Source organism: Defluviitoga sp. (assembly GCF_035349255.1).
In the GTDB taxonomy this organism is placed as follows: Bacteria; Thermotogota; Thermotogae; order Petrotogales; family Petrotogaceae; genus Defluviitoga.
The window spans coordinates 1-54,869 of sequence record NZ_DAOPSE010000009.1 but is presented as its reverse complement, the minus strand read 5'-3'; the positions used below and the strand labels follow the sequence as shown (position 1 = coordinate 54,869).

General features: G+C 30.9%; 50 protein-coding genes and 1 riboswitch. Of the genes, 14 read left to right on the top strand and 36 right to left on the bottom strand.

Annotation, left to right across the window (positions count from 1 at the left end; translation table 11 throughout):
• The first annotated feature begins 322 nt into the window (after positions 1-322).
• The 5 genes from PKN74_RS03945 to PKN74_RS03925 all read left to right on the top strand — a co-directional run bounded on the left by PKN74_RS03945 (position 323) and on the right by PKN74_RS03925 (position 7,281).
• Positions 323-1,645, top strand: a complete 1,323-nt coding sequence (locus PKN74_RS03945) for an NCS2 family permease (protein ID WP_472308826.1) — start codon at positions 323-325, stop codon at positions 1,643-1,645.
• Positions 1,646-1,697: 52 nt separating this feature from the next.
• Positions 1,698-3,824, top strand: coding sequence for a glycogen debranching protein GlgX (glgX, locus tag PKN74_RS03940; RefSeq protein ID WP_472308824.1), 2,127 nt, complete (start codon positions 1,698-1,700; stop codon positions 3,822-3,824).
• Between the two features lie 31 nt (positions 3,825-3,855).
• Positions 3,856-5,601: a phospho-sugar mutase gene (locus tag PKN74_RS03935; RefSeq protein WP_472308822.1), complete on the top strand. Its 1,746-nt coding sequence runs from the start codon at positions 3,856-3,858 to the stop codon at positions 5,599-5,601.
• Between the two features lie 73 nt (positions 5,602-5,674).
• The gene (locus tag PKN74_RS03930; protein WP_472308820.1) at positions 5,675-6,571 is read left to right on the top strand and encodes a tyrosine-type recombinase/integrase; all 897 of its coding nucleotides are present in this window, start codon (positions 5,675-5,677) and stop codon (positions 6,569-6,571) included.
• 359 nt (positions 6,572-6,930) lie between these two features.
• On the top strand, positions 6,931-7,281 hold the full coding sequence (locus tag PKN74_RS03925) for a hypothetical protein (protein ID WP_472308818.1): 351 nt from the start codon (positions 6,931-6,933) through the stop codon (positions 7,279-7,281).
• Between the two features lie 81 nt (positions 7,282-7,362).
• Here the strand turns inward: PKN74_RS03925 and PKN74_RS03920 are convergent, their stop codons facing one another.
• The 3 genes from PKN74_RS03920 to PKN74_RS03910 all read right to left on the bottom strand — a co-directional run bounded on the left by PKN74_RS03920 (position 7,363) and on the right by PKN74_RS03910 (position 11,197).
• Complete coding sequence (locus PKN74_RS03920) at positions 7,363-8,172, bottom strand: bifunctional 5,10-methylenetetrahydrofolate dehydrogenase/5,10-methenyltetrahydrofolate cyclohydrolase (protein ID WP_472308816.1); 810 nt, start codon at positions 8,170-8,172, stop codon at positions 7,363-7,365.
• Between the two features lie 148 nt (positions 8,173-8,320).
• Positions 8,321-9,985 (bottom strand): formate--tetrahydrofolate ligase, encoded by a 1,665-nt coding sequence (locus PKN74_RS03915; protein ID WP_472308814.1) that lies wholly within the window; start codon positions 9,983-9,985, stop codon positions 8,321-8,323.
• A 42-nt stretch (positions 9,986-10,027) separates the two neighbouring features.
• A complete protein-coding gene (locus tag PKN74_RS03910; protein ID WP_472308812.1) occupies positions 10,028-11,197 on the bottom strand; it encodes a MalY/PatB family protein in 1,170 nt (389 codons plus the stop codon).
• Positions 11,198-12,510: 1,313 nt separating this feature from the next.
• Here PKN74_RS03910 and PKN74_RS03905 point away from each other — a divergent pair.
• Together PKN74_RS03905 and PKN74_RS03900 are read left to right on the top strand one after the other, a co-directional pair.
• Positions 12,511-13,149: a TetR/AcrR family transcriptional regulator gene (locus PKN74_RS03905; RefSeq protein WP_472308810.1), complete on the top strand. Its 639-nt coding sequence runs from the start codon at positions 12,511-12,513 to the stop codon at positions 13,147-13,149.
• Entirely contained in the window at positions 13,133-14,461 is a 1,329-nt protein-coding gene (locus tag PKN74_RS03900) for a D-alanyl-D-alanine carboxypeptidase/D-alanyl-D-alanine-endopeptidase (RefSeq protein WP_472308808.1), read from the top strand. Before PKN74_RS03905 ends, PKN74_RS03900 begins: the two co-directional genes overlap by 17 nt.
• A gap of 86 nt (positions 14,462-14,547) precedes the next feature.
• Here PKN74_RS03900 and PKN74_RS03895 read toward each other — a convergent pair whose 3' ends face one another.
• The 7 genes from PKN74_RS03895 to PKN74_RS03865 all read right to left on the bottom strand — a co-directional run bounded on the left by PKN74_RS03895 (position 14,548) and on the right by PKN74_RS03865 (position 21,484).
• Positions 14,548-15,777, bottom strand: a complete 1,230-nt coding sequence (locus PKN74_RS03895; protein WP_472308806.1) for a 6-phosphofructokinase — start codon at positions 15,775-15,777, stop codon at positions 14,548-14,550.
• 25 nt (positions 15,778-15,802) lie between these two features.
• Entirely contained in the window at positions 15,803-16,606 is an 804-nt protein-coding gene (gene cas6 / locus PKN74_RS03890) for a CRISPR-associated endoribonuclease Cas6 (RefSeq protein WP_472308830.1), read from the bottom strand.
• A 95-nt stretch (positions 16,607-16,701) separates the two neighbouring features.
• Entirely contained in the window at positions 16,702-17,805 is a 1,104-nt protein-coding gene (locus tag PKN74_RS03885) for an ABC transporter ATP-binding protein (protein WP_472308804.1), read from the bottom strand.
• 17 nt (positions 17,806-17,822) lie between these two features.
• Positions 17,823-18,077, bottom strand: a complete 255-nt coding sequence (locus PKN74_RS03880) for a type II toxin-antitoxin system Phd/YefM family antitoxin (protein ID WP_472308802.1) — start codon at positions 18,075-18,077, stop codon at positions 17,823-17,825.
• 118 nt (positions 18,078-18,195) lie between these two features.
• Positions 18,196-19,542, bottom strand: coding sequence for a B12-binding domain-containing radical SAM protein (locus tag PKN74_RS03875; RefSeq protein ID WP_472308800.1), 1,347 nt, complete (start codon positions 19,540-19,542; stop codon positions 18,196-18,198).
• A gap of 108 nt (positions 19,543-19,650) precedes the next feature.
• A complete protein-coding gene (locus PKN74_RS03870; protein WP_472308798.1) occupies positions 19,651-20,415 on the bottom strand; it encodes a type III pantothenate kinase in 765 nt (254 codons plus the stop codon).
• A gap of 22 nt (positions 20,416-20,437) precedes the next feature.
• Positions 20,438-21,484, bottom strand: a complete 1,047-nt coding sequence (locus PKN74_RS03865; protein WP_472308796.1) for an L-threonylcarbamoyladenylate synthase — start codon at positions 21,482-21,484, stop codon at positions 20,438-20,440.
• A gap of 213 nt (positions 21,485-21,697) precedes the next feature.
• Here PKN74_RS03865 and PKN74_RS03860 point away from each other — a divergent pair, with 213 nt between their 5' ends.
• Complete coding sequence (locus tag PKN74_RS03860; protein ID WP_472308794.1) at positions 21,698-22,042, top strand: hypothetical protein; 345 nt, start codon at positions 21,698-21,700, stop codon at positions 22,040-22,042.
• 24 nt (positions 22,043-22,066) lie between these two features.
• Here the strand turns inward: PKN74_RS03860 and purD are convergent, their stop codons facing one another.
• The 23 genes from purD to dxr all read right to left on the bottom strand — a co-directional run bounded on the left by purD (position 22,067) and on the right by dxr (position 46,117).
• Positions 22,067-23,305, bottom strand: a complete 1,239-nt coding sequence (gene purD, locus PKN74_RS03855) for a phosphoribosylamine--glycine ligase (protein WP_472308792.1) — start codon at positions 23,303-23,305, stop codon at positions 22,067-22,069.
• Between the two features lie 44 nt (positions 23,306-23,349).
• Positions 23,350-24,876, bottom strand: a complete 1,527-nt coding sequence (gene purH / locus PKN74_RS03850; RefSeq protein ID WP_472308790.1) for a bifunctional phosphoribosylaminoimidazolecarboxamide formyltransferase/IMP cyclohydrolase — start codon at positions 24,874-24,876, stop codon at positions 23,350-23,352.
• A gap of 59 nt (positions 24,877-24,935) precedes the next feature.
• Positions 24,936-25,502: a phosphoribosylglycinamide formyltransferase gene (gene purN / locus PKN74_RS03845; protein ID WP_472308788.1), complete on the bottom strand. Its 567-nt coding sequence runs from the start codon at positions 25,500-25,502 to the stop codon at positions 24,936-24,938.
• Positions 25,503-25,554: 52 nt separating this feature from the next.
• Positions 25,555-26,532 carry a phosphoribosylformylglycinamidine cyclo-ligase gene (purM, locus tag PKN74_RS03840; protein ID WP_472308786.1) on the bottom strand — a complete coding sequence of 326 codons (978 nt, stop codon included), beginning with the start codon at positions 26,530-26,532 and terminating at the stop codon, positions 25,555-25,557.
• Between the two features lie 110 nt (positions 26,533-26,642).
• Entirely contained in the window at positions 26,643-28,004 is a 1,362-nt protein-coding gene (purF, locus tag PKN74_RS03835) for an amidophosphoribosyltransferase (RefSeq protein ID WP_472308784.1), read from the bottom strand.
• Positions 27,998-30,193 (bottom strand): phosphoribosylformylglycinamidine synthase subunit PurL, encoded by a 2,196-nt coding sequence (purL, locus tag PKN74_RS03830; RefSeq protein WP_472308782.1) that lies wholly within the window; start codon positions 30,191-30,193, stop codon positions 27,998-28,000. Before purL ends, purF begins: the two co-directional genes overlap by 7 nt.
• Positions 30,186-30,851, bottom strand: coding sequence for a phosphoribosylformylglycinamidine synthase subunit PurQ (gene purQ, locus PKN74_RS03825; protein ID WP_472308780.1), 666 nt, complete (start codon positions 30,849-30,851; stop codon positions 30,186-30,188). Before purQ ends, purL begins: the two co-directional genes overlap by 8 nt.
• Positions 30,852-30,856: 5 nt before the next feature.
• Positions 30,857-31,129, bottom strand: coding sequence for a phosphoribosylformylglycinamidine synthase subunit PurS (purS, locus tag PKN74_RS03820; protein WP_472308778.1), 273 nt, complete (start codon positions 31,127-31,129; stop codon positions 30,857-30,859).
• Positions 31,126-31,842: a phosphoribosylaminoimidazolesuccinocarboxamide synthase gene (gene purC / locus PKN74_RS03815; RefSeq protein WP_472308776.1), complete on the bottom strand. Its 717-nt coding sequence runs from the start codon at positions 31,840-31,842 to the stop codon at positions 31,126-31,128. Before purC ends, purS begins: the two co-directional genes overlap by 4 nt.
• Positions 31,842-32,255: a 5-(carboxyamino)imidazole ribonucleotide mutase gene (locus PKN74_RS03810; RefSeq protein WP_472308774.1), complete on the bottom strand. Its 414-nt coding sequence runs from the start codon at positions 32,253-32,255 to the stop codon at positions 31,842-31,844. The genes purC and PKN74_RS03810 overlap by 1 nt, the downstream gene beginning before the upstream one ends.
• Positions 32,256-32,350: 95 nt before the next feature.
• Positions 32,351-32,452, bottom strand: a riboswitch (purine riboswitch).
• Between the two features lie 77 nt (positions 32,453-32,529).
• The gene (fliJ, locus tag PKN74_RS03805) at positions 32,530-32,985 is read right to left on the bottom strand and encodes a flagellar export protein FliJ (RefSeq protein ID WP_472308772.1); all 456 of its coding nucleotides are present in this window, start codon (positions 32,983-32,985) and stop codon (positions 32,530-32,532) included.
• Positions 32,986-33,015: 30 nt separating this feature from the next.
• Entirely contained in the window at positions 33,016-34,653 is a 1,638-nt protein-coding gene (locus tag PKN74_RS03800) for a sigma-54 interaction domain-containing protein (protein WP_472308770.1), read from the bottom strand.
• Positions 34,654-34,681: 28 nt separating this feature from the next.
• Positions 34,682-35,638 (bottom strand): radical SAM protein, encoded by a 957-nt coding sequence (locus PKN74_RS03795; protein ID WP_472308768.1) that lies wholly within the window; start codon positions 35,636-35,638, stop codon positions 34,682-34,684.
• Between the two features lie 21 nt (positions 35,639-35,659).
• Positions 35,660-36,493: a radical SAM protein gene (locus PKN74_RS03790; protein ID WP_472308766.1), complete on the bottom strand. Its 834-nt coding sequence runs from the start codon at positions 36,491-36,493 to the stop codon at positions 35,660-35,662.
• Positions 36,471-37,265: a ribonuclease III gene (gene rnc / locus PKN74_RS03785; RefSeq protein ID WP_472308764.1), complete on the bottom strand. Its 795-nt coding sequence runs from the start codon at positions 37,263-37,265 to the stop codon at positions 36,471-36,473. The genes PKN74_RS03790 and rnc overlap by 23 nt, the downstream gene beginning before the upstream one ends.
• Complete coding sequence (locus tag PKN74_RS03780; RefSeq protein ID WP_472308762.1) at positions 37,262-39,157, bottom strand: transketolase; 1,896 nt, start codon at positions 39,155-39,157, stop codon at positions 37,262-37,264. Before PKN74_RS03780 ends, rnc begins: the two co-directional genes overlap by 4 nt.
• Before the next feature lie 52 nt (positions 39,158-39,209).
• Positions 39,210-39,419, bottom strand: coding sequence for a DUF2905 domain-containing protein (locus tag PKN74_RS03775; RefSeq protein WP_472308760.1), 210 nt, complete (start codon positions 39,417-39,419; stop codon positions 39,210-39,212).
• Positions 39,420-39,428: 9 nt separating this feature from the next.
• Complete coding sequence (locus tag PKN74_RS03770; RefSeq protein ID WP_472308758.1) at positions 39,429-40,334, bottom strand: PSP1 domain-containing protein; 906 nt, start codon at positions 40,332-40,334, stop codon at positions 39,429-39,431.
• A 26-nt stretch (positions 40,335-40,360) separates the two neighbouring features.
• Positions 40,361-41,383, bottom strand: coding sequence for a hypothetical protein (locus PKN74_RS03765; RefSeq protein ID WP_472308828.1), 1,023 nt, complete (start codon positions 41,381-41,383; stop codon positions 40,361-40,363).
• Between the two features lie 53 nt (positions 41,384-41,436).
• Positions 41,437-41,910: a YaaR family protein gene (locus tag PKN74_RS03760; protein WP_472308756.1), complete on the bottom strand. Its 474-nt coding sequence runs from the start codon at positions 41,908-41,910 to the stop codon at positions 41,437-41,439.
• 24 nt (positions 41,911-41,934) lie between these two features.
• Positions 41,935-42,975, bottom strand: a complete 1,041-nt coding sequence (gene ispG / locus PKN74_RS03755; RefSeq protein WP_472308754.1) for a flavodoxin-dependent (E)-4-hydroxy-3-methylbut-2-enyl-diphosphate synthase — start codon at positions 42,973-42,975, stop codon at positions 41,935-41,937.
• Between the two features lie 14 nt (positions 42,976-42,989).
• Complete coding sequence (locus PKN74_RS03750; RefSeq protein ID WP_472308752.1) at positions 42,990-44,513, bottom strand: M50 family metallopeptidase; 1,524 nt, start codon at positions 44,511-44,513, stop codon at positions 42,990-42,992.
• A gap of 422 nt (positions 44,514-44,935) precedes the next feature.
• The gene (dxr, locus tag PKN74_RS03745) at positions 44,936-46,117 is read right to left on the bottom strand and encodes a 1-deoxy-D-xylulose-5-phosphate reductoisomerase (RefSeq protein ID WP_472308750.1); all 1,182 of its coding nucleotides are present in this window, start codon (positions 46,115-46,117) and stop codon (positions 44,936-44,938) included.
• A 133-nt stretch (positions 46,118-46,250) separates the two neighbouring features.
• Here dxr and PKN74_RS03740 point away from each other — a divergent pair, with 133 nt between their 5' ends.
• Positions 46,251-47,339 carry an HD domain-containing protein gene (locus PKN74_RS03740; protein ID WP_472308748.1) on the top strand — a complete coding sequence of 363 codons (1,089 nt, stop codon included), beginning with the start codon at positions 46,251-46,253 and terminating at the stop codon, positions 47,337-47,339.
• Here the strand turns inward: PKN74_RS03740 and PKN74_RS03735 are convergent.
• The 3 genes from PKN74_RS03735 to PKN74_RS03725 are packed head-to-tail and all read right to left on the bottom strand — an operon-like array spanning position 47,326 to position 50,131.
• Complete coding sequence (locus PKN74_RS03735; RefSeq protein WP_472308746.1) at positions 47,326-47,523, bottom strand: hypothetical protein; 198 nt, start codon at positions 47,521-47,523, stop codon at positions 47,326-47,328. The two genes, PKN74_RS03740 and PKN74_RS03735, sit on opposite strands and share 14 nt — an antisense overlap.
• Positions 47,524-47,537: 14 nt before the next feature.
• The gene (gene dtd, locus PKN74_RS03730; RefSeq protein ID WP_472308744.1) at positions 47,538-47,990 is read right to left on the bottom strand and encodes a D-aminoacyl-tRNA deacylase; all 453 of its coding nucleotides are present in this window, start codon (positions 47,988-47,990) and stop codon (positions 47,538-47,540) included.
• Positions 47,991-47,995: 5 nt separating this feature from the next.
• Positions 47,996-50,131, bottom strand: a complete 2,136-nt coding sequence (locus PKN74_RS03725; protein ID WP_472308742.1) for a RelA/SpoT family protein — start codon at positions 50,129-50,131, stop codon at positions 47,996-47,998.
• A gap of 303 nt (positions 50,132-50,434) precedes the next feature.
• Between PKN74_RS03725 and PKN74_RS03720 the strand changes: the two genes are divergently transcribed.
• The 5 genes from PKN74_RS03720 to phoU all read left to right on the top strand — a co-directional run bounded on the left by PKN74_RS03720 (position 50,435) and on the right by phoU (position 54,562).
• A complete protein-coding gene (locus PKN74_RS03720) occupies positions 50,435-51,259 on the top strand; it encodes a phosphate ABC transporter substrate-binding protein PstS family protein (protein WP_472308740.1) in 825 nt (274 codons plus the stop codon).
• A gap of 77 nt (positions 51,260-51,336) precedes the next feature.
• The gene (locus PKN74_RS03715; RefSeq protein ID WP_472308738.1) at positions 51,337-52,203 is read left to right on the top strand and encodes a PstC family ABC transporter permease; all 867 of its coding nucleotides are present in this window, start codon (positions 51,337-51,339) and stop codon (positions 52,201-52,203) included.
• The gene (gene pstA, locus PKN74_RS03710; RefSeq protein ID WP_472308736.1) at positions 52,200-53,039 is read left to right on the top strand and encodes a phosphate ABC transporter permease PstA; all 840 of its coding nucleotides are present in this window, start codon (positions 52,200-52,202) and stop codon (positions 53,037-53,039) included. The genes PKN74_RS03715 and pstA overlap by 4 nt, the downstream gene beginning before the upstream one ends.
• Entirely contained in the window at positions 53,032-53,811 is a 780-nt protein-coding gene (pstB, locus tag PKN74_RS03705; RefSeq protein WP_472308734.1) for a phosphate ABC transporter ATP-binding protein PstB, read from the top strand. Before pstA ends, pstB begins: the two co-directional genes overlap by 8 nt.
• A 64-nt stretch (positions 53,812-53,875) precedes the next feature.
• Positions 53,876-54,562, top strand: a complete 687-nt coding sequence (gene phoU, locus PKN74_RS03700) for a phosphate signaling complex protein PhoU (protein ID WP_472308732.1) — start codon at positions 53,876-53,878, stop codon at positions 54,560-54,562.
• Positions 54,563-54,869 lie beyond the last annotated feature (307 nt).

The following is a 54,869-nucleotide window of genomic DNA, read 5'->3' as shown; positions in this document are numbered from 1 at the left end:
TATAAAATACTTTGTTGCTTTCTGATTTAGTTTTAGGTTCTTTTTTCTTAAAAAATTTGAAAATAAACATACGCCCCCTCCTCTTTTTAATTCTCATTATTTGTTAATTTCTTTTTTGTATACAGATGTAAAAAAGTTTTTTCGCAAAGATTAGTTAATAGCATATTTGATTAAATAAATTATAGCATACAATACATGAAAATATTATATACATAATACTTGAACGATATCTTTTTATTTTCATACAAAAAAACAAAAAAAAATGATAAAATATAACTAACTATCAATCTTAACTTCAAATAATACTAATAGGAGGGGTCAAATGAGTAGTAATAAAAAAGAAAACATTTTAGAAAGATTGTTCAAACTTAAAGAAAACAACACGGACGTCAAAACAGAAGTATTAGCAGGAATCACAACTTTTATGACTATGGCCTATATTATTTTTGTTAACCCTTCAATTTTGAGCGATGCAGGAATGCCTTACAATGGAGTATTTATAGCTACGATTGTTGCTTCAATTTTAGGAACTTTAGCAATGGCTTTCTTAACAAACTACCCGTTTGCTCTGGCTCCTGGAATGGGGCTAAACGCATTTTTTGCATATTCTGTTGTTATTGGATTAGGAGTTAGTTGGAGAGCAGCTTTAGGGTTGGTGTTTATTGAAGGCCTTATTTTTATTATTTTAAGTCTAACACCTGTGAGAGAAGCTTTGGTAAATTCTATACCTATGTCTTTAAAAACCGCTATTAGTGCTGGTATAGGTTTGTTTATAGCCTTTATAGGTTTACAAAACGCAAAAATAGTAGTAGCCGATCCTTCTACATTAGTAAGAATGGGTCATTTATTTTCAGGCCCCGCTCTAATTGCTCTTTTAGGACTAATAATTACTGGAATTTTATATTCTCTAAAAATAAAAGGAGCACTTTTGTTAGGAATCATAATATCAACTATTCTTGGTCTGTTCAATGGTGTTACTCCGATTCCGAAAGGTTTTATAGCTATTCCTAAACTGTCTGATTGGTCACAAGTTCTTTTTAAACTAGATTTACGATCTGCTTTTAGCTTCGATATGCTCGGTGTAATGATATCTTTCTTGTTCGTTGACATTTTTGATACAGCTGGAACTTTAATTGGTGTTAGCCAACAAGCAGGTTACTTAAAAGAAGATGGAACACTTCCTAAAGCTGATAAGGCTCTGCTTGCTGATGCCATAGCAACAACAGGGGGCGCTCTTTTTGGAACTAGTACTGTAACTACATATGTTGAGTCTGCCGCAGGGGTATCAGTTGGAGGTAGGACAGGTTTAACGGGTATAGTGGTTTCAATTTTATTTTTTCTTTCTTTGTTTTTCCAACCTATTATTGCAATTGTTCCTTCGGCTGCTACTGCACCAGCATTAATTATTGTTGGAGTAATGATGTTATCAAACATCGTTAAAATACAATGGGATGATTTTACTGAAGTAATTCCTGCATTCGTTGCAATGATTTCAATGCCTTTAACATATTCCGTTTCAAACGGTATTGCACTTGGTTTCATAACTTATCCAATTTTGAAATTATTTACTGGAAAGGGTAAAGAAGTTCATTGGTTGGTTTATCTGTTATGTATCTTGTTCATATTATATTTTATTTGGTTGTAACAAATTTTTTTCAATTAATATTTAGTAGGTGTATATTATGGAGAATAAATCAATGAAATTCAAAGTTTCAAATGGTAAACCAATATTAGGGGTAACTCTCAGCAAGGAAGGGGCAAATTTTGGTGTATATACTAGAAACGGTTCGTCTGTTGTAATCGAGATATACGATAATTATTATGATGACAGACCTTCCTTTAGCTACAAATTAGACAAGAAGATTAATAGAACTGGAGATATTTGGCACGTTTTTATTGAAGGTTTACGTCAAGGTACCGTGTATGGTTGGCGAATAGATGGACCATATGTACCTAAAGTTGGTTTTAGATTTAATAAGAATAAACTGTTATTAGATCCGTATGCACGAGTGTTGTCTGGAGAATATGATCCTTTCGATGATTTGATTTATGGGTATGATAAAAATAGTCCTGAAGAAGATCTAAGCTTTTCTGTCTTAGATTCTGCTAAATCTAATTGTAAGTCTATAATTTGGGATACTGGCACTTATAATTGGGAAGATGATGAACATCCACGGCATCCCTTGAATGATTTAATCATATACGAAATGCATGTTAGATTATTTACTATAAATCCAAATTCCCAGGTTAATCATCGTGGAACTTTTCGTGGTGTAGTTGAAAAGATTGAGTATCTAAAAGAACTTGGGATAAATGCCGTTGAGCTAATGCCTATCTTTGCCTTTAGTATGAAAGATAATATAAATGTAAACCCTATAACAGGAGAAAGACTTAAAAATGTATGGGGGTATAATCCTATAAATTTCTTCTCTGTTACAAATAATTATAGATATGGCTTAAAAATTGGGGATGAAGTTATTCAATTTCAAGACCTCGTCAAAGAACTACATAAGAACGGTATAGAAGTTATCTTAGATGTTGTATATAATCATACCGCTGAAGGAAATGAATTAGGACCAACACTCAACTTTAAAGGTTTAGAAAATTCAGTTTATTACATGCTCAAAGACGATAAAAGATATTATGAAAATTTTTCAGGTACAGGCAATACCATTAATTCCAGTCACTATGTTGTTAAAGAAATGATAATCGAAAGTTTGAGATTTTGGGTTTCTGAAATGCATGTCGACGGATTCAGATTTGATTTAGCTTCTATTTTAGGTAGAGATGCAAAAGGGAACTGGATTGGTGATCTTTCTTTGTTAAAAGATATCGCAGATGATCCTTTATTGGCAGGTACTAAATTAATTGCTGAAGGTTGGGATGCAGCTGGAGGTTATTATGTAGGTGATTTTCCAACTGGATGGGCAGAATGGAATGGAAAGTACAGGGATACTGTAAGAAAGTTTGTAAGAGGAGATAAAGGCACTGTTGCTGACCTTGCCACTAGAATTGCTGGAAGTCCGGATCTCTTCGAAAAAAGAGGAAGAAAACCTTACCACAGTGTAAATCTAATAACGTCTCATGACGGCTTTACAATGTGGGACCTAGTGTCTTACAATACAAAGCATAATGAAGTTAATGGTGAAAATAATCAAGATGGAATGAATGAAAATTACAGTTATAATTATGGAGTCGAAGGAGAAACTGATATTCCCGAAATTAATTCTTTAAGGAAAAAACAAATTAAGAATTTTTTTACTATTTTAATGGTATCTCAAGGAATCCCTATGATTTTAATGGGAGATGAATTTTGCAGGACTCAATATGGGAATAATAATGCTTATTGTCAAGATAATTATATTGCGTGGGTTGACTGGTTGAGAAAGGATCAGTTTAATGATATTTTTGTTTTTGTAAAAAAACTTATTGAATTTAGAAAGCAACACCCTGCTTTAAGAAGAGACAGATTCTTTACTGGAACTGACTTAGATGGAAATGGAATCGCAGATATTACATGGCATGGAGTTAAGCCTTATCACCCTGATTTTAGTTATTTTTCACATAGTTTAGCTTTTATGATTGATGGGGAAGATGTCATCTTGGGTTGTGAAGAAAAAGACAATGATATTTATGTTGCTTTAAACAGTTGGATAAACGATTTAACTTTTACTATTCCTCAATTACTTAAGGATAAAAGATGGTACAGAGTAATTGATACATCACAAGATTTTCCTAACGATTTTCTCGATGAACCTGCCCTGTTGACAAAAAGCTCTTATCTAGTTAAATCTAGAAGTTCCTTAGTTCTAATAAGTAAATAACAAAATGCTCTTTTAAGGAGGATAAAATAAATTGAGAGATTATCTTGGTGTATATAAAACATGGTTAGAGAGTCCCTATATTAAAGAAGCTGACAAAATTGAATTGGAAGCAATAAAAAACGATATAGATGAGATTAAGGAAAGATTTTATAAAGACCTTGAATTTGGAACCGCTGGATTAAGAGGTAAGATTGGTATAGGAACAAATATGATGAATATATATACAGTAGGAAGAACCACTCAGGCTCTAGCCGATTACATAAAAGATCTAGGAGAAGAAAGATGTAAAATGGGAGTGGCTATTGCTTATGATGTAAGACATATGTCGAAAGAATTTGCTAAACTTTCATCTTTAATTCTTGCAGCTAATGGAATAAAAACATATTTATTTGACGATATCAGACCTACTCCTGTGTTATCCTTTGCTGTAAGATTTTTAAAAACTACAGCTGGCATCGTTATTACTGCTAGTCACAACCCAAAAGAATATAACGGTTATAAAGTGTATTGGGATAAAGGTTCACAAATTCAAGACGATATTGCAGAGGGAATTGTCAAAAAAATAGAAAAAATTGGATATGATTTCGGAAAGATTAAGAAAATAAGTGAAGAAAAAGCTCTGAACAAAGGATTAATACAATATATTTCGAAAGAAGTTGATGAAGAATATATAAGACGAGTAAAAGGGTTGGCTTTGAGAGATGAAGAAATAGATAAAAATATTCGTATAGTTTATACTCCCTTGAATGGAACAGGCAATTATTTTGTTAGACGTATTCTTAAAGATAGAGGATTTGAAAATGTTTTTATCGTTAAAGAACAAGAACATCCAGATCCTGATTTTAGAAGCGTCCCAAACCCAAATCCCGAGTATGAAGTTGCTTTTGAATTAGCAAAAAAACTTGGTGCAGAAAAAAATGCTCATCTTCTAATAGCGACAGATCCCGATTGTGATAGAGCTTCTATGGAAGTTTTAGATAGAAATAACAACTATATAATGTTATCTGGAAATAAAACCGGTGCGCTTTTAGTAAACTATATTCTCGAGAGTATGAAAGAAAAGGGCATGTTAAAAAATAACTATGCTATAATTAAATCGATAGTTACAGGAGACCTTGCTACGAGAATTGCTCAGAAATATGGCGTAACTGTGTTTGAAACTTTAACCGGTTTTAAAAATATATGCGGTAAACAAAATGAACTTGAAGAAGAAGGTAAATATGAATTTTTATTTGGGTTTGAAGAAAGTATAGGATATGTTATGGGTGAATTTGTTCGCGATAAAGATGGGGTAATTGCCTCCATGCTTATCACGGAAATGGTCTCTTATTATCAAAGTTTAAATAAAAATTTATTAGAAATACTTGAAAGTATTTATCAAGAATTCGGATACGAATTAGAAAACAATTATTCTCTAATTTTAGAAGGCATATCTGGTGAAGAAAGAATTAAAAGAATCATGAAACATTTTAGAAAGGATTTTCCTAGATATATAGCAGATTTAAAATTAACGAAGTATGCAGATTACTTAGAACAAAAAATTTATTGCTTGACAGAAAACAAAATATCAAAAATTGAAGATATAACAGATATTCCTAAATCTAATGTACTAAGATTTTGGTTTGAAGATGGTTCTTGGTATGCAGTTAGACCTTCTGGCACAGAACCCAAATTAAAAATCTATGTGTATGCCTTTGACAAAAACAAAGAAAAGGCTGAATGGAAAAAAGATATAATAAAAAACACTATCGATGAAATTATTTCAAGAATTCCGTAAAATGAGCTATTAAACACTATTATATAATTTTTAAAAAGTATCAATTAGTTATTAGCTAAATGGGGGACTTACTATGAAAGAATCAGGTATTAAAAAACTTAACAACCTTACAGAAATAGAAATTGATGAATATATTGACGAATTTCTTTCTTATTTAAAGTTTGTTAAAAGAAGAGCTGATTCCACTATCTATGAATACAGTAAAATATTAAAAAATTATAAAAAATTTGTACTTAAATATGGACTTAACAAAACCTGTTTTTTTAAGTATTTAGAACATATATCAAACCTATCTCAACGAACAATAAAGTTAAGAATTGTTGTTTTACGATCATTTTTAAATTATCTTTACGAAAACGGAGAGATAACTGGGCATAGATATTGGAAAGATGCAAACACAAGAGTTCCAAGTGAAACACCAAAAGGCTTAACTGAAGAACAATTAGAAATTTTATTTTCCGTCATAGACGATGAGTTTGATAGGGCTTTTTTTAATCTTTTATCAACTACAGGAGTTAGAATTTCAGAAGCTTTATCTCTTAAGGTTGAGCATATTATTTTTAACAAAGACCACGCAGAATTAATTATTAATGGAAAAGGCAATAAAGAAAGAATTCTCAAGATTTCTAAAGAGTACGCCAACGAGCTTGTAAATTTTGCAAATGGGAAAAAATACATTTTTTCAAAGACAGATGATACTCCTTACAGTTCTCGAACTATGGAAAGAAGATTCAAAAAGTATGTTATAGAAGCAAATAAAAGGATTAAAAAAATGATTACAGAAGAAAATATTAACATTAACTATCTCAATGCAACGCCTCACGCTCTAAGACACACCTGCGCTAAAAGACTTTTAAATTCCGGCAAAAATATAGAAGAAGTTAGATATATTCTAGGTCACACTACAATTTCAACAACTGGAATATATGTAAGATCCGACAATCATAGTTCACTGTTAGATAAGATATAAGCTTTGTTGCATTAAATATTAAATTAAAACACTTCTTTGAAACTCCCTTTTATTATGAAAATTTTTTGCAGATTATAAGCTTTTGAGCAGAAAGGTAAAGAAAAGTTAAATAATTTTGATCATTTTTCAGTGATAAATTTCGCAAACTACTATATATTCTGGATATTCTGGACTTATAATTTAAGAGAGGAGTTCGATAAATTAGTGCAAAAACTGTTAGAAGGAACCGTGGAAATCCATGAGTTAATCCCAACTAATAGTTATAGAGCCACTAAAAGTCACTTGAACTCCAACCTGAACAGGTTATTTATGGGAGATATGAACTCAAAACCAATGGAAAGGAAAGAGAAAATAAAAGTGTGTTTTTTTCAGCAGTAAGTCTTTCAGATGCTCTTCGTCATGCTACATCGAAAGGTGATGAAGGAGAGGAAAATCGTTTGATCGGTTTTTCAAGCATACTTGCAAACAATCCGATAGATCCACCTGAAGTTTATATCGACGGGAAGAAGACAACTATGAACTTTACACCTAATCGTTTTCCAGAAGAAGAGACTACATTACTTGAGTACGGAATTCAGTTTCATGACAAGTTATTCGCACGCATTGCTAACGAAGGTTGGGATTTGTCAAAAACATTTAACATTAAAAACCTAAAATTCGTTACCATCCCAGGATTTACATTTGAACTTTCCTTAGTAAAAAAAGATTAAATATCATCAAAATGATGGTTGTGAAATTGTTAAAAGTGGGAGATCGAATTCTCCCACTTTATTCTTTAACATAAAACATTTTTATATATTTTTATCCAATGCGGCTTTGAAAACATTCCTTATTAAAATTAAGGAGGTAACATTTCCCACTCCTCCGGGTACTGGAGTTACTTCACATTTTTCTGCTACATCACTAGAAACATCTCCAACAACTTTACTTTCTAAGACATTTATTCCAACATCTATTACTATTGCTCCTTCTTTAACAAAATCTTTATTTATAAAATTTGCCTTTCCAACAGCTACTACTAGAATATCAGCTTTCCTAGTTATTTCTTGCAAATTTACAGTTTTCGAATGAGCTATAGTTACGGTAGCATCTCTTCCTCTTTTTAGCAACAAAATACCTACAGGTTTACCGACAGTTGTACTTCTTCCTATAACGACAACATTTTTACCTCTTATTTCGGTAGTATTTTCAATTGTTTTTACAACTGCCTCAGCAGTGCAAGGGATAAATAATTCCTCTTCATAATACATTGATCCAATGTTAAATAAACTAACTCCTTCAACATCTTTCAAAGGATTAATATTTCTAGCAATATCCAACTCTGAATACCCTTTTGCTAAAGGTCTTGCCACAAATATACCGTCAACTGTAATATCTTGATTATAATGACTTAAATCATCGATTAAATTTTCGCTTTCTATTATTTCCAAATTAATGCCATGTTTCTTAGTTGATCTTTTTTGAGATTTTAAATAAGATAATGTTGAAGGGTCGGGTTCAACTACTAAACTTATTAATTTTGGTTCATGTGTAACCTTTTGCTTAAGAAATTCTATTTCCTCGTTCAGTTCATTGATGATATTTTTAATATCAATGTACATGATTTCTTCCTCCTCGTCCTAACCCTTACAATCAAGGTAAAAAATTAAAACTTTATTTAATAAGAACTAAAGGATAGCGGCTTCTATTACAATTAAATTTAATTTAATTTACACTTAAACAGTTTATTTTTCAAAGAATCAATAATATTTAATAGAGACCTACTATATTACCATCTTTATCTATATCAATATTTACAGCATTTGGAACCTTTGAAAGACCTGGCATTCTTAACATATCTCCAGCCAATCCAACAATAAATCCTGCACCTGAAGACAATTCAAAATCTCTTATGGTAAAAGTATAATCTTTTGGAAACCCAAGCTTATTAGGATCATCTGATATTGAATATTGTGTTTTGGCCATGATTACTGGAAGTTTATCGTACCCATATTTCTTTAAAAATTTTATAGATTGAATAGCTTCACTAGTATACTCAACTCTACCTGCTCTATATATATTTTTAGCTAATTTATCAATTTTTACTTCTAAATCATCTTCAAAACTATATATTGTTTTTAACTGGAAAGGTTCCTCACAAGATTTTATGACTTTTTCTGCCAAATCAAGAGCACCTTCAGATCCTTTTTCAAATGACTCGTTTATACTACATTCTATTCCCAGATTTTCCACAAAATCAATGACTAATTTCAGTTCTTCATCGGTATCTGATTCGAATTTATTAATTGCTACTACTATAGGAATATTAAATTTTTTTAAATTTTCAATATGCACTTGTAAATTTGGGAGTCCTTTTTTTAAGCTTTCTAAATCTGGAATAGAAAGATTAGATTTGCTTTGACCACCGTGATACTTCAACGCTCGTATTGTCGCTACTAAAACAGTTGCTGAAGGTTGCAATCCAAAAGTTGGGCATACAAAATCATAGAATTTTTCTGCTCCTAGATCTGAACCAAAACCAGTCTCTGTTACAACATAATCAGAAAGCTTTAAAGCTAGTTTGGTAGAGGTAATTGCATTTGTACCGTGAGCAATATTGGCGAAAGGCCCCCCGTGAACAAATGCAGGTGTATTTTCTATAGTTTGAACAAGGTTTGGGTTAATGGCATCTTTCAGTAAAACTGCCAGGGCTCCTGATATTTCTAAATCCTTTACAGTAACTGGTGCTCCCTCCTTGTTTCTACCGATAACAACTTTTGAAAGTCTCTCTTTGAGATCCTCAAGATCTTTAGATAAACACAGTATAGCCATTATTTCTGATGCAGTAGTTATAACAAAACTATCCTCTCGAGGGTAGCCATTATTCTTTCCTCCTAAACCTACAACTATGTCTCTTAAAGATCTATCGTTCATATCCATAGCCCTTGGCCAAGTAACCCTTGCGGAATCAATATTTAATTTATCATACTTTATGTAAGTATCTATTATTGCAGATATAAGATTGTGGGCAGTGGTAACAGCATGGATATCTCCAGTAAAATGAAGATTGATATCTTCCATAGGCAGAACTTGTGCGTAACCTCCTCCGGCCGCTCCTCCTTTAATTCCCATAACAGGGCCTAATGAAGGTTCTCTTAATGTAACTATTGAATTTTTCTGAAGCTTGTTAATAGCCATGGAGAGACCTATGCTCGTGGTTGTTTTACCTTCTCCCGCTGGAGTTGGAGTAATTGCAGTGACCATTATCAATTTGCCATCATTTTTAAAATCTAATTCATTTAAATAGTGATGAGACACTTTTGCAATGTATTTACCGTGAAGATTATAAAATTCTTCTGGAATATCTAATTCATTTGCAATGTTGACAATCCTTTTTAACTTTGCCGAACGAGCGATTTCAATATCGGATAACATTTAAAATACCTCCCTGTTGAGATTTAAACTTGATTTTTATAATCATTCTTTAAAAGCAATATAAATATTATTACAAGCTTCTGTTAATATTTTTCTCGGACAACCAATATTCATTCTAAAAAATCCTTCACCTTCTTGCCCAAAAATGCTTCCTTCTTCTAATCCTACTTTAGCTTTATTGATAAAAACATTTTTAACAAAAGATTCATTACCATATCTTCTAAAATCTAACCATAATAAAAATGTTCCTTCAGGAGAATTTATTTTAACTTTAGGAAGTTTATGTTTAAAAAAATCGATCGTAAAATCGATATTTTCTTTTAAATAAACGATTAATTCATTTAACCATTTTTCTCCATAATTATACGCAGTGGTGGCAGCCAATAAGCCAAATATATTTATATTCTTACTTGAAATATTTTCTAAAATAGTTTCGTACTCTTCTCTTAATTTTTGATTAGGAATTACTACAAAAGAGGTCCTAAGTCCAGCCAAATTAAAAGTTTTACTAGGAGCATAAAAAGTTAAAGTTGAATCTTGAAGTTCTTTTGAAAGTGAGGAAATTGGTAAGTGCTTGAAATTTTCATAAACTATGTCACTGTGGATTTCATCTGAAAGAATTAGAATATCATATTTTAAGCACAGTTCCCCCAATCTAATAAGCTCGTCTTCCTTCCACACTCTGCCAACAGGATTATGAGGACTACATAACATGAGAAGTTTAGTTCTTTTTTCTGATAACTTAACTTCTAGATCTTCAAAATCTATAGAATATCTTCCGTTTTCAAATTTCAGAGGATTTGTTAAAAGTTTTCTCCCGTTAGATGTAACAATATTAAAAAATGGCCTATAAACTGGTGGTTGAATTACCACATTATCGCCTGGCTTTGAAAAAGCTAAAATTGCTGTTTTAAGAGCATCAACAACACAGCTATTCACTATTATCCATTCTTTATCTAATTTCCAATTATGTTTCTCAGTGATCCAGTTAATAAACGGTTCTACATGCTCGTCTTTTAACATTGGATATCCAAAAATTCCATGACGTGCTCTTTGTTCTAAAACTTTTACAACTTCTGGTGGTGATTTGAAATCCATATCTGCAACCCACATTGGAATAATGTCATCTCTCCCATATACTTGAACAAGGTTATCCCATTTTTCGGAGCTGGTGTTTCTCCTGTCTATTATTTCATCAAAATCATATGTCATTGTAGATCTCCTTTTGTTTTGTTTTTTATTCGTTTATTATATAACTATTTTACCATAAAAATTAATAATAGTTAGTATATTCTTAACTTTTTTTAAACTCTTAAAAAAAGGAAGCCTCCGTTTATAAAGTGTATAAATTTTTTTAATTTGTACTTATACAAATTAATTTGTTTTTTATTTATAAGATGTAATTAAGTTTTTACACCACTTAGTAATTATAAAAAAGTATAATGAAAGTACAATACACGAAGATAATATTTGGTCGAGTTTTGTCAATAAATTGTTGCCAAAAAAAATTAAAAATAAGGTATAATAAATATCAAATAGAATTAAATATAACATTTTTCTTTGTAGGTAATTTATTATTTAGATCATTTTCAGCGATAACATAAAAACTCCTTTGAAATAAATTGTCATGAACACCAACTTTATAAGACGTTGATTGACTTAAATAACGCTTTTAAAGACCTATGTGAACAATTAAAAGTGGAATTTAGCATTTATTTTATTAAAAATATTTTATTGATGTAATTAATAGTATAGCTTAAAAGTGTAAATAAATAAATTTGTGATGTCATATCAAAAATATATTTTTAAAGTGTAAATAAACATATACATTGTATAATAATCTTGTAAGAATACTTTCTAATGTTGTGTGCTTATATAAATTATAGTTTATAATAATTATGTAAATATAAATCTAATATACAATTTATAAGTAACGTGTATATCTTATGGAAAGTTCTAAGATCTTTTTATCCAAAAAACATGCTTTATTTTTTGGTAAAGAATGTAAAACTAGTAAGAAATCCTGAGTTAATGCAACTTTTAGTAAATACGACATAAGATTTCAATTAGTTAAAAGAAACAAAAGTGATGTCGGAAAACCTAAGTTTTCCGACAAGTATTATAAAAATCTAAAAATTGTTGATATTCGTAAGATGAAAATGACCTCCTTTTTATCGCCCTTTTAAGACATTTATCTGGAATGGTCTATATGAAAATATATGTTTGGTTAATAAAATCGAAAATAACGACTTCTACAAGGAGGTATTTGAAAAATCGATCAATATGATTAATATAATGAAATAGTATATTTATATGAAATAATTTTGACAAAAATTCTTTTTGAGTAAACACTACTAAAAGATAATTAATGTACAAAGTATATTGAAAAAACACTTTTAAATGTATTATATTGTGTAAAAAAGGATTTGCAATCATATAGTTATTTTAAAAGAGATTTTTTATTACTTAACTACATAATAATTTTATGTTATACATTTTTTGATTTTAGATTTGAAGGTGAAAAAATGTCTAAAAATCGTGGTACTCAAAAAAAAACTACTGCTAAAATAAATAAACTAATTGATTTGTCCAAAGTAGAATTATTAAACAAGGGGATCTCAAAATTTAATTACGAAAAGGTTATTAAAGATTCTGGCCTGAGTAAATCTACTGTTTACCAAAAATTTGGAAAGAAAGAAGATTTCATTATTTACTTGATAAAGATTATTTTAGATGAATGGTATGTGCCTTTTAAAAAATATGTTGAAAACTTTAAAAGTCTCGAGGAGATATTAGAATACCTCTCTAATTTGAATTTTGATCTAGATACTATATTAAGAGAATATCCCATTGATGACTTCTTTCTTTCTAAAAGGATTTCTTCGTTTATTAACGACTATTTTTATCAAACATATGGGAAGGCGATCATAGCTAAAATAAAAGAATTTCAGAAACTAGGAGAAGTTAGAAATGATATTGATGCTAGATACATTTTAGAATTTATGATTTCGGTCACAAAGGGCATGGTTTTATTATTAAAAGATCGTAACTTTAAAGAAGTTGTAATTAACTACAGAAAATTGATAGAGCCTGCTCTCAAACCTGTTAAAACAAAGATAACTAATGTAAAAGGAGATGAAGATATAAATGAGAAACAAAGATAACATAACAAAAATTATACTATTGCTCTCATTATTTATAATTTTATTTTTTATTTCTTTCGGAGCTCCTATCTTAAGTAGTTCACCACTTCCAATAGATGGAGAATCACTGGATTATCTAGATAAAATTGAGGTTATTGAACCACCAAAAGTATATCAAACTCCAACGGAAATAACTAGTTTTTACCAACAACCCATGGAAATAACTCTGGATACAATTATGAAACAAATTAGTTCGTTCGAAGGATTTGTAGGATTTGAATTGAGAAATCTTTCTACAAATCAAGTTATATTATCATACAATGAAAACAAATTATTTACGCCTGCCTCTCTATCAAAAATCATTACCGCATTAGTAACCTTAGAATCTCTAGGTCCTAACTATAGGTTTGAAACGCAAGTGTTTAGATCTCTACCTATTACTCCAGTTTATAATGGAAATATTTATATAAAGGGGTTGGGAAATCCTATATTAACTTCAAGTGAATATAAAAACATATTAAAAAAAGTTACTGTTGATCAAGGAATAAATAAAATTTATGGTAACATCGTATTCGATTATTCCTTTTTGACAGAAGAAGGTTTTGGTAGAGGGTGGATGTGGGATGATCCACAACCTCAAATAGCTGCCTTGAATATTTGGCAAAGTAGTTACGAATCATTTAAATATAAGACTAACGGAGAAATAAAAGATTATATAACCTTTTTAACCACTATCTACTTACAGGAATTAGGAGTTTCCTTCCTAGGTTCTATAGAGTACGATATCGTACCTTATACTGCTGTTCCAATTTATATACATTTTTCTCTTCCTTTAAAAGAAATAGTAAAAATCATGTTAGAAACAAGTGATAATCAAGTTTCAGAGCAGATTTTTAGAAATATAGGAGGAATATATGGAGAAGGTACTATATATGATTCGGAAAAATATTTTAAGCAAGTAATAGAAGAGGTTTTGGGGTACAAACCTAGTCAGTACGTATTAAAAGATGGATGTGGTTTATCAAAGTATAATCTTCTTTCCCCAAAGATGATAAACGATGCAATTTCTTATTTGTATACAAAATATGGCTACAATCTACTTGACTGGTTGGCTTCTTCTAAAGAAGAAAGCACTATAAAGAATAGATTCGATTTTGAGATATATGCAAAGACTGGAACTTTATATTATGATTCAGCTATAGCAGGAATTTTAAGATCTAGAAACGGGAACCTATATTTGGTAACGCTTATCGAAAATAATTTTTCTACAAGTAGACAAAGTGTAAAGGAATTTGAAAATGGTATTATTAATCTAATATACAACAATCTATAAAATATCTAATACCTTTAAAGGACTCAGATTTTTTGATAGAGAAAAATAATAATCTTAATAATCTGAGTCCTATTTTATTTTACATTCTATTTTTGTTTATCACGTAAAGAAAAATGGGCGTACTTTGGTATTCCATTTTCGTAAACAGGATAGCTTTCCCCACTTATTAACGGCTTAGCATATTTGATAAATTTTTCATTTACACCATAACCATCCTCAGTAATAAATTCTTCAGGCATATATTTAGTGTTGTTAGCTACTTCAAATAATGGAACTTTTCCATATTGAACTTGATAAGGTTCGTCCGATACTCTGTTAATAGTTACCATAAATCCAGAAATTCCACTTAGTGCCATTTCTAAAGCCACTTCTCCAACTTTAATAGCTTCTTCATTATCAGTTTTGCTTACAATATGTCCAGCGCTTCTTTGTAGATAATCCGGAGTAGCTACATGAACCTTTAAACCTAATCTGGTTAAAATAATATTAGCAACAACCCTTCCTGCATCGCCTAACTGTCTATTACCAAAACTATCGGTGAAACCCATATCTGACACAAAAGTTCCACTTTTATATCTTATTCCTTCTGATACAGCAATAGTGCAATACCCATTCTTTTCAACTTCATATTTTACTTTATTAATAAATTTATCTTCATCAAAAAATCTTTCTGGTAGCAATATAATATGAGGACCAAAATCACCATTTAATTTCGCTAAGGAAGTTGCAGCTGCTAACCAACCAGCATGACGTCCCATTGTTTCCATAATAAAAATTTTAGTAGAATCTTTCGACATACTTCTAGTATCAATGCTAGCTTCAAGCATAGAAATTGCAAGGTACTTAGCAGCTGAACCATATCCAGGAGAATGATCAGTGCCATATAGATCGTTGTCTATAGTTTTAGGAATTCCAAAGACTTTTAAATCATAACCAATCGTTCTTGCATATTGATCAATCTTGTGAGCGGTATCCATTGAATCATTACCACCGTTATAAAAAAAATAACCTATTTTGTATTCATCAAATATCTGGAATAATTTTTTAAAACTTTCCGCATCTTCTTCCTTTAATCTACGACGACATGACCCGAAGGCACTAGAAGGTGTATATCGCAAGGCTTGAATCTTTTCCGTGGGTTGTTCATTAATTTCAATTAGTTTTCCCTCTAAAATTCCTGAAATTCCATAAATACCGGCGTATATTTTATCGATTTCCTTCGTCCTTAGGGCACTGTTGATGAGGCCAAAGGCGCTGGCATTAATTACACTTGTAACGCCTCCTGATTGTGCATAAAGTATATTTTTTTTCTGCAAAAAATTCACCCCCAAAATTTAAGATTTAAGGTATAAATTCGTTTTTGTGTTTTTGATTCGTATTAGAACTAAATTCTCTATTTTTCATTTTTCTATTAGCTGGAAAGACCATACCAAAACCTTGAGCATTTTTAGCACCTAATCCTGAGTTAAGAGCTAACTCAATTAAAATAGGGTCTCCTCGTAGTATAAAATATCCTGTCCATCCTTTAATAATTATGTCTTTATAAAACAATAATTTTTCATTTTTTTCTGTTATTCCGTAAGGTTCAATAGAAAAACTATTGTTCTTTGTATCTAATTTTAGAGCCTTTGCCTTTCTTTTAAGATTTTCTTCTACTAGCTTTTTAAAATCAGTTGAGTAAGGGGAGAAGTAGTGAGTATACCTACTCCCATTGGGTAAAAGAATCGTAGAATAAGCGGTTATAGGGGACAACGTTTTTACTAATAATTCACCATCTTCAACTTTATTTTCAATTTTTTCATACTTCACTAAAGTAAAATAGTTTTTTTCAATTCGTAAAACTTTTTGTTCATTTAAACTATTCAAAACTGCCTGTACTAGCTCATCCATAGGAGAAGCAAAAAAAATACTGAATAAACCTTCAAATTTCATTCTCTTGTTATACACCTTAAAAGAGTTATGGGGATAAATTCTAGAATAAGTGAAGAGTTTAAGTTTTTTATCATCAGATTTAGTTCCTTTATCATGGTAATATGGCATTGATTCAGACATTAAACTGTAAAAAAGTCCTTGTAGCGGCCTGTTATAATGAACAGGTAAATTAATCTCTTTGCCGTCTATTGAACTTAACACCAGTTCTATCACCAATAAAATCCCCCCAACTGTTATTAAATTAGATTATTTAGAAACTTAAATATACTTCCCATCGCTAAAGCGATGGGAAGTAACAGAATATGTAACTAAAAGATGGCTATTTCAGTTTCTTTATCGAAGACATGTATCATTTCTAAATTTACTGTAAGATCAAATCTTTGTCCAACTCTAGCTCTCGTCTGAGGACTAACTTTTGCGGTTATAAATTGGTTGGAACCAACTGTTACGTGAAGTAAAGTTTCACTTCCTAAAGGTTCTACAACATCCACTACAGTTGTGATCGTGTTTGTTTCATCAGCGTTTTCACTTTGACTTTTTTCAGTTAAGTCTTCCGGTCTTACTCCAAATATAACTTCTTTGCCTATATAATTTTCTAAAAGATGTGCTTTGTCATTTGGCACATTAATTGAGAACCCATCACCTTTTAACCATATGCCATTTTCTTTAACAACTCGTGCTGCCAAGAAGTTCATAGGAGGAGTACCTATAAAACCAGCGACAAATAAGTTTGCTGGATGATCATACACATCAAAAGGATCTCCTACTTGTTGGATTAATCCTTCATGCATAATTACAATTTTATCAGCCATAGTCATGGCTTCAACTTGGTCGTGAGTAACATATGCAATAGTTGCCTCTAATCTTTGGTGTAACTTTTTTAGTTCAGATCTCATCTGAACTCTTAATTTTGCGTCCAAATTTGAAAGAGGTTCATCAAATAAGAAAACTTTTGGATTTCTTACAATAGCTCTTCCTACAGCGACTCTCTGTCTCTGTCCTCCAGAAAGTTGTTTTGGTTTCCTATCTAACAAATGTTCAATACCTAAGATCTTTGCTGCCTGTCTTACTCTTCTTTCAATTTCGTCTTTTGGAGTTTTTCTTAATTTTAATCCGAAAGCCATATTATCATAGACGGTCATATGAGGATATAATGCGTAATTCTGGAAAACCATTGCTATATCTCTATCCTTTGGTTCCACATCATTAACGACTTTTCCATCAATTTTTATAATTCCGCTTGTTATATCTTCTAACCCTGCAATCATCCTCAGAGTAGTGGTTTTTCCACATCCTGAAGGACCTAATAGCACCAAAAACTCTTTATCTTGAATAACAAAATCGGCATCTTTTACCGCATGAACTCCATTTGGGAATATCTTGTTGACTTTTTCTAATACCACCTCAGCCACTTACATACACCTCCACTTTAATAGTCAAAATCTTTAAAAAATTTTTGTATATCCTTGTATTTATCATAATCTTCCAAATCAAAAAGAGATAAATCTTTAATTTCTTCAATAAATTCCATCATTCTAACAAATTTATCATAATTTATTATTACGCTAACTGGTACGCCGTTTTTTGTTATTATAACATCATGACATTTTGATTCATCCACAACCTTTGAAAATTTTGCTTTCGCTTCAGCGAGGCTATAAAAGACGGCATCACTTAAATTCATTTTATTAACACCCCTTGACTACAATTATAGTCATTTTTATTAACTTTGTCAACCTTAATAAAATAAAGAAGTTTCGTTATAAATCTATTTAAATAGCTCTAATTAGGGATAAAACCTGCTAATGCTGATATTTCAATCTAGCATACTGTTTTATTTCTCTGATTTCCCCTTCGGATAATCCAAAGTTACTCCAATAAGGTAAGTAAGTGTTATTTAATAGTAAAGGATCTATATCTTTGTCAATAAATTTGTTTGAAACTAAGTAGTCAAATTCTTGAGTTCCTGGAATAGGTGTAAATTCATTCAAATTTATGCCAATTCCTAATTCATAACAAAAATCAATTGCCTCTATTACATCCTCCTTATCTTGTTCAGGAAGGTTGAGAAGAATATATGCTGAGATTTCTTCATTTGTAAATCCCGCACTCTTTAAATTATTAACTGCATTAACAAGATCCGTATTGGTAACTTTGAATCCGGTATTTTTTTGTATTTTAAAATCATGACTTTCATAGCCTAATTTAATTGTTTTAAAATTTGCTGTTTTTAAAAGAGAAGAAATCTCAGGAGTAACCATCCTCGCATGAATACCGTTAGGAAGGTGATATCTTACTTTAAAAAAAGATAGTGATTTTAATAATTCATGTATGTCTTTTCTTAGTAAAAAAGCATCATCAAAAAAGGCTATGTCTTTAATATCTGGTCTTTTGCTTAAAATGTATTTTATATTATTTATTATTGCTGGTATGGTTCTAAATTGAAATTGCCACATTTTAGGTGTAACGCAATAAGAACAATTAAATACACATCCTATAGAAGTAATTAAAACTACGTAGGGAAGAACTGAATCATAAAAATCGTAAGTCAAATCTGTTTCCTCGAACCAATCAAAACTATTTAAAGAAGATTTAGATAAATCAAGAATTTGAAGAGCTTGTATCAAAGGGTTCAAACCTGTTCCTGGAAGCACAATAACATCATATTTTGAAAATGTTTCATCAGCATGTTGAGGATATATCGTAGAATAAATTCCACCCAAAAAAAATGGTTGTGTAGGAAAATATTCTCTAAGCAGTTCTATAGTTTTTAATCCTCCATAATACCAATAAGTCAAAGTAACTCCTATAAAAACGGCATCGATCTTTTGTTCATTTTTAATAACTTCTATTTTGTTCTTAGCTACTTTCAGAGGAATTCCATATCTTTTAAACTCTCTTGGGATGTTTTTTAATATAGCGGGCTTTTCAACAACTTCAGTATAAAATTTACCTGTTCCATATTTTTTATCTTTAGGACTTTTAAACTTGAGTAAATCCGTATCGTATCTATTTAATAGATCTAAAAAAACAACATGATGCCCTAATAACTTTAAAATCTCAGCATTATACAGTAAACCCAAAGGTTTTAACCAAAAATCATATGCAGCAGAATCATATATCCACGGGTTTACAACTAAAAAATTCAAGCAAACTCCTCCTTAGACAATATAAGTTAGGGATTTAAGAAATAATAGAATATTTATTAATATATTTTATAGAATTCGCTTTTATTTAAGAACTTTATTATTGCTAAATTATACGTTGATCTCCTCTAAATAATATAAAATACCTTTCAAAGTTAAGTATGGATCGTATTTATCAAAATTCAAAAACTTTCTTGATAAAAATTTAGCATCCCCGCCGGTTGTAACTATATAAAAATTTTTCTTTCTCTCTTTTTTAATTTCATTTAGCAATCTATCTAGACCATACAAAGTAGTTTTTACAATTCCAATTTGTATATTATCAATGGTGTTTTTTCCTATATTATAATCTAAAAAGGATATTTCCACCTGAGGTAATTTGGCAGTTTTAGAAAAAAGGGAATTAATAGCAGTGTTAAAACCTGGAATTATTGCACCACCTATAAAATTACCATTTTCTATAACATCAACTGTGATAGCTGTGCCAAAATCTACCGCAATAACATTATCACCATATTCACGTTTTGAAGCAATAATATTAGATACGCGATCGGCACCAACTTCTTTAGGATAATCAACTAAATATGCTATGTTATTAATCTTTTGATTTGAACTTACGAATGTAGGAGTCATCTTCAAGTATTTTAGCGAAAATTGACGTACTATGAAATTGTTTTTGGGTACAACAGAAGAAATTCCTATCCTTGATGTTTCAAACAAATTGATATCTGATTGTTTGCTAAGAGTAAATAGGTTTACAAATAACATATCTTCAGATTCAAAACTACTGGGCCCTAAACGCCATATTGTGAAATTTCCTTTATTATGGTATCCTACAGTAGTGTAAGAATTTCCAATATCTAATAAAAGATCCATTATTTTTCCTTCCTTTATTTATTTATTTAATGATTTTATGAGCAGCTTTTCTCAATCTGTTCATGATAGCAATACCAATACCTTTATCTTCTATTCCTTCTACTATCATTACCTCTACTTTTTCATCGTATTTTCGTAACATTTCAAACAATTTTATTGCAAATTCATAATAATTTTCTTCACTGCCAATGATATCACAATTCATGTTTCTTTCTTTGAAAAAGTTATAATGCTCTCTCAGACAAAGTATTATAGGATTTGAGTATTTATTGTATTCTGTTAAAACTTTGTTTATCATTTGTTCTTTGTCTTGATATTCTATCAATATTACAGGTGTATCAGGAGAATAATGTCTATATTTCATACCAGGAGCTTTAATGTAATCTGCTTCTACGTATCCGTATGCAAAATCGGGCACCACTATATCACCGAAAATTTCCGCTATTTTCTGAGGAGGAATAGGTCCTGGCCTAAGTAATACTGGTTTATTTCCAGCTGTTAAATCTATAACGGTCGATTCTATTCCAAATTCAACTTTTCCGCCAATTATTATGTAATCTACTTTATTTTTTAAATCATGTATAACATGATCAGACAAAGTAGCGCTCGGTTTTCCAGAAATATTAGCACTTGGAGCTGCAATTGGCACTCCAGAATATAAAATTAGTTTTGATGCTATTGGATGTGCAGGCATTCGAATTGCTACAGTATCTTTACCGGCAGTAACGATATCCGGTACAATTTTTTTCTTCTTCAAAACAAAAGTAACCGGCCCAGGTACCAATTTTTCCATCTTTTCTAGTAGTGAGTAAGAAACATAAGCATATTCTAAAAAGTCTTTTATATTTGTCACGTGTAAAATTAAAGGATTATCAAATGGTCTACCTTTTGCTATAAAGATTTTTTTAACAGCTTCTTCAGATAGTCCGTTGGCACCTAAACCATAAACAGTTTCTGTAGGAAAAACAACCGTTTTATTTTCACGAATCGCTTTTGCTGCTTCTTTTATTTTTTCTTCTTCAATATTAAATGGATCTATCTCTAATATAATCGTTTCTGAAGTCTTCATTGTAGACCATCCTTTCGATTTAATTAACAAATTTATTTTGAAAAATTACCATCTATATTATACAAGAAAATCGAGAAAAAATAAAATAATCGGTTTTATTTAGCTACAATTAGGTATAAACACTTATAATCATCCTCAACTATTTGTTATTAGTTAATCAATTTTGTTATAATTTACTTAAACACATAAAAAGGAAAAAAGGAGGAAGTTAATATGAGCTACAATGAACTTGAATTTATCATATCTGAAATAGAAAAGATTGAAAGTGTTTTGGATAATCTTATAAAAAATAGCGATTTTGAAGAATTGTCAAAATCGCTAGATAGAAGATATGCTCTCTTGGAACAATTAGAGGATTATAAAACTGATCCCCGGGTATTAACATTTGTAAATGATATTTTAGAAAAGGATATTCACAGACACAATCTTATAAAAGAACAGATAGAAAAATTAAAAAACAATCAATTAGAAATCCAAAAAAGTAAAAAGGCTATGAAAAATGGATATTTAAAAGTTGAAGAAGAAATTCGACGCCACGATATTGATAAAAGTAGCTAATTTTAGCTATAATTGTAAAAGTTTTTATATGTCTTTTCTATAGTATTTAGAATTAAAATGAATTCTTTCTGCATCTTGATAAACTGCTTTTCTGGCTTCTTCTAAGGTAGCTGCTCTATTTACTAAACTTAATACTCTACCTCCGTTTGTTACAAGATCTGACCCTACTTTTTTTACACCTGAAAAGAATATTTTTGAACCAATACGAGGCTCAAAATGAATTTTTTCTCCTTTCATATAAGAAAAAGGATATCCTTCACTACAAAGTACCAAACATAAAGAATATCCATCGTACCATTCTATTTTAGAATCCATAATATTAGATTCAACTATATTTTCACTCAGTTCGAGTATATCGCTCTTTAGAAGATATAAAATTGATTGAGCCTCTGGATCGCCTAATCTAACATTATATTCCAAAACATATGGTTCTCCATTTTCTATTAACAGCCCTATATACAAAATCCCTTTATAGAATATATCTTCTTTTTCTAAACCGTTAATAGTAGGTAAAATAACTTTTTTGTCGATCTTTTTCATTAATCTTCCATCGATACTTGGATGAGGAGTTATTGCACCTAATCCACCGGTATTGGGACCTTTTTCCCCATCAAGCAACTTTTTATGATCTTTTGAAAAGTTAAAAAATTTATAGTTTCTTGCATCTAAGAGTAAAAATAATGAAGCTTCAAAACCATTTAGAAACCTTTCAATCACAATGTTCTTGCCAGCATCTGAAAATCTTGACTCAACCATCATTTCCTCAATTGCTTTAAATGCTTGCTCAAAATTATCGCAAATGAAAACTCCTTTTCCTGAAGCCAACCCGTCAGCTTTTACTACAACAGGATAATTTGTTTTTTTAGCAAAGTTAATAGCATTATTTGCGTTATCAAACACCTCAAAATTTGCTGTTTGAACATTATTTCTTCTCATAAATTGTTTTGAAAAAACCTTACTGCTTTCTAAATGAGCGGATTTTTTTTCAGGACCGATGATTGCTAAATTTTCTTCTCTGAACACATCAACTATCCCATTAGCAAGGTAGTCCTCCGAACCCACAAAAGTCAAATCTATTTTTTTGCTTTTGGCAAAATTTAAGATCTGTTCAACTGTTGTAGCATCAACTACCGAACATTTTTTTTCTAAAGAAATACCCTCATTCCCTGGAGCTACATACACTTCATCAACTTTATCACTTTGGGCAAATTTCCAAGCCAGAGCGTGTTCTCGCCCACCTTTTCCAACAACTAGTATTTTCATAATAACCATGAACCCTCCCCAGTGAGAAACTAATTCTATTTACTTTAATGTTTAAAATGCCTCATTTCAGTAAATACCATGGCAATACCATATTTATTGCACGCCTCAATAGATTCATTATCTCTAATGGAACCTCCAGGCTGAATAATTGCTTTTATCCCAAATTCCGCCGCTTTTTCTACAACGTCGCTAAAAGGAAAGAATGCGTCAGATGCCAGCACATCCGCTCCTTTGTCTTTGCTCCTTTCTAGTGCATCTATAGCAGCCCAAATTCTGTTAGTTTGACCACCACCAATACCTGTGGTAGCTTTATTTTTTGAAACAACTATTGCGTTGGACTTAACGTATTTTACTGCTTTCCAAGCAAATATGAGTTCGTCTTTTAAATTATCTGGAACTTGAGTTTCTGTGACAACTCTAAAATCATTGATAAAACCTTTATCAACTTCTTGAACTAGCATTCCACCGTCTATAGAGATATATTCAAATTTATCCATTGGTTTAGTTTTCATCTTTAAAACTCTCAGATTTTTCTTCTTTTGTAAGATTTTTAGAGCTTCTTCATCAAAATCTGGAGCCATTACTATCTCTAGAAAAATATTTTTTAATTCGTTTGCAGTCTCAACTTCCACCTTTCTATTAAAAGAGACTATGCCCCCAAATATCGAGACAGGATCACATTCATAAGCCTTCTTGAAAGCTTCTACAACACTATTTCCAAGGGCAATTCCACATGGAGTGTTATGTTTTACAGCACAGCAAGCTATTTCTTCATATTCATTTACAGCCCTCCAAGCTGCTTGGGCATCTCTTAGATTATTATACGACAATTCTTTACCGCTTAATTGTTCGAAAGTTGTCATACTTCCTTTTCTAACGGGATTCTGATAAAAAGAGGCTTTTTGGTGAGGGTTTTCACCATATCTCATTTCTTGGAATTGTTCTAATGGAAGAGCAATATATTTCTCAAATGTTCCTTTTGCAGAAGGAACAAGATCTTCTAGATAATTATAAATACAAGAATCATAAAATGCTGTCAGTTGAAAGGCCTTTAACGCAAGATATAAACGAAAGTCTTCGGTTATCTCCTCTTCGTTTTTTAATTTATCGATTAAAACATCGGCATCACAATCATCAACAACAACCAAAACATGTTTGTAATTTTTTGCTGCAGATCTAATCATAGTTGGCCCGCCAATATCAATATACTCCACTATCTCATCTAGAGACACGTTTGGTTTTTCTATTACTTCAAGAAATGGATACAGATTGACATAAACCAAATCTAGGGGTTCTATTTGTAGTTTCTCTAATGTATTCATGTCTTCAAGGTTATCTCTTCTTGCAAGAATTGCTCCATGGATTAAAGGATTTAAAGTTTTCACTCTACCTCCCAATATCTCAGGAAAATTTGTTAATTCTTCTACAGATGTAACATTGATTCCATTTTCTACTAATTTTTTAGCAGTTCCTCCGGTCGAAATAATTTCAATGCCTAGATCTTGTAATGATTTGGCAAAGTTCACAATTTTATCTTTTTTGTAGGTACTAATTAAAGCTCTTTTTATCAATTAACTTACACTCCTTTCTATTTTTGTGAGTTAAAAATGTAATTAAAAGATAAAAATTATTACTTTTCAGACAATATTTTTTCAATTACTTTTGGATAGTATTTATGTTCTATTTTATGTATCTTTTTTTCCAAGGTTTCGAGTGTATCTTTTTTTCTAATTCTCACTTTTTTTTGAAAAATTATTTGTCCAGTGTCTACTCCTTCATCAACATAATGAATAGTTATACCTGTATATCTTTCCTTGTTTTCGTAAGCTTTAGCAATCGCATTAAGTCCTTTATAATTTGGAAGTAAAGAAGGGTGAATATTAACTATTTTGCCTTTATAATGATTCACTATATAATTTGGTAAAATTCTCATATAACCAGCTAGAACCATTAAATCGAAATCTATAGACTTTAGATGATCAAAAAGAGCCAGATTATATTCGCTTTTATTTTTAAAATGTTTATAATCAATAATTTTATAATCGATATTTAACCTTTTTGCTCTTTGGATTACAAAGGCGTCTTTATTGTCAGTGATAAGTTGTTTTACCCGTATTGATTTAGATTTTGAAAAATATTTACATATAGATTCAAAATTAGAACCATTCCCGGAAGCAAGTATAATAATCTCTTTCATATAGACATAAACACCTCAGCCATTTTCTGTTTTTTGTTACCTAGATTGAGAATTAAATACTTATAATTATTTTTTTGTTATCGTTTTCTCTTTTTGTTTCCATGATATCTCCAATAATTAAAACTTCTTCAGAAAACTCGTTTTCTAATATTTCTGAAACTGTTTTGAGATTTTCTTTTGAAACTATGTATACCATTCCAACACCCATATTAAAGACATTAAACATCTCTTTAATATCTACACCAGCGTTTAAAATATCCTCGAAAACTTTTGGTGGATCCCAATTGAATTCTACATGTGCACACAAACCATTAGGAATTATTCTAGGAAGATTATCCGTGAGACCCCCACCAGTAATATGAGCAGCACCTTTTAAAAGATCTAAAATCCTTAAGGTTTGGTTAACGTATAATTTAGTGGGATACAATAACTCATTAGTTAGCTTAATCTTTTTTTCATTTAACAATTTCCTAACTAAGGAAAAACCGTTAGAATGAACACCTGAAGAAGTTAAAGCAATGATTTTATCTCCTACTGTTATTTTTGAATAGTCGAATATTTTGCTTTTTTCAGCTATTCCAACGGCAAAACCTGCGACATCTTCGCTGTTTGAATTGAAAACTCCAGGTAATTCGGCGGTTTCTCCTCCTAATAACTTACAATCAAATTTTTGAAGAGTATCATTTAAATATTTAATAAAACTCACAAAATCATCTTTGTTTAAAGAAGATGTTGCATAATAATCTAAGAAAAACAGAGGTTTTGCTGCCATACATACTAAATCATTAAGATTCATAGCAACAAGATCTATAGCAGCAGTTTGCCACATTTTATATTCCCGCAAAAGCTGTAACTTTGTGCCAACTCCATCTGTTGTTGCTACTAATACTGGTTCCTCATAATCTTGCAAAATTCCGTTTATTGGGAATATGCCCGCATAAACTCCTATATTTTCACCTATAAGATTTTTGATCATTGCAATACTTTCATTTGCCTTGTTTATATCTACTCCCGAATCTTTGTATAACATTTTATTCCTCCATTTAAAAAGTTTATAAAAATGCACCCCCTTGTTCCCGTTTCTATTTGTCGTAAAAGTCTTGTTTTAGAATTCATTAGATTTTTGGAGTGTCTAAAAATCTATGTCTGAAAACAGTGAAAACAATAGTTAGCAACCTTTACATCTAGATAGTTTGAAAGATATTGTAAAGATAAAAATTCGAGTGAATCAGCATTTACTATTCTTTTAATATCTTCTTTGCTTTTGTTTGCTCCTATAATATCTTTTTTATCCGGAATATCTATACCCCAATAACATGTGTTCACTACCATAGGAGAAGCTATTCTGATATGAACCTTTTTAGCCCCGTTTTCTTTCAACATCTTTACTATATGTTTCATAGTTGTACCTCTTACCATTGAATCATCTATTAAAACTATGTCTTTATTTTCAATAACTTCCTTTACTGGCGAAAGCTTTCTTCTTACACTTAACTTTCTTTCCTGTATATCAGGGTCTATGAAAGTTCTTCCTATATATTTGTTTCTCATCAAACCTAACTCTAAAGGGATACCGGAAGCTTTCGAATATCCAAGAGCTGCTGAAAAACCGCTGTCCATAACGGGAACAATTATATCTGCTTCAACAGGATGCTCTTTAGCTGTTAACTCCCCTAGCTTTTCTCTCATTAGATGGACATTATCACCATAAATATTGGAATCAGGTCTGGCAAAATAAATATGCTCAAAAAAACAATATCGATATTTGTTGTTTTTATTTATTTTATAACTTTTTAGACCTTCTGAATTTATTTCTATCATTTCTCCAGGTTCTACTTCTCTTATTTTTGAATTATTTAATTTAAAGAATTTAAATGCACTATCTTCTGAAGCTAAATACACTGCATCATCTGTTTCACAGATTGCCAGCGGTCTATATCCATACCTATCTCTTAAAGCAATTATTTTATTTTTAAATAACAAAAGTAAGGAATATGATGGAGAAATATGTTTGTCTATTAATTTTGCAATATTTTCAGGATCCCAAGTTGAGGGCGCACCTTTTAAGTTTGTTACTAATAAATGAGGTATTAATTCTGTGTCTGAAGTAGTAAAAAAAATGGTTCCCTTTTCTTCAAATAGATCCCTCAAAAAAGCACTGTTTTCTATTTGACCGTTATGAGCGACACTAAAAAATTCTCCTTTGTATTTAACCGTTAATGGTTCAGCATTTGCATAGTTTGAAAAACCATTTGTAGAGTATTTTACATGTCCAATACCAAAAGATCCTTTAATTCTTTTGATAACCTCTTTTGGAAATACATCGTTCACTACCCCCATTCCCTTATATGTTTGTATGTTTTCTCCATTAGAAACGGCTATACCTGCCGACTCTTGCCCCCTATGTTGTAACGCAATTAAACCTTCAATAATTTGTGCACTCACGTTAAATGAAGAGTCTTTATGATAGACAGCAAATAATCCACAGTTCTCATTTAACATAAATGGTCCTCCAAAATCTTTGGGATACAGTTAAAATAAATGTTACTCAGAACATTAAAATCAAAATTTTCAATTCCAATATTTATTCCTTTTTCTTTCCTTACTACTTTTCCAAGTTTCCTAAATTCTATGTTTTTTGATTTCGCAAGTTCTTCCAACTTTGAGCTATCTGTAGGTGAAACTGAAACAATAAACATACCTTGATTTTCACCAAATAACTCTTCAACATTGGATCCAATGTATCCCTCAAAACCAAAGTCACTACAAATACAGGATTCTACTACAGCAAACAGTATACCACCCTTTGAAACATCATGTACACTTTTTACCACCCTGTTATCAATCAGTTCAAGAATAAATTTATTAAGCTGTATTTCTCGCAAAGGATTTACAGTATCCATTTCACCACCGATAAAATCTTTTATAATATATAGAAAAAGACTTCCGCCTATTTTTTCCACATTTATTTGTTGTTTCCCAATTAGATAAATTTCGTCGTCAACACTTTTGAATTTCATATTGAGCAATTTATCAACATCTTCAATTTCTCCAACCATGCCGATTACAGGTGTTGGATATATAGATACGTCATTATAAGAATTGTAAAAACTGACGTTTCCACTTACTACAGGGGTACATAATTCTACACTTGCGCTTATCAATCCTTCAATAGTCCGCTCGAATTGCCAAGAAACTTCGTTATTTTCAGGATTTCCAAAGTTCAAATTGTCTGTTATTGCTAAGGGCTTAGCCCCGATAGAAATCAAATTTCTTGCTGCTTCATAAACAACATTTTTTGTTCCTTCATAAGGATCTAAATACGTATAAAGCTCGTTACTATCAATTGTAACGGCTATAGCTTTTTGAGTTCCTTTTAACCACATTGCTGAGGAATCTGCGTCTCCAGGAACAATTAAAGTGTTTGTTCCAACTTGGTAATCATATTGTTCATAAACCCACCTTTTACTTCCTAAGGTAGGATGACCCAATAACTTTTTCAAAACAGAATCGATACTGCCTTCTACCTCGGGAATTTTTCGCCCTCGATTTATATAATACGATGAAGGAACAGTGTTGTTTCGATAGTATTCGGGGGCGTTAACCAGAATTTCAATGGGTAGATCTGCAAGAACCTTCCCCTCTTCTTTTTCCAGAACTCTATATGATGGTGTTTTAATTGTTTTTCCAATTACTGAAAATTCTATCGTGTATTTATCACAGATCTTCTTAATTTGCTCCTCGCTACCTTTCTCGATTAAAAAAAGCATCCTTTCCTGAGATTCAGAAAGCATGATTTCCCACGGTTTTATATCTTCTTGTCTTATTGGGATTTTATCTAAATATAATTCACACCCTAAATTGCCTTTGTAAGCCATTTCAGATGTAGAACTCAAAATACCTGCAGCTCCCATATCTTGACAGGCTTTTACCGCCTTGATTTGCATTATTTCCAAAGAAGCTTCAATTAGATTTTTCTCTGCAAAGGGATCACCCACTTGAATAGAAGGCCTTTCAATTGATTCTTCTTTACCAAATTCTTTAGAAGCAAAAGATGCCCCATGAACGCCATCTGGACCTGTTTTAGAACCAACGTACACCATAAGTTTATCCGGACCATCTGCACGAGAAGACATTAATTTATTTTTATCGGCAACCCCTATACACATTACATTAGTTAAAGGATTATTATTATAAGTGTCATGAAAAGAGATTTCTCCTGCAATAGTTGGAATACCTATTGTATTACCATAACCACTAATCCCTGAAACGACACCTTTAAAAATTTTATTAACTTTTGGCTTAGTAAGTTCTCCAAATTTTAAAGAATTTAATAGTGCTAAAGGTCTTACTCCCATAGCCAAAATATCCCTTACAATACCCCCAATTCCAGTAGCTGCACCTTGGTAAGGTTCGACTGCACTTGGATGATTATGGCTTTCCACTTTGAAAACAACTACTTTATCTCCTATTTCTACGTAACCAGCATTTTCACTTTCAAAACTAGTATTTAACTTCTTTAAATAATATTTTGAATGTTTATATCCACAATGTTCAGACCATTGTGCAGAAAAAAGATAAATTTCAAATTCATTTGGTTCTCTTCCTAACCTTTCTACAATCAGATTGTATTCTAAATTTGAGAGTCCTAAATTTAAGGCTAACTGTAGAATATTCATCGAATTATTCACGAGATAAAAACCTCCTAATTGATTCAAAAATTGGATTATTTTCACCGTAACCAAATAGAGGATGAGCTGCTCTTTCTATATGGAGCATAGTTCCAAAAACATTCATATCTTTATTAACAATACCTGCTATGTTTTCATATGATCCATTAGGATTTTGAACATATTTTAAAACAATTTGATTCTCATTGATATCTTTTTCATTAACTTCATAACGTCCATATCTGCAAGCAATAGGGAACTTGAAGATTTTCTCATCTGAAATTATTGAATTAGTAAAGGGAGTTTCAAAATTGGTTATCTCAACTAAAACATATTTACATATAAAAGAATTAGATTCATTTAAAGCTAGGGCACCTGGTAATATACCAGCTTCGGTTAAAACTTGAAAACCATTACCTATACCAATAACTAAACCTCTGTTTTTTGAAACATATTTCTCAACGCTTTTTGTAACTTCAGAATGTTTTGCAAATGCACCCGGCCTTAAATAATCTCCAAAAGAGGCTCCTCCAGGCAAGCATATCAAATCATACTCTAAAGATTTATCAAAATCATGCCATATATAATCAACTGAAAAATTGTTCCTTTGTAAGGCAAAGTAAGCGTCTCTTTCTCCATTTGTGCCAGGAAACACCAATACAGCAGCTTTTATTTCCACTAAAATCACTCCTCTTGTATTTGGAAGATTTGATAATATTCTAGCACTGGATTGACTAATACATTAGAAGCTATTTCTTCAGCAATTTCATTAGCTCTTTGAAGATTGCTCTCGTTAATAGTTAATCTTATACTTTTATCGAAATTCACTTGTTCAACTGGATAATTTAGCTTTTTAAGTATGTCATATGTAACGTTTCCTTGGGGATCCAGTATTCCTTCTTTTAGTTTTAGTTTTATTTCAAAAACAAATTTTTTATTGACGGTATCTTTTTTCATATTTTTAGCCTCCCTAAGATCTCTGTGTATGCTGTAATTAAATCTCCTTTATCTTCTCTATAAACATCTTTATCAAAAGATTCCATCGTCTTGGCATCCCAAAATCTACAAGTGTCTGGAGAAATTTCATCAATTAATAGTAGTTGATTATTCTCTTTAGATAAACCAAATTCCAATTTGTAATCGACCAATATAATTCCTACCTTCTCTAAGTAATCAGAAAGAATTTTATTAACCTTTTTAGAAATAGAGATTATATCTTCCAGTATTTCCTTAGAAGTTATTTTTAAAAGTAAAATCGCTTCTTTTGTAATCATTGGATCTTTTAACTCATCGTTTTTAAGAGAAAATTCCACCAATGGAAAATCAAATTTATATCCTTTTGGTACACCGTACCTTTTACAAAAACTACCTGCTGCATAGTTCCTTACTATAACTTCCAAAGGAATCAAATTTGTCCATTTTGCAATGAACGCTTTATCATCGTAATCTCTAATGTAGTGGGTATTCATACCTTCTTGGTTTAATAACTCAAAAAAATGTGAAGAAATTTTTTTATTAATTTTCCCTTTATTGACAATATTATTTTTTTTCACACCATTAAAGGCGGTTACATCATCTTTAAATTCGATTAGAAGTTCGTAGTCATTGTATTTATAAACCTTTTTAGCTTTACCTTCATACAATAGTTCAAATTCATACTCATTTTCCATTATTTTTCACCATCCATTTCAATCAGTCTTTTAACAAAATAAGCAGCATTCCTTACGCCAGTGTTTCCAATACCCATTGTAGCAACGGGTACTCCACTCGGCATTTGAACCATTGATAACAGAGCATCTACTCCATTTAATGGGCCAACGTCTATCGGAACGCCAATGACAGGAAGATCTGTTAACGAAGCAACTATACCTGGTAAGGCAGCAGAAAGTCCTGCAACAGCAATTATTGCATAGTATTCATCCTTCTGTAGATTCTCAACAAAATTCATAAGTTCCTTGAGATTTCTATGGGCACTAAGTACAATATACTCATAGTCAATTTTCCACTCCTCGAAAAGTCCAATAGCTTGTTTTACAAAAACTTCATCGGATTTACTTCCAGAAATTATTAGTACTTTTTTCATTTAAAATCTCCTTTCAGTTTTTTGCTTTTTGATAAAAATAAAAAATCCTACCTTTTTATATAATGTAAATAACAGAAGAGAGGTAGGATTTTTAATCAATTTACCCCTCTTACTGTAGCCAAACAGTTTACGGCTGTTTGGTAGAGACTGCTGAACCCTATTATCAGCATTATACAGAAAGAGGTACAAAAACTTATTTAACTGTGTTATGAAGATATTTTAACAGGGAAAAAGATAGTTATTGTTAACACATTGAAAATATTAAATTTCATAATTAATATTTCTTATTTGTCTTTTTAATTATGTGATTGATTCTCGCTATTTCGTCTAAATCTTTAATTTCTTGCCTTTTTTCTTCCATCTTATAATCCTCTAACCTTTTATCTTTAAGTTTTTGTAAGATATCTTTTTCTCTTTTGGCTTGTAAATAATTTTCTAATGCAGTTTCTTCTTCTTTTACTTTTTTCTCTAATTCAACGAAAAGTTTATTTAATTGCTCATTAAGGTGTTTTTTATATTCTATCATATTAGTCAATTTTGTCACAGAAACGGCTTCTTTTATTTCATTTCTAAACTCATTTGAAAAACTATCTATCTTTTTATTTAATACTATAATATCTTCTTCAACTTTTCTTCTTTCCTCCACTTTTTTTCCTAATTCAATTCTTGCAGAATCTTCGAATTTTTCTTTTAAGTTTTGCACCCTATCTAATCTATATTTGAACCCCATATCTCAATTCCCCCAACCTCTATTATTAACTCACTTTATGCCATACCTGTCAAGTTTGTAGTATAAATTTCTCACTGTCAAACCTAATCTTCTTGCAACCTCAGTTTTGTTTCCGTGACAAACTTCCAAAAGCTCTAAAATAATCTTTTTTTCAAATTCTTCTGTCATTTCTTTTAGAGTACCTTTTATATTTTCATTTGTTTCAAGCAAATCTGGGATATGCGCTGAAGTAATGACAACATCATTCTCACCTAACGAGAGCATAGCTCTATCTAAAACATTTTCTAACTCTCTTATATTGCCAGGCCACGAATAATTAATTAATTTTTCTAAAGCATCATCAGTAAAACCATATACTATTCTTCCATACTTTTGATTTAAACCATGCAATAATTGTTTTGCAAGCTCTGGTATATCATCTTTTCTTTCCCTAAGTGCAGGAACTTCTATAGTTACTACTGAAATTTTATAAAGAAGCTCTTTAGAAAATTTGCCCAAACCCACTAACATCCTAAGATCTTCCGTAGTTGCAAAAATTAATCTGACACTAGGATTAAAAATGATTGAATCGTTTTCTATAGTTCTATCTATTAAAAATTTGAAAAGTTTATCCTGGATCTCTAAATCTAAAGCATGAATGTTTTCCAAAAAAACTGTCCCTTTTTCTCCCTGTATAAGATAACTATTTTCTCCAAAGAGATACTCATACTGCCTTTCTTTAGATAATAAAGATAAATTTATTCGAAGATAAGGCCCTGCTTTTCTTTGGCTTGCATTATGTATTGCTTGAGCTAAAACTTCTTTACCTACCCCAAACTCACCAGCTAAAAGAATATCAACGTCCAAAGAACCAACTTTTGTGGCTTGAGTTATTACGTTTTTCATAGCCTCAGAGTTAGCAACAATATCGTTGAAGGTATATCTTGCACTTTGCTTCTTCAGCATTCTTTTTGTTGCTTCTAATTCATTGATTAATCTTTGTATTTCAGAAATGTCGTGTATAACAGCTACACTACCCTTGAATTCATTTTTAACAAATATTGGTGTAACACTTGCCACTACCTCTTTTTTATTAGTGGCTAGTCTTCTTCGAACATTGAAAATTGGTTTTTTCTCTTTTGCGCACAAAATATGTAAACTTTCCCCTTCTGCTAGATCTACCGTCGCAGGCTTACCAATAACTTCTCTAGGAGTTAGCCCGGTAATTTTTGTATATGCTCTGTTAACCATTGTGACTCTTCCTTCTTGATCAGCAACAGAAATTGCATCTGAAGTAGAATCTATAATAGAGGTTAACAACGCCTCAATTTCTCTTAGATTAGTGATCTCTTCAGCCAACTTTTGTATGGTAGTTATGTCCCTAAAAACCGCTGCCACCGCAATAGTTTCATTTTTACTATTCTTTATAGGCATTCTGGAGGTTAATATAACCTTATTCCCTAAATTTTGTAATTTATCATATTCTGGTTCACCTGTTCGCAAAACTATATGCAGCCTAGTATTAGGGACTGTTTCAACGACACTTTGTCCCAAAATTTTTTCTTTCTCAACTTCAAATATTCTACAGGCAGCATCATTAACATAAATTATATTCTCTCTTTCATCTATGATCATAATGCCTTCCTGTAACTGGTCTAAAACAGACTTCATCAATTCAACTTCTGTCATAAAAGATCACCTCAATAGATAAAATACATCACCTTTTTAATTCTACGCCTTCTGAAGCTAACAAATGAGTTTGTATCCATCCGTTTTTAAAACCAAGAGATTCCATGTAAGATATAACTTCCTCATATTCGGATTTATGTAAATAACGAGAAATTTTCTCATATTGCTTAGCTTTATAAACAGGAACGTATTGGTCCATTAGACTAATATGAACATTCTCAGAAATTTCATATTTAATAAACTTAAGAGCCTCTTTAACTTGGTTTAAATAATTTGGAAGAACCAAGAGTCTAATTATTATACCTCTTTTTAATTCATACGTTTCATCGTCTAGAATGAAAGTATCTCCTATTTGACGATACATTTCTTTTACTGCCAACTGTGCATTAGACCAATAATCCTTTACTCCCGAATATTTTTTACCTACGATATTACTTGTATATCTTATATCAGGTAAATAAATATCAATTATACCTTCCAAAATTTCTAATGTTTCGACTTTTTCATATGAAGATGTATTCCAAATAATGGGAAGACTGAAACCTCTTTCGATTGCATATATTAATGCGTCAAAAATAAATGGAAGGTAGGGTGTTGCTGTAACCAAATCTAAATTAGAGGCTCCTTTTTCAAATTGCAAAATTAGAAAAATTTCTCCTAACTCTTTTGAAGAGATCTCCTTACCTCTTCCTAATTGACTGAATTGAAAATTTTGACAATACACACATCTCATCGTACAGTTACTAAAAAAAACTGCTCCTGCACCCTTTTCTCCTTGCAAAACAGGTTCTTCACCAGGATACAAAACAAATTCAGATACTTTAATTTTATTTCCTACCCTACAACTACCAATATACTTATTTCTGTTAATTCTACATTCGCGAGGACATAGATCACAATTTTCTAGTTTTCTCATTAATTTCTCTTTCTTTTTATTAAGTTCACCTGTTTCATATTGCTTTACATATGAAGGAACAAAATTCACTATACTACAACACTCCTTTTTCTAGAATGCACAACATTCATACGAATATTCAATTTCATAATTCATGTCTATAGCCTTTTTGATTGTATTATTTATTGGTTGTACAATTTTATCAACAATCCCTAATAAACTCTCTTGCAATTTTGCCCTATAAACACCTTTTGGTTGCATGCATCCTAGAATCAAAACTTTATCTGGACATCTTTCTCTTACTTTCGTCATAAATGATTTGACCTTTTCTACATCCGGTGGATTTTCATTAGCAAATTTGGTCCCATTTGTAGGAATAAACACTAAAAATATTATATCACTCAAATTTTTTATATTTTCACTAATTACTGTTAACTTTTCTACCGCCTTAAATTCGTGAGTGATTTGACCATTGTTTAAACCAATAGTTATGTGGGGTTTTACATTGATTCCATTTTCCAAGAGTTCAAAGAAAATATCCCAACTTTTATCAAAAAAATCATGTCCATAAACATTGACCATTGTCTCTTTATCTCCAATCAAATCATAAGAAACTACATCCGCTAATTCTTTTAAATATGGAATATCTTCATAATCCATATATCCAGTATGAAAATTATATTTAAGACCGTAAGTTTTTTTTAAATTATATAATTTATTTTCAAATAATCCAATGGGGATCTTACCGTCTTTCATCAATCCGCCGCTTATTAAAAACGAATTTATCCCTTGCTTTATTAAATCATTCATATCTTTTATTTTTGACATGTTTTTAAGGTAATGTCCATTACAATGATTACAGTTGAATGAGCAGTAAGAGCCTGTTAAAGATATCGATGAAGTTTTTTCAAGTTTTACAAATTCAATCTTTTTTGATCTGTTCATTTTTGAGGTTCCTTCCCTTTTTCTCTTTACTTTTTTCAATGATCTTTTCACATGCAGTCTTAGCTGCTAGTTGTTCTGCAAACTTTTTTGAAAAACCTTCCCCAACTCCAAGGACTTCATCATCTAACTTAACAGCCACTTTATATTTCCTTGAATGTGGTGGCCCTGAAACACTCAATAAGGTATATTCTGGTAGTTTTTTTGCATAGTCTTGGGTAATTTCCTGTAATTTTGTTTTATAATCTAAGAAAAGGTTCCCTTCAACTGCATCCTCTATATATTCTTTCATATTTTTTATGATGTAATCTCTTGCCTCTTCATATCCACAACTTAAATAGATAGCAGCGAATAATGCCTCTAACGCGTTGGATAGTATAGAACTTTTCTTTCTACCGCCTTGCAATTCTTCCCCTTTTCCAAGAAATAAAAAATTGCTTAGACCAATATCTTGTGCTACTTTGGCTAAGATTGTTTCACTACCAATTACCGCTCTAGCCTTGGACATTTCACCCTCAGACAAATCATAATTAATATACAAAAATTCAGAAATGACAAGCTCCAATACTGCATCTCCGAGAAATTCCAGCCTTTCATTGGAAATTAATTTTCTCTTTTGATCATCATTTTCATATGCGTAAGATTTATGAACTAGAGAAACATACAAAAGTTCTTTGCTTACGCATTTAGGCAAATTTAAAGAATCTAAGGCCTTCAAAATAATTTTTTCTTCTTGAGGCAATAATTGAAAAAATTTTTCTTCTTGATAACTCATTTTTTAATAATAAGACCTTTTATTTTTTTGATTAAAGAATCGATATCAAATCCATATAATCTTTGTATATCTTTATTGGTTCCAGAGGGAGCGTAATCCTTTAAACCCAACGGCTCAAAGTATTTAGGGTATATGGAATTTTTTACAATAGATTTTGATAATTCATTAGCTAGGCCACTTTCTACGTTATGATCTTCCAAAGTCAATACAATTTTTCCTTCAACATACTCTCTAAATTTAGTAATATCAAAAAATAGAGGAGTAGGAACAGCTATAATTGAAATTTTAATCCCTTCTTCTCTTAATACCTCTGAAGCCTCAACTGCTATGTGAGTAAAACTACCATAAGTAAAAATCGTTAAGTCTTCTCCTCTTCTTAGAAGATCAACTTCACCATATTTAAATTCATAATTTTCTCCATAAAAAATTTCTCCATCCTCGTCTAACAAAATAGGTAGATTAGATCTTCCTGCTGCTATAACTATATTGCCTGGTGTTTTTGCGGCATATCTCACAACTTTGTCTGTCTGGTTAGCATCACAAGGAACTATTAGTTTTGTATTGTAGAAGTTGCGTACAACACCTATGTAATTGACTTCATGATGTGTTTTACCGTCTTCACCAACATCCGTTCCACAGTGAGTAACTACAGTTTTTAAATTTGTCTTGTTAATATCGTTTAATCTTTGCTGGTTGAACACTTCATCCAATCCGAAAACGCCGAAATCCGCAAAAAAAGTTAACACACCACTTATAGATAAAGCGCCGGCAATAGTTGCAGCGTTGTGTTCCTCTATTCCAATTTGAATATAGCCTTCAGGATTTACCTTTTCAAATTTTTCTAATTTAACAGAAGGCTTCAAATCACAATCTACTGCAACAACAGGAAATTTATCTTTATTTAAAACTGCTATATCAGCAATTGCGTTCCCAAACGCATTTCTGTTAGCAACTTTCTCGCCTTTTTTGTAAATCTTAGCTTTTCCAATTTCAACATCTAATTCTATATTAGAATATTTAATTTCTTCTCTTTTCAAAGGAAGTTGTTTCCTTTTTTCAATATATTTTTGAATGTCATTTTCCAATTCTAATTCTTTTAAAGCTTTATCTAATTCTTCTAAAGTTAAGGCTTTACCGTGATAGGTAGGGGTGTTTTCCATAAAAGATACACCTTTACCAATAATGGTCTTAGCCACTATAACAGTTGGTCCAATTTTTTGATTTTCTGCAACTTCTAATGCATTGTTAATTTGTTTAAAATCATGGCCATCTATTTCTAAAACATTCCAACCTGCCGCTCGATATTCGGCTGCAATATCAACATATAAAATATCTCTTGCCCTACCAGATATTTGAATGTCATTATAATCAAGTAAGACTATAAGATTATTAAGGTTTTCTTTTCTGGCTGTTCTCCTTGCTTCTGCGATCTGTCCCTTTGCACTTTCTCCATCACTAGAAAAAACGTAAACTCTGTAATCTTTGTTAGATAATTTAGCAGCCAAAGCCATACCCACACCAGCTGATAATCCTTGACCCAAATTACCAGTAGACCATTCTACACCAGGTATACCACGAGTAACATGTCCCTCATATATAGTACCAACATGTCTAAAGCCTGATATAACTTCATCAATATTTAAAAAACCCATTCTTGCCAATGCAACATAATAGCCTGGAGAAGTATGTCCGTGACTTACAATAATTCTATCCCTATTTGGATCAAATGGATTCTCAGGAAAAAGATTTGCTCGATTCAATACAGAAAGGTACATATCAATTGAAGACATTGAACCCCCTGGATGACCTGAGTCGGCCACAGTTGTCATTTTTAATATATCTCCTCTTGCGACTCTGGCTAACTCCTTCAATTCTGCTAAACTTTTTTTCATCTAAGAAATCCCTCCTTTTTGATTAGAATGAATCGTCAACAGTTAAAAAGTTCTAAAAGAATTTTTTAATTATAAAAGAGATAAACGTTATAATACCACTTATTATAAGCATAGTCGTGATTGGAATATAAATAATAAAATTATCTTTCTTGATAATAATATCTCCAGGTAACCTTCCAAGTCTTATTTTTGAAGCCAACAAAACACCAATTATGATAAATAAGATACCAATAACTATAAAAAAAAGACCAATTTGCTTCATTATTTTCACCTATGACTCTAAATCATCATCAAAAATAAAATCCTCATCATATTCTTCATATCTGCTTTCGCTTTCCTTTCCCACCTTTTTTACTGGAAAATTATTGAAATAAGAAAAGGGTACCTTTATTAAAATAGGTTGATTTTCTTCGATCACTTGTAAAGTTACTTCTTTAAGAAAAACATTAACAGTTACGACTTTTGCAGGTACGCCATCATACTCAATGATAGAATTCTCGTTTGGAACATTCTTCAATACTTCCTGATAAAAATCATTTTCGTATTTTAAACAGCAAATTAGTTTACCGCATCTACCAGAAATCTTTGCCGTATTTATCATCATTTGCTGAGTTTTGGCAAGCTCCATTTTAATAGAAGAGAAATCTCTGAGAAATCTGCAACAGCATGCTACTTGACCACAAAGGCCTAAAGACCCTATTTTTTTAACTTCATCCCTTATTCCAACTTGCTTTAATTCTATTCTTACTTTATATTTTTTTGCTAATATTTTAACGAGCTCTCTAAAATCTATTCTAATATCTGCCCCAAAAAAAATAATTAATTTTGATCCATCAAAAGTAAAACGTGACTCAAGTATTCTCATCTTGAGCTCTAGCTCTTTAGCTACTTGAGAAGCATATTCAGTAACTTCTTTAGCCTTTTCTATGTTTTGGTGCCATATTTCTTTATCTTCATCAGTTAATTTTCGAAGTATGGCTTTAGGTTCATAGCCCAAATCTTCAAATTTCATCATTCTTGCGCCTAATACTACCCTGCCAACTTCTATGCCATTTTCTGTTTGAACAAGCACATAATCCATCACATCTATTTTTTCTAAATCTAAAGAAGTACAATAATAAATATCGCCTAATTTTTCTACCTCAACCCCATAAACTTGAGCTTCTAGATCTATCATTCAGGTCACTCCTATTATTAATATTTTTAACTTTTAAAACACCTTTTAATTTTCAAAAAATGGCTGAAAATTTCCATTTCGAAATTAAAATTAGATACTTTTGCACTCATTATATTATTTAAATATTCAAGAGTATTAGTTGTTTCATTAATAGACAGTTCATACTTATTAAAACCAAAAAGATAAACAAGAGACTTATTCCAAAAAAATTTCCACTTTGATGAAACTTGAGAAACTAGTAGGTCTCTTAATAATACTGATCCTAAATAACTAATATATTTCAAAAAAGACAAAATTTCAATGTCATTTTTTATCTTCGAAATATTCTTCAAGAAAACAAAAAAATCTTTTTCAGATAACTGGTTAATAATTTCCCAAACTTTAAAATAAGCAAAAGTGATCATTATTTTGTTTTCAGAATTTGTTATTGGTAATTTCATTATTTCTATTATTTCAAACAAATTATTTTCATCAAAACTCAAAATTCTAGAAATTTTGTTTTTAGTTTCTTCCACATTATTCTCTTCGCTAATAAGATAAAAAAGCACATCAAAATCTCTGTATTTAAAAAAATCAAGAGCAAAAAAAAGCTCTTCATATTTATTTTGAACCTCTTCAACTACTTGATTTGTAAAAGGTATATCAAACCTAATAAATCTGCTTTTAATAGTAGGTAACAGATAGTTCCACTTAGATGTGGTAGAAAATATAATAGAAAAGTTAGGTGGTTCCTCAATTATTTTTAAAGCTGCATTAGCTGCTTCTTGAGTTAACTTGTCAATTTCTTCAATTATAATGATTCTTTCTTCCGAAAAATTAGGTTGATATAAAATAAAATCTTCTATTTCTCTTATTTTATCTATTTTTATGTTTCCTCCCTCAGGTTTAATGCATAAGACATCAAGCTTGTTTAAATTTGGAATATTATCTATTAAATATTTTAAAAAAATCCGAGAAACAAAATTATTTTCTGAAACAAAACAAATTGATGAACCTTTGAGATTATCTTTTACCTTTAAAATTTTATTAAGTGTTTCATTGAAGTACATTTTTGACAACAGCTACACCTTCCAAGATATTTTTATAAGATCTATTTCTTAGTTCATTTATAAAGATCCAATATTAAACCATTAATTTCTTCAATTGTTGAAGCATAGATAAGAGTACTTTTCTCTTTTTTTAAAAGAATATCAGTTAGCTCTTTTAATTTTTCATCAACTACCTCAGCTACCATATGTAATTTAGGGATAGAATTTTGAAAATCAACTTCACTTTTTATTATATACCATGATTTTTCTAACCTTTTTAAAAAGTTTCTTATCGAATCTTTATATTCTCTTAGATTAGAAAAAGTTGGAGATTTAACAAACTTATTTCCTTTATTAAGAACATCATCAATCAACAACTTTAATTCTTTTTCAGAAACCTGATTTTCGGTATTTACAAGAACATCAAAGAATCCATTTACCTGATTCTTTTCAGAAGATTCTATATTTTGCTTTTTTGATGATTTTCCTTTTTTACGTTTAACTTCTTTTTCTGTTTTTTTTCTGTTATTTAAAGGATTTATTTCCATACTAAAACTCCTATTTTAATAAAATCAAATAATATCTAATAAACTTAATAAAGCTTCTTTTAACTCATCATTTTTAAAAGTACCGTACAAATCCCCTTTCAAAAAAATAGCTGCTGAGGAATTTTTAGTACCAACAACTGCTATATCAGAGTATTTAGCCTCACCAGGACCGTTAACAATGCAGCCCATAACAGAAATGGTTATGTTTCTGTTCACTTTTTTCCCTTTAACCCATGATTTTACCTCATAAGCCAATTTTTCTACATCAATTTCTGCTCGTGCACATGTAGGACAGGCAACCACTCTGATTCCGTTTTCAAATCCAAGTAATACTAAAAGTTGCTTAGCAAGTTCTACTTCTTTAATAGGATTCCCGCTTATAGAAATTCTAATCGTATCTCCAATATTGTTGATAAGTAAAGATCCAATACCTACAGAAGACAAAACCGCAGCATCCTCATAGATTCCAGCTTCTGTAATGCCTATATGAAAAGGGTAGGGTACTATTTCTGAAACATATTTGTTTGCCAAAAAATTGTCTTTCGGATCGACTGATTTCATTGATATTACAATATCATAGAACCCCTCTCTTTCTAATAGTCTTACTTCTTTTAAAGCACTCTCAGCTAAAGCTTGGTGTCTTGACAAATGTCTAAATTCTTTACCAATAGATCCCGAGTTAGCACCTACCCTAATCGGTACCTTATATTCTTTCGCAACCTCAACAATTTTCCTAACCTTTTCATCGGATCCAATATTGCCAGGGTTTATTCTAATTTTAGCGGCTCCAGCTTTTATTGCTTCTATGGCTAATCTATAGTCAAAATGTATATCTGCAACAATTGGAACGATTGAATGCGTAACTATATTAGAAAAAAAAGGAATATCTCCCATATCTCTTACTGCTACTCTAACTATTTTTGCCCCAACATTTGCTAATTCATTTATTTGGCGTAATGTATCTTCAACATTTGTAGTATCAGTATTGGTCATACTTTGAATTACTATAGGATAATTTCCACCTATGTTCACATTCCCAACATTAACCACTTTTTCTGAAAACATTTTTCCACACCTTTTTAGAAAAATCTCATAATGTCATTGTAGGTTACAAAAATTACTAAGAAAATTAAAAACAAGAATCCTATTGTATTTACTATGGCTTCAACTTTTGGACTGACTGGCTTTCTAGCAATCAGTTCATAGATTGAAAATACTATTCTACCCCCATCCAAGCCAGGAATAGGAATCAGATTAAAAGCTCCCAAACCTATTGTTATTAACGCCATCAACTCTAAAATAGCTTCTAGCCCAAACTTGGCAGCTTCGCCAATAATTACTGACAAACCAACAATTCCTACAACATCTTCACTCCCCAATTTTCCAGTAAATAATTGGCCCAAAGATTGAAAAGTAAGTGTAATAAGGTAATTAGCCCAGTGAATAGGAACTGAGAGAAAGTCAAACCCTTTAGGTTTCCAATTAGGATATGACGGAACCAAAGCGCCAGGTTTTGAAATATCATTCAAAAAATCACCCTTAGAAATCTGTATCTCTGTAAAACCTGTTTCTCTCTCAATTCCAATAAATAAAATGTCACTAAATATTGGTTTGTATTCGTTATCTATTATATTTTCAGTCACGCTAAAAATTACTTCATCGAGGTTTAACTGTATCCTTGTAATCATCTTTTCCAAATCGACGGATTTCTCAATGTATACATCGTTTATGCTGACAATTTTATCTCCCTTTTTGAAATAATTTAAATCCTGATTAATTTCATTAGAAAAATATGAATAGGTTATACCAATGATGTATGTGGGAGGAGTGTATGAATAATATATCAAATTTCCTTTAAAGACTACGCCATTTTTTAATTGTACTTCTATTGGGTCGCCCACATCCATCTGCTTCATAACGGAAAAAATATCTTCTTCGCCGTTAATAGAGAATATTTCTTCACCATATAAGTTCAATTGATCCAGATTTTTAATATAATTTAACATAAACACAGCTCGATCTCCCACAAGTGTAGGAACTACATTAGTAACTATTTCTTCGTCATTCCTTATCAATGTCATTTCAAGAGGGTTTCCTTCAGAAATTTCCATTCCTAAAATCCCTTGATTAAAAATATATTTTCCATTAACTTTTCTAATAATATCTCCAGGCATTAAGCCAGCATCTTCAGCTGGGCTTCCTTGACTCACATCACCAATCACAACTTGAGGAAATCCATATAAACCAGCTATTCCTATAAAAATAAAATATCCCAGTAGGAACGAAAAAATAGGACCCGCAGCTGTTATTAATAGTTTCTGCCAGGGCTTTTTATTGTAAAACAAGGTAGGATCATCTTGTTTAGATTCTTCATCAAAAATTTCTTCTCCGCCTAATTTTACATAACCGCCCAATGGTATACAGTTAAAACGAAAAAGTGTTTCCTTACCAGAAATTTTAAAAATTGCGGGGCCAAAGCCTATTGCAAACTCCTCAACTTTAGTATTAAAAATTTTTGCGAAAAGAAAATGACCTAATTCATGAACAACGACCACTACAGATATTACTATTAAAAACCATATTATAGATATCAAAATAGACATATTTAGCCTCCAAAAAAAGTTATTTGGTCTTCAAAATATAGTCATTATTTCAATTGAACAAATAATATAATTAAAAGATGTTTTTTCACCCGCTTTGTGTAAAATTATATCATAAATACATTTCTTCTAAGTAATTTATCAGTTATATGTGTAGTCACCTAAATTAACAAAAACAGTGAAAATTTCTATTTGCTAACATCCAATAAACTTGTTTAGTTAGGTTTTGAAACTAGAAATTCACTCAATTAATAATCAAATGAATAAAAATTAAAGTTCACAATATTGTAAATTTAAAAATGAGAAATATTTAGTAAGAAGACTTAATAAAAATAAAATATAAACCAAAATATTTAAATGATAGATTATTGGGTGTGGGATTTTTGTTATGATAAAAAAATATCGTTCAAGTATTATATAATTATTTATTTGTACTGATCCATTTTATTGTTTTTATTAATTTCTGAAATAACTTTTTTTGCTACCTTTCTACTATGTTTATCCACTTTTATAATCTCATCCAAAGATCTAAACTCTAAAGAAATTGAGGGAGAAAACATTTTTTCAACTTCATTTACAGTTTTATATATAACCTCGTAGATATCTGTAAATTTTATTTCTCCTCTCAAGAAATTTTCCACAGCCACTTCATCAGCTGCATTAAACGCATTTTGCAAGATAGGATTACCTAAAATATCGAAGGCCAATTTCAGAGAAGGATATCTATTGTAATCAACCTTTTCAAATTCAATTTTCATATCAGCAAGAGAAGGTTTATTAAAATCATATCTTCTTTCAGGATAAGAGAGAGAAAAAGCGATAGGAACCTTCATATTAGGTATACCAAAATGCATTTTAAAAACTCCGTCGCAAAACTGAACTATTGAATGGACATGACTATCCCTATTAATCAATACCTCAATATTCTCTATGCCAAATAAATAATAAGCCTCAAAAACTTCTAATCCTTTATTAACCATTGTAGCTGAATCAACTGTTATTCTTTGACCCATTTCCCAAACAGGATGTTTTAAAACAACGCTAGGGGTAACACTTTCTAGTTTTTCAAGCGGTAGATCTCTTACTGATCCACCACTTGCAGTTAAAATAATTTTCTCTGGTCTCGTAACTTCTCCCAACAGTAATTGGAAAATTGCGCTATGTTCGCTATCAATCGGTATGATAATTTTTCCCAATTTTTTAGCGTAATTTAAAACAAAATTACCTCCACATACAATAGATTCCTTGTTAGCCAAACAAATCCTATCTGAAACATCTATTGAGCTAAGGGTATGTTTTACTCCAGAAAATCCGGAAGTAGCGATCAAAGAAATGTCTGCCTCACAATATTTAATGGCATTTTCAACAGCATCTAGCCCTTTAAAAATTCTGCATTCTTTATAGCTTTCAGGTAAATCGTATAGATCGTCAACAATCCCAACAGCTTGTAGATGATAGGTATCTATTAGATTTTCAAGATCATTCCAGTTAGAATATACGCTACCACCAATTAGTCTAAAATTTTCTTTGAACCACTGAGAATTCAGCACATCTAAGGTTTGTTTACCAATAGAACCAGAAACACCAGCAATAAATAAAGTTTTCAAGTGTAAACTCCTTTCTTTTTCATCGTTTATATTGATAAAATGCTATTTGAATTATACCAGAAATAGAAAATTTATTATAAATCTGTGATACAATTAAAATGTAAACTCTTTAAATAATTATGAGGTGTGAATAATGGGTTGCGGTAGTTTTCTAATAGAAAGTGCAAATTTATTTACCGTATTTCGTTGGAATAATACTCCAGCTATCATTAGGTTTACAGAAGCGGACAATATATATAATACTTTACTCCTTACATTATTCATTTTTTCTGATGAAGAAAAAACAAAGGTCGTTGAAATTCTTCATAATAAGATCTACGAAGCTATTCCGAAAATAATTCTTTCTGATATATCTTTAGAAACTAAGAATAAAATAGAAGAAAAAGGAAAGGACATTTGGGAAAAAACTATAACGCAAACTTATAAAGAATTAGAAAACACTTTAGATAAAAATCTAAGTCACAAATTACTAATAAAATATAACTTTGATCAAGAAACACAAAATAAAATTCGATTAATTAATTTATTTGCTTCCAGAAAAGAAGCATTAATTAATGAAAGGGTTTTTCCTGAATACTATGAAGAACCAAGAATTAAAAATGAAGAAAGAATCTCAAAAATAATAGTAAAAGATAAAAAAATAATAGAAGAAATGGCAGATGAACTGTTAAAAATATCATGCAGATTAGTAACCATGATTAGGTGGAACAAAAATCACAGAAATATTAAAAGTTCTGTTTCCTCTCATTCATTTCTAGTTTTTCTAATCGCATATATTTTAGCTTTATCGGTTGATTTAGATAAACATGAAATATATGAAATCATGGCTTGTGCTATCCTTCATGATCTTCCAGAAGCATTTACGGGTGATGTAATTAGTCCTACCAAAAGAAAGGTAGAAGGTTTAGAAGAAATAATAAGTGAAATAGAAAGAGAATTTGTCCAAGAGTGGTATAAAAGTAACATAATTCTAAGAGATATAACCTCGAAATTTGAAAAATATATCTTTTATCCTTTTCAAAATAACTACGGCAAATTCGTAAGAACAGCAGACTTACTTGCCGCACTCATAGAATGCTATTTGGAAATAAGTACCGGAAATCAAAACACATATTTCATTGAATCATTTAGTCGGCTAAAACAAGAAATAGAAGATATTTCTCCACTCGATGTCTCAGAAATCATAAAAGAAATAGAAGAAAACTCTTCTATCCACCTTTGACATATTTTTTTTCTCCGTTTGGAAGCTTAAATTTGACAACTACACCTTTTTTAGGTTTCTCATATCCAAAAAAGATTTTTCGAACATTTTTTTCATTAACACCGCATTCAGTACCTTCAACTGAAATATGTGCTTCAAAAGGATCTTCATTATATACAAAAACAGTTACTTCCTTTTCTTTCATTAAAATAACCTCCCCTAAAAAAGTTTTTTTGAATCTAAAAGCAGAGTTACTGGACCATCGTTGACGATATTAACTATCATCTCGGCTTGAAAGATCCCGCTTTCTACGTTTATAGGATAATTCATTTCCAAATAAGAAAGAAAATTATCATACATAACTTCAGCAACCTCAGGACTAGCTGATTCACTAAAAGAAGGTCTTCGCCCTTTTCTACAATCACCATACAATGTAAATTGAGAGACTACTAATAACTCTCCACTTTCTTCAAGAAGTGATTTATTCATCTTTCCACGATTATCCTCAAAAATCCTAAGATTAACAATCTTATCACTCATCCACTGAATATCATTTTCGTCATCTTCTTTACCTATCCCCAAAAAAACCAAAAGCCCCTTACCAATATTTGCTACTACCTCATCATTAACAATGACAGAAGATTCTCTAACTCTTTGAACAACTGCTCGCAAATAAATTACACCCTCCTTATTGAATATATACCGTTTGCATTTTGTAATTTGCTACAGACTAATTCAAGGTGTTTTAAATTATGAACTAATAAATATATTTTCAGAGTAAAAAAATTCCCGTCTTTATGCACCTCAAATTTTTCAATATGAGCTCCTTCGTTGTTTATAATATTTCTGATATTATTGATTATTTCCTTGTTTTCCACTTCTATTTTTAACATAGCAGAAAAATTACTTTTCCCAAATTCATTCCATTGTACGGAAATCTTTTTGGAATCAGTCAACTCTTCAATGTTTTTACAATCAGTTCGATGAATACCTATTCCTCTCCTACTAATTACACCGACAATCTGGTCTCCAGGAACCGGCATACAACATTTTGCAAAATAACATTCAACTCCATCTTCTCCGTCTATAATAATTGATATACTACTACTTTTCGCAACTTTTTTCTCGGCCTTCTTGCTTTTATCTTCTGTTTTACTAGGAGTAAATAGATTTTTAATGGTAACAGAACTTACTTCTTCTAACGCGAGCTTAATGAATAATTCTTCATCACTCTTTATATTGTATTTTATATAAAAACCAATGTTATTAAGTGTTTCTATCATTTCATCCATAGATATATTTACTTTCTTCGAAATCTCTCTAAATTTATCTTTTCCTCTTTCTATCAATTCCTGTTCGTTTTTCTGTCGATAAAATTTCTTTATTTTAGACTTCGTCCGTGGAGAATTTGCATATTTAAGCCAATCTATACTGGGACCTTGAAAATTGCGATTTATTAATATTTCAACTATATCTCCAGTTTGCAGTTTATAAGATATTGGTACTAACTTACCATTAACTTTAGCACCAGCAAAATGGTTCCCAATTTCCGTATGGACCGCATAGGCAAAGTCTATTGGAGTAGAATCCTTGGGTAAATGAATGATTTCACCTTTTGGAGTAAAAACAAATATTTCTTGAAAAAGTAAGTCCGTTTCTATGTCTTTCATTTCAAAAGCATTTTGTGCAATATCTTTGTGCAATTCCATCAGATTTTTCAAAAATTTTAACTTTTCAGGACTAACTCCTTCTTTGTAAATCCAATGGGCAGCTAAACCATATTCAGCTTCCTCATGCATCTCCCAATCTCTAATTTGTATTTCTAAAGGTTCGCCTCTATGAGTGATTATTGTAGTATGTAATGACTTGTAACCGTTGAATTTTGGTGTAGCTATATAATCTTTTATTCTGCCAGGAATAGGAGACCAAATCGAATGTATTATCCCTAGAGCAGCATAACAACTGCTCGTATCTTCTGTGATTATTCTTAAAGCAATATAATCGTAAATTTCATCAAGTGATTTACCTTTTCGTATCATCTTTTGCCAAATACTATAAAGATGTTTTGTCCTACCTTCTACGACCGCTTTAATCTTATGTTTGTTTAATTCTTTTTTTATAATTTCAGCGTATTCATTGAGTCTCTCTTCACTGAACTTAAGTTTTTCTTCAACTTTACTCTTCAAGGAGAAATATTTATCAGGATACAGATACATAAATGCTAAGTCTTCTAGTTCCTCTTTTATTTTGAACATTCCAAGTCTATGGGCAATAGGAGCATAAATTTTAAGAGTCTCTTCAGCTTTAGTAACTTGCTTATTCCTATCAACATATTCCAAGGTTCTCATATTGTGGAGTCGGTCAGCGAGTTTTACTATTATTACTCTAATATCTTCAGACATTGCAAATAACATTTTTCGAATTGTTTCTATTTTTTCTAAAGACTTAGTATCGCTCTCATTTAGTTTTTCATTAAGTTTTAAGTTACTAATTTTAGTAACTCCAGAAACAATTCTTGCGACATCAGCACCGAATTTTTCTTTTATTTCATCAATACTAACTCCACAATCTTCTACAACATCGTGTAGAAGACCGGCAACTATTGTATCTATGTCCAGCTTTAATTCTGCTAAAATTAAACCAACGGCTTTAGGATGCTCAAAAAAATCATCGCCAGAGTCACGTTTTTGACCCTCATGTGCTTTTTCAGCAAATTCATAAGCATCCTTTAGTTTGTCACGTTCTTTTTTAGAAAGTTTTCGATTCAAAAATCGTTCTACTTCTTTTTCGTATGTCTTCGGTTCAACTAACATCAAAGACACCTCTTTATCGAAAAAAATCGTTCTTAGTTTTCACTTCAATTATACCATAACCTTTAAATTTCTAAACTTCTAAGAATAATTATCTACGAATAATTATCTTTTTAGACATTAAAAATTTTCTTATTTACTATTTTATAATTTTATGATTAAATAATACATAGGATATTTAATTACTAACTATTGTTTTTAACTAACCCAATTTTTCTTTCGCTTCTAGATAAATTTAGCCATTAATATCCAATAAATAACTATTTAAGGATAATTAAACAAACTCTGTTATAGGAGGTCGGAACTATGAAAAAAATTAGCACTTTTTTTTTGCTTACCACTTGTTTTGTATTTAGTTTTTCTCAAACTTTAGTTATAAAAGGCTCAAACACCATTTTTCCAATTGTTCAACTATGGGTAGAAGAATTAAATAAAATTAATCCTCAATTACGTATTACTCTAGAGGGGGCAGGATCTTCAACTGGAATTACTGCTCTATTTAATGGTACAACAGATATAGCAAATTCAAGTCGATGGCTAAAAGAATCAGAAATAAAACGAATGCATGATGAAGAAAAGTACTTTATCCCAATTGTGATAGGCTATGACGGATTAGCAATTATTGTAAGCCCTGAATTAAAGATTGATGATATTTCGACAGAACAACTTGTAGGAATATATACAGGAAAAATTACTAGATGGAATCAAATTAATCCAAATTTGCCTAATCAAAGAATCGTAGCATACTCTAGAAATAGTGCGTCGGGAACCTATGAAACATTTGTCGAAAAAGTTTTAAAAGGTCAAAGAATGACCCCTAATGTTTTAATGCTCGAATCAACAAGTGCAGAGTTACAAGCCATAGCTATTAGCAAATATGCAATTGGTTACATCGGTGTTGGCTATGTAACCAACGATGTAAAAATCCTTTCTGTGAATGGGGTAATTCCAAATAAAATAAACATTTTAAATGGTACCTATCCTATTTCAAGACCGTTATTTATGTTTTTAGACGCTACTAATGGGTATCCTGACACTGGTCCTATAAAAGAATACATCACATTTGCTCTTTCAGAAAAAGGACAAGATCTTTTAGAGGAAGCAGGATATATCGCTGCGTATGGATATTAATTTTGTTAATCAAATATTAAAATCATGTGGGTATCAAAATAAAAATACGATAAATCTCAGACCAAGGAGTGTTAAATATGAATTGGAGAGATGTTAAAGATAGAGTTAACAAAACCATAATTTTTTTGTTTGCTTTTGTTGGAATAGTTACAGTAATAAGCTTATTTATTTTTATCATTAAAGAATCTATCCCTGCATTAACTCAAGTAGGTAAAGAGATATTTACAAGTATTTATTGGTATCCAACTTATGATCCACCAGAATTTGGAATGCTTGCTATGATCGTTGGATCATTAATATTGACAGGGTTATCTTCTTTATTTGTATTACCTTTAGGATATATTATATCTTTTTTCTTATATAACTATGCAAATTCAATCGAAAGAAGAGTTATAAAATCAACAATCGATTTGTTGTCTGGAATTCCCTCAGTAATAATGGGGACTTTTCTGTTTATATATGTCTCTCCTATTATAATGAAATTAGGAGCTTGGTCTCCTGGAAATCTTTTGACTGCCTCAATAGGTTTAACAATATTATCGTTACCATATGCTGCATCTTTGATGGAAGAATCTCTCTCTTCAGTGGATCAAAGTCTAAAAGAAAGCGCTCTTGCGCTAGGTGCAAGTAAATTTACGGCAGGATTCAAAATTGTTACTAAAGCTGCGTCATCTGGTATTCTAAACTCAGTTATTTTAACTGTAAATAGGGTAATAGGTGAAACAATCGTAGTTTTGATGGTATCTGGTGGAGCTGCTATCATACCAAAATCACTATTCGACCCTGTTAGACCTTTAACAGCTGCTATCGCTAGCGAAATGGGCGAAGTTTCAGTTGGAAGTTTGCACTATTCGGCTCTTTTTACTGCGGGTTTAATTTTATTAACAATTTCTTTTATTCTTACTTTAATATCAAAAACGGTAATAGGGGGTAAAGCAGAATGAAGAAAAAAATAAACGTTGATTTTATTGTCTCCTTAATTTTTAGAATAATAAGTTATATGACTTTTCTTGTCGTCGTCTTAATAATTTTTATAGTAATCGCCGACGGCGTGCGATATTTTAAACCGTCATTTTTTATTGAATATCCTAAAAAAGCAATGACCCAAGGTGGAATAGGTCCAGCCATATTAGGCAGTTTAATAATGATTTCATTAATATTACTTTTTTCCATTCCTTTAGGTTTATTGACAGGTGTCTTTTTATCTGAATATGGTTCAAAATCTTTTATTGGTAAGATCATAGATATTTCAGTGACTTCTCTTTCAGGAGTTCCTTCTATAGTTTACGGACTGTTTGGCTTAGCATTATTTTCCATCACTTTGGGATTTGGAACATCCATATTAAGTGGAAGCTTGACTCTAACAATTATGACCCTTCCAGTAATTGCTTCTTCAGTAAGAGAAGCTTTAGCCGCTCTCCCAAGGGAACTAAGAGAGTCTGCTTACGCCCTTGGAGCAAAAAAAACTGAAACTATTTTTAAAATATTGATACCTGCTGGAAAAAATAGAATAATAACTGCAATATTAATTGGCGCCGGCAGAGTTATTGGTGAAACAGCTCCAGTTTTATTAACTGGTGCAGTTTTTTACTCTACAAAATTACCAAAATCTCTGTTAGACCCAGTTATGACTTTACCAACTCATATTTATTTTATTACAATGTCATATGGAGCCGATGCACAATGGATGGCAAAAGCCACATCTTCTTTTTTATTAATACTTGTCTTAGTAATATATCTGATTGCATTCCAATTGAGAAAGGAGGAAAAAAATGTTTAACCTAACTGCTATAAGAGAACAAACAATATTGAACATAAGAGACTTCGATGGATGGTATGGACAAAAACAAATATTAAAAAACATTAATATGGATATATATAAAAATAAAATAAGTGCAATAATTGGTCCCTCTGGTTGCGGGAAAACCACGTTACTTAGAAGTATTAACAGAATTAACGACGAAATTTCAGATTACAAAACTTCAGGAGAAATTATTTTTGAGGGAAAAAATATTTACGATAAAGACGTTGATTTAACACTTTTGAGGAAAAAAATTGGGATGGTATTTCAAAAACCAGTGCCTTTTCCTATGTCCATATATGATAATGTAGCATTCGGATTGAAAATCCATGGTATCAAGGATAAAAGAAAAAGAGATGAAATTGTAAAGCTAGCATTAAAAAGAGCAGCTCTTTGGGACGAAGTAAAAGATGAATTAGATAAACCTGCAAGAGAACTATCTGGAGGACAACAACAAAGACTTTGTATAGCAAGAGCTCTAGCTGTAGATCCCGAAATTTTGTTGTTAGACGAACCTACCTCAGCTTTAGATCCTATAGCTACCCAAAAAATAGAAAATTTAATTGAACATTTATCAGAAGAGTATACGATAATAATAGTAACACATAACTTAGCCCAAGCTACAAGAATCTCTGACTACATGTATTTTATGTATCAGGGGGAATTAATTGAATGGGGCCCAACAAGAATTATGGTAAGAAGTCCTAAAAAACAACTTACAGAAGACTATTTAAATGGCAAAATAAGTTAATTTGAAGTTTATTCAACAAAATTGAGCTTAAATAAAAAAAATAAAATATAAGAAGGTGAATTTAATGGATCTTACGAGGTTTGAAATTGAACTAACTCAATTGAAAGGTACATTGTCCAAACTTTTATCTGAAGTTTTGAAGATGCTTGAAGATTCAATTTCTTCATTAAAAAACAAAGATTTAGTATTGGCTCAAAAAATCATAGCATCAGATGAAGAAATAGACGAACTAAATCGTCAAATTGAAGAATCTGTTTATCAAATTCTGGCGAGATTTAGACCTATGGGAAAAGATTTAAGGTATGCTATCACTATGATTAAATTAGCTAATGATCTAGAGAGAATTGGGGATTTATCTTGTAATATTGCTGAAAAAACCCAGCAATACGAAAATTACGATATAAATGAAATCTTAGAAACAAAAGAATTAAAACAAATGTTGAATGTAGCTGTTGACATGATAAAAGGAGCTTATAAAGCGTTTGAAGAGCGTGACGTAGACTCTGCAATCGAGATATGGAAGAGAGACGACATAGTTGATGCATTAGAAATTGAAGTTAGAAAAAGAGCTATAAACAGACTATCTGACCCAGATTTTAGTCAAGAACTAGTAGTTCCTTACATCCTGTTAGCAAGAGATATTGAAAGAATCGCTGACCATGCCACCAATTTATGTGAAGAACTCGTTTATATAGAAATAGGAAGAGAAATACTTTACATAGTTAGAGAAGAACAAGAAAATAAAAAATAACATTAACGCCTATTTTCTTACTTTCTTATTTTTATAATCAAACTTGTAAACATGAAACCATTGTTATTCTATTTATATCTTTATTCTTTCACTTATTATTAACCTAAATCTTTTTAGCATTGTAAATATTTTATTTTTTCAGTAATTGAAAGCTTAAACAAATTGTCTTAAAATCAAAAACATAATTTAGTAATTATTTATAGATTTTGTTTATGATAAACAAAATTATCGTTCAAGTATTAATGATCTTATAAAAACCTAATAGTTTAATTTTTGTTTGTTAAATAAATTAAAAAATTAAGATTTT

Bases quoted from the DNA above. Each gene is read 5' to 3' on its own strand.
- PKN74_RS03775 (WP_472308760.1), bottom strand. From the start codon at position 39,419: ATGAAGCAAATTGGTCTTTTTTTTATAGTTATTGGTATCTTATTTATC.
- PKN74_RS03945 (WP_472308826.1), top strand. From the start codon at position 323: ATGAGTAGTAATAAAAAAGAAAACATTTTAGAAAGATTGTTCAAACTT.
- PKN74_RS03930 (WP_472308820.1), top strand. From the start codon at position 5,675: ATGAAAGAATCAGGTATTAAAAAACTTAACAACCTTACAGAAATAGAA.
- PKN74_RS03910 (WP_472308812.1), bottom strand. From the start codon at position 11,197: ATGACATATGATTTTGATGAAATAATAGACAGGAGAAACACCAGCTCC.
- PKN74_RS03770 (WP_472308758.1), bottom strand. From the start codon at position 40,334: ATGATAGATCTAGAAGCTCAAGTTTATGGGGTTGAGGTAGAAAAATTA.
- purC (WP_472308776.1), bottom strand. From the start codon at position 31,842: ATGGAAAATGAGTATGAATTTGAACTATTGTATGAAGGTAAAGCTAAA.
- PKN74_RS03880 (WP_472308802.1), bottom strand. From the start codon at position 18,077: ATGAATTTAAGTGATGCCGTCTTTTATAGCCTCGCTGAAGCGAAAGCA.
- purN (WP_472308788.1), bottom strand. From the start codon at position 25,502: ATGAAAGAGATTATTATACTTGCTTCCGGGAATGGTTCTAATTTTGAA.
- fliJ (WP_472308772.1), bottom strand. From the start codon at position 32,985: ATGGGGTTCAAATATAGATTAGATAGGGTGCAAAACTTAAAAGAAAAA.
- purS (WP_472308778.1), bottom strand. From the start codon at position 31,129: ATGAAAAAAGATACCGTCAATAAAAAATTTGTTTTTGAAATAAAACTA.
- purM (WP_472308786.1), bottom strand. From the start codon at position 26,532: ATGTTATACAAAGATTCGGGAGTAGATATAAACAAGGCAAATGAAAGT.
- PKN74_RS03800 (WP_472308770.1), bottom strand. From the start codon at position 34,653: ATGACAGAAGTTGAATTGATGAAGTCTGTTTTAGACCAGTTACAGGAA.
- purF (WP_472308784.1), bottom strand. From the start codon at position 28,004: ATGTTAAATGAGAACTGTGGATTATTTGCTGTCTATCATAAAGACTCT.
- PKN74_RS03765 (WP_472308828.1), bottom strand. From the start codon at position 41,383: ATGTACTTCAATGAAACACTTAATAAAATTTTAAAGGTAAAAGATAAT.
- pstA (WP_472308736.1), top strand. From the start codon at position 52,200: ATGAAGAAAAAAATAAACGTTGATTTTATTGTCTCCTTAATTTTTAGA.
- PKN74_RS03905 (WP_472308810.1), top strand. From the start codon at position 12,511: ATGTCTAAAAATCGTGGTACTCAAAAAAAAACTACTGCTAAAATAAAT.
- PKN74_RS03760 (WP_472308756.1), bottom strand. From the start codon at position 41,910: ATGGAAATAAATCCTTTAAATAACAGAAAAAAAACAGAAAAAGAAGTT.
- PKN74_RS03725 (WP_472308742.1), bottom strand. From the start codon at position 50,131: ATGTTAGTTGAACCGAAGACATACGAAAAAGAAGTAGAACGATTTTTG.
- PKN74_RS03920 (WP_472308816.1), bottom strand. From the start codon at position 8,172: ATGTACATTGATATTAAAAATATCATCAATGAACTGAACGAGGAAATA.
- PKN74_RS03740 (WP_472308748.1), top strand. From the start codon at position 46,251: ATGGGTTGCGGTAGTTTTCTAATAGAAAGTGCAAATTTATTTACCGTA.
- pstB (WP_472308734.1), top strand. From the start codon at position 53,032: ATGTTTAACCTAACTGCTATAAGAGAACAAACAATATTGAACATAAGA.
- PKN74_RS03720 (WP_472308740.1), top strand. From the start codon at position 50,435: ATGAAAAAAATTAGCACTTTTTTTTTGCTTACCACTTGTTTTGTATTT.
- PKN74_RS03870 (WP_472308798.1), bottom strand. From the start codon at position 20,415: ATGGATCTTTTATTAGATATTGGAAATTCTTACACTACTGTAGGATAC.
- glgX (WP_472308824.1), top strand. From the start codon at position 1,698: ATGAAATTCAAAGTTTCAAATGGTAAACCAATATTAGGGGTAACTCTC.
- purD (WP_472308792.1), bottom strand. From the start codon at position 23,305: ATGAAAATACTAGTTGTTGGAAAAGGTGGGCGAGAACACGCTCTGGCT.
- PKN74_RS03780 (WP_472308762.1), bottom strand. From the start codon at position 39,157: ATGAAAAAAAGTTTAGCAGAATTGAAGGAGTTAGCCAGAGTCGCAAGA.
- PKN74_RS03735 (WP_472308746.1), bottom strand. From the start codon at position 47,523: ATGAAAGAAAAGGAAGTAACTGTTTTTGTATATAATGAAGATCCTTTT.
- PKN74_RS03865 (WP_472308796.1), bottom strand. From the start codon at position 21,484: ATGAAGACTTCAGAAACGATTATATTAGAGATAGATCCATTTAATATT.
- PKN74_RS03900 (WP_472308808.1), top strand. From the start codon at position 13,133: ATGAGAAACAAAGATAACATAACAAAAATTATACTATTGCTCTCATTA.
- PKN74_RS03915 (WP_472308814.1), bottom strand. From the start codon at position 9,985: ATGTTATCCGATATTGAAATCGCTCGTTCGGCAAAGTTAAAAAGGATT.
- phoU (WP_472308732.1), top strand. From the start codon at position 53,876: ATGGATCTTACGAGGTTTGAAATTGAACTAACTCAATTGAAAGGTACA.
- rnc (WP_472308764.1), bottom strand. From the start codon at position 37,265: ATGAGTTATCAAGAAGAAAAATTTTTTCAATTATTGCCTCAAGAAGAA.
- PKN74_RS03810 (WP_472308774.1), bottom strand. From the start codon at position 32,255: ATGAAAAAAGTACTAATAATTTCTGGAAGTAAATCCGATGAAGTTTTT.
- PKN74_RS03790 (WP_472308766.1), bottom strand. From the start codon at position 36,493: ATGAACAGATCAAAAAAGATTGAATTTGTAAAACTTGAAAAAACTTCA.
- PKN74_RS03860 (WP_472308794.1), top strand. From the start codon at position 21,698: ATGAGCTACAATGAACTTGAATTTATCATATCTGAAATAGAAAAGATT.
- ispG (WP_472308754.1), bottom strand. From the start codon at position 42,975: ATGTTTTCAGAAAAAGTGGTTAATGTTGGGAATGTGAACATAGGTGGA.
- PKN74_RS03715 (WP_472308738.1), top strand. From the start codon at position 51,337: ATGAATTGGAGAGATGTTAAAGATAGAGTTAACAAAACCATAATTTTT.
- PKN74_RS03750 (WP_472308752.1), bottom strand. From the start codon at position 44,513: ATGTCTATTTTGATATCTATAATATGGTTTTTAATAGTAATATCTGTA.